This is a genomic window from Sphaerochaeta sp., assembly GCF_050178175.1.
Classification (GTDB): Bacteria; Spirochaetota; Spirochaetia; order Sphaerochaetales; family Sphaerochaetaceae; genus Sphaerochaeta.
The window spans coordinates 1-48,889 of the sequence record NZ_JBFXGH010000004.1 but is presented as its reverse complement, the minus strand read 5'-3'; the positions used below and the strand labels follow the sequence as shown (position 1 = coordinate 48,889).

Annotated in this window: 42 protein-coding genes; 33 read left to right on the top strand and 9 right to left on the bottom strand. The window is 47.1% G+C overall.

Annotated features, from left to right (window positions below):
• The coding region (locus AB7S66_RS01140) for a calcium/sodium antiporter (RefSeq protein WP_428517544.1) at window positions 1-933 on the top strand (933 nt) is incomplete at its 5' end.
• 7 nt (window positions 934-940) lie between these two features.
• On the opposite strand, the gene AB7S66_RS01135 is transcribed toward AB7S66_RS01140, so the two are convergent.
• The 4 genes from AB7S66_RS01135 to AB7S66_RS01120 form a co-directional block, all read right to left on the bottom strand.
• A complete protein-coding gene (locus AB7S66_RS01135; protein WP_428517543.1) occupies window positions 941-1,675 on the bottom strand; it encodes a metallophosphoesterase family protein in 735 nt (244 codons plus the stop codon).
• A 158-nt stretch (window positions 1,676-1,833) separates the two neighbouring features.
• Window positions 1,834-3,048 carry a tyrosine-type recombinase/integrase gene (locus tag AB7S66_RS01130; protein WP_428517542.1) on the bottom strand — a complete coding sequence of 405 codons (1,215 nt, stop codon included), beginning with the start codon at window positions 3,046-3,048 and terminating at the stop codon, window positions 1,834-1,836.
• A 648-nt stretch (window positions 3,049-3,696) separates the two neighbouring features.
• Window positions 3,697-4,167 (bottom strand): SsrA-binding protein SmpB, encoded by a 471-nt coding sequence (smpB, locus tag AB7S66_RS01125; protein WP_428517541.1) that lies wholly within the window; start codon window positions 4,165-4,167, stop codon window positions 3,697-3,699.
• Window positions 4,168-5,619 carry a formylglycine-generating enzyme family protein gene (locus AB7S66_RS01120; protein ID WP_428517540.1) on the bottom strand — a complete coding sequence of 484 codons (1,452 nt, stop codon included), beginning with the start codon at window positions 5,617-5,619 and terminating at the stop codon, window positions 4,168-4,170.
• Window positions 5,620-5,684: 65 nt separating this feature from the next.
• On the opposite strand from AB7S66_RS01120, the gene lepB reads away from it, so the two are divergent.
• The 7 genes from lepB (at window position 5,685) to queA (ending at window position 11,906) form a co-directional block, all read left to right on the top strand.
• Window positions 5,685-6,692 carry a signal peptidase I gene (gene lepB / locus AB7S66_RS01115; RefSeq protein ID WP_428517539.1) on the top strand — a complete coding sequence of 336 codons (1,008 nt, stop codon included), beginning with the start codon at window positions 5,685-5,687 and terminating at the stop codon, window positions 6,690-6,692.
• Window positions 6,692-7,873: a radical SAM family heme chaperone HemW gene (gene hemW, locus AB7S66_RS01110; RefSeq protein WP_428517538.1), complete on the top strand. Its 1,182-nt coding sequence runs from the start codon at window positions 6,692-6,694 to the stop codon at window positions 7,871-7,873. Before lepB ends, hemW begins: the two co-directional genes overlap by 1 nt.
• Before the next feature lie 63 nt (window positions 7,874-7,936).
• On the top strand, window positions 7,937-8,686 hold the full coding sequence (locus AB7S66_RS01105) for a YebC/PmpR family DNA-binding transcriptional regulator (protein ID WP_428517537.1): 750 nt from the start codon (window positions 7,937-7,939) through the stop codon (window positions 8,684-8,686).
• A 3-nt stretch (window positions 8,687-8,689) separates the two neighbouring features.
• Entirely contained in the window at window positions 8,690-9,184 is a 495-nt protein-coding gene (ruvC, locus tag AB7S66_RS01100) for a crossover junction endodeoxyribonuclease RuvC (protein WP_428517536.1), read from the top strand.
• On the top strand, window positions 9,181-9,813 hold the full coding sequence (ruvA, locus tag AB7S66_RS01095) for a Holliday junction branch migration protein RuvA (protein WP_428517535.1): 633 nt from the start codon (window positions 9,181-9,183) through the stop codon (window positions 9,811-9,813). Before ruvC ends, ruvA begins: the two co-directional genes overlap by 4 nt.
• 16 nt (window positions 9,814-9,829) lie before the next feature.
• On the top strand, window positions 9,830-10,891 hold the full coding sequence (ruvB, locus tag AB7S66_RS01090; protein ID WP_428517534.1) for a Holliday junction branch migration DNA helicase RuvB: 1,062 nt from the start codon (window positions 9,830-9,832) through the stop codon (window positions 10,889-10,891).
• The gene (gene queA / locus AB7S66_RS01085) at window positions 10,866-11,906 is read left to right on the top strand and encodes a tRNA preQ1(34) S-adenosylmethionine ribosyltransferase-isomerase QueA (protein ID WP_428517533.1); all 1,041 of its coding nucleotides are present in this window, start codon (window positions 10,866-10,868) and stop codon (window positions 11,904-11,906) included. Before ruvB ends, queA begins: the two co-directional genes overlap by 26 nt.
• Here the strand turns inward: queA and tmk are convergent.
• Entirely contained in the window at window positions 11,903-12,508 is a 606-nt protein-coding gene (gene tmk, locus AB7S66_RS01080) for a dTMP kinase (RefSeq protein ID WP_428517532.1), read from the bottom strand. The two genes, queA and tmk, sit on opposite strands and share 4 nt — an antisense overlap.
• 167 nt (window positions 12,509-12,675) lie before the next feature.
• Between tmk and AB7S66_RS01075 the strand changes: the two genes are divergently transcribed.
• The 17 genes from AB7S66_RS01075 (at window position 12,676) to murJ (ending at window position 38,162) form a co-directional block, all read left to right on the top strand.
• Window positions 12,676-17,301 (top strand): hypothetical protein, encoded by a 4,626-nt coding sequence (locus AB7S66_RS01075; protein ID WP_428517531.1) that lies wholly within the window; start codon window positions 12,676-12,678, stop codon window positions 17,299-17,301.
• Between the two features lie 23 nt (window positions 17,302-17,324).
• Window positions 17,325-19,898: an outer membrane protein assembly factor BamA gene (gene bamA, locus AB7S66_RS01070; protein WP_428517530.1), complete on the top strand. Its 2,574-nt coding sequence runs from the start codon at window positions 17,325-17,327 to the stop codon at window positions 19,896-19,898.
• Between the two features lie 2 nt (window positions 19,899-19,900).
• Complete coding sequence (mutS, locus tag AB7S66_RS01065) at window positions 19,901-22,501, top strand: DNA mismatch repair protein MutS (protein WP_428517529.1); 2,601 nt, start codon at window positions 19,901-19,903, stop codon at window positions 22,499-22,501.
• A 22-nt stretch (window positions 22,502-22,523) separates the two neighbouring features.
• Window positions 22,524-23,180: a ComF family protein gene (locus AB7S66_RS01060; RefSeq protein ID WP_428517528.1), complete on the top strand. Its 657-nt coding sequence runs from the start codon at window positions 22,524-22,526 to the stop codon at window positions 23,178-23,180.
• A gap of 116 nt (window positions 23,181-23,296) precedes the next feature.
• Window positions 23,297-23,797 (top strand): ribosome assembly cofactor RimP, encoded by a 501-nt coding sequence (locus AB7S66_RS01055; RefSeq protein ID WP_428517527.1) that lies wholly within the window; start codon window positions 23,297-23,299, stop codon window positions 23,795-23,797.
• Complete coding sequence (gene nusA, locus AB7S66_RS01050) at window positions 23,787-25,289, top strand: transcription termination factor NusA (RefSeq protein ID WP_428517526.1); 1,503 nt, start codon at window positions 23,787-23,789, stop codon at window positions 25,287-25,289. The genes AB7S66_RS01055 and nusA overlap by 11 nt, the downstream gene beginning before the upstream one ends.
• Window positions 25,290-25,304: 15 nt before the next feature.
• A complete protein-coding gene (gene infB / locus AB7S66_RS01045; RefSeq protein ID WP_428517525.1) occupies window positions 25,305-28,139 on the top strand; it encodes a translation initiation factor IF-2 in 2,835 nt (944 codons plus the stop codon).
• A 5-nt stretch (window positions 28,140-28,144) separates the two neighbouring features.
• A complete protein-coding gene (gene rbfA, locus AB7S66_RS01040) occupies window positions 28,145-28,507 on the top strand; it encodes a 30S ribosome-binding factor RbfA (RefSeq protein WP_198892388.1) in 363 nt (120 codons plus the stop codon).
• Window positions 28,491-29,393, top strand: coding sequence for a tRNA pseudouridine(55) synthase TruB (truB, locus tag AB7S66_RS01035; protein ID WP_428517524.1), 903 nt, complete (start codon window positions 28,491-28,493; stop codon window positions 29,391-29,393). Before rbfA ends, truB begins: the two co-directional genes overlap by 17 nt.
• Entirely contained in the window at window positions 29,380-30,216 is an 837-nt protein-coding gene (locus AB7S66_RS01030) for an FAD synthetase (RefSeq protein WP_428517523.1), read from the top strand. The genes truB and AB7S66_RS01030 overlap by 14 nt, the downstream gene beginning before the upstream one ends.
• Entirely contained in the window at window positions 30,213-30,479 is a 267-nt protein-coding gene (gene rpsO, locus AB7S66_RS01025) for a 30S ribosomal protein S15 (protein WP_428517522.1), read from the top strand. The genes AB7S66_RS01030 and rpsO overlap by 4 nt, the downstream gene beginning before the upstream one ends.
• Window positions 30,480-30,596: 117 nt before the next feature.
• Complete coding sequence (pnp, locus tag AB7S66_RS01020; RefSeq protein ID WP_428517521.1) at window positions 30,597-32,705, top strand: polyribonucleotide nucleotidyltransferase; 2,109 nt, start codon at window positions 30,597-30,599, stop codon at window positions 32,703-32,705.
• 1 nt (window position 32,706) lies between these two features.
• Window positions 32,707-33,156 carry a dUTP diphosphatase gene (gene dut / locus AB7S66_RS01015; protein WP_428517545.1) on the top strand — a complete coding sequence of 150 codons (450 nt, stop codon included), beginning with the start codon at window positions 32,707-32,709 and terminating at the stop codon, window positions 33,154-33,156.
• 2 nt (window positions 33,157-33,158) lie between these two features.
• Window positions 33,159-34,409 (top strand): LptF/LptG family permease, encoded by a 1,251-nt coding sequence (locus AB7S66_RS01010; RefSeq protein WP_428517520.1) that lies wholly within the window; start codon window positions 33,159-33,161, stop codon window positions 34,407-34,409.
• The gene (locus tag AB7S66_RS01005; protein WP_428517519.1) at window positions 34,406-35,491 is read left to right on the top strand and encodes an LptF/LptG family permease; all 1,086 of its coding nucleotides are present in this window, start codon (window positions 34,406-34,408) and stop codon (window positions 35,489-35,491) included. The genes AB7S66_RS01010 and AB7S66_RS01005 overlap by 4 nt, the downstream gene beginning before the upstream one ends.
• A gap of 9 nt (window positions 35,492-35,500) precedes the next feature.
• Window positions 35,501-36,622 carry a tRNA guanosine(34) transglycosylase Tgt gene (gene tgt, locus AB7S66_RS01000; RefSeq protein WP_428517518.1) on the top strand — a complete coding sequence of 374 codons (1,122 nt, stop codon included), beginning with the start codon at window positions 35,501-35,503 and terminating at the stop codon, window positions 36,620-36,622.
• Window positions 36,600-38,162: a murein biosynthesis integral membrane protein MurJ gene (gene murJ, locus AB7S66_RS00995; RefSeq protein ID WP_428517517.1), complete on the top strand. Its 1,563-nt coding sequence runs from the start codon at window positions 36,600-36,602 to the stop codon at window positions 38,160-38,162. Before tgt ends, murJ begins: the two co-directional genes overlap by 23 nt.
• On the opposite strand, the gene AB7S66_RS00990 is transcribed toward murJ, so the two are convergent.
• From AB7S66_RS00990 to greA, 4 genes are all read right to left on the bottom strand, one after another.
• Window positions 38,118-38,399, bottom strand: coding sequence for a hypothetical protein (locus AB7S66_RS00990; RefSeq protein WP_428517516.1), 282 nt, complete (start codon window positions 38,397-38,399; stop codon window positions 38,118-38,120). The two genes, murJ and AB7S66_RS00990, sit on opposite strands and share 45 nt — an antisense overlap.
• 14 nt (window positions 38,400-38,413) lie before the next feature.
• A complete protein-coding gene (locus AB7S66_RS00985) occupies window positions 38,414-38,893 on the bottom strand; it encodes a glycoside hydrolase family 2 TIM barrel-domain containing protein (protein ID WP_428517515.1) in 480 nt (159 codons plus the stop codon).
• Window positions 38,894-39,020: 127 nt separating this feature from the next.
• Window positions 39,021-39,341: a hypothetical protein gene (locus AB7S66_RS00980; protein WP_428517514.1), complete on the bottom strand. Its 321-nt coding sequence runs from the start codon at window positions 39,339-39,341 to the stop codon at window positions 39,021-39,023.
• Between the two features lie 373 nt (window positions 39,342-39,714).
• Window positions 39,715-42,435: a transcription elongation factor GreA gene (gene greA, locus AB7S66_RS00975; RefSeq protein WP_428517513.1), complete on the bottom strand. Its 2,721-nt coding sequence runs from the start codon at window positions 42,433-42,435 to the stop codon at window positions 39,715-39,717.
• Between the two features lie 230 nt (window positions 42,436-42,665).
• On the opposite strand from greA, the gene rpe reads away from it, so the two are divergent.
• The 8 genes from rpe to AB7S66_RS00935 all read left to right on the top strand — a co-directional run.
• Window positions 42,666-43,334 (top strand): ribulose-phosphate 3-epimerase, encoded by a 669-nt coding sequence (gene rpe, locus AB7S66_RS00970; protein WP_428517512.1) that lies wholly within the window; start codon window positions 42,666-42,668, stop codon window positions 43,332-43,334.
• A complete protein-coding gene (gene dtd, locus AB7S66_RS00965) occupies window positions 43,331-43,771 on the top strand; it encodes a D-aminoacyl-tRNA deacylase (protein WP_428517511.1) in 441 nt (146 codons plus the stop codon). The genes rpe and dtd overlap by 4 nt, the downstream gene beginning before the upstream one ends.
• Before the next feature lie 50 nt (window positions 43,772-43,821).
• Complete coding sequence (gene recA, locus AB7S66_RS00960) at window positions 43,822-44,895, top strand: recombinase RecA (RefSeq protein ID WP_428517510.1); 1,074 nt, start codon at window positions 43,822-43,824, stop codon at window positions 44,893-44,895.
• A gap of 98 nt (window positions 44,896-44,993) precedes the next feature.
• Window positions 44,994-45,941, top strand: coding sequence for a segregation and condensation protein A (locus AB7S66_RS00955; RefSeq protein WP_428517509.1), 948 nt, complete (start codon window positions 44,994-44,996; stop codon window positions 45,939-45,941).
• Between the two features lie 14 nt (window positions 45,942-45,955).
• Window positions 45,956-46,561: an SMC-Scp complex subunit ScpB gene (scpB, locus tag AB7S66_RS00950; RefSeq protein WP_428517508.1), complete on the top strand. Its 606-nt coding sequence runs from the start codon at window positions 45,956-45,958 to the stop codon at window positions 46,559-46,561.
• A complete protein-coding gene (locus AB7S66_RS00945) occupies window positions 46,558-47,313 on the top strand; it encodes a pseudouridine synthase (RefSeq protein ID WP_428517507.1) in 756 nt (251 codons plus the stop codon). Before scpB ends, AB7S66_RS00945 begins: the two co-directional genes overlap by 4 nt.
• Window positions 47,313-47,966 carry a (d)CMP kinase gene (gene cmk / locus AB7S66_RS00940; protein ID WP_428517506.1) on the top strand — a complete coding sequence of 218 codons (654 nt, stop codon included), beginning with the start codon at window positions 47,313-47,315 and terminating at the stop codon, window positions 47,964-47,966. The genes AB7S66_RS00945 and cmk overlap by 1 nt, the downstream gene beginning before the upstream one ends.
• A gap of 22 nt (window positions 47,967-47,988) precedes the next feature.
• On the top strand, window positions 47,989-48,889 hold a 901-nt coding region (locus AB7S66_RS00935), incomplete at its 3' end, for a 30S ribosomal protein S1 (protein WP_428517505.1).

Below are 48,889 nucleotides of genomic sequence, written 5' to 3'. Positions count from 1 at the left end.
GTACTGGTATTGAGTTCGGATAGATTTGTAGATGGTGCTGCAGCTACTGCGCGCCATTTTGGCATGCCCTCTCTCCTGATTGGAATGGTCATTGTAGGATTTGGTACCAGTGCACCGGAAATGGTGGTCTCCACACTGTCAGCTATGCAAGGAAGTCCAGGTATAGCTCTGGGAAATGCGTATGGGTCCAATATTGCCAATATTGGGCTCATTCTCGGAATAACAGCCATTATAAGCCCAATAACGGTGAGTTCGAAGATCTTGAAAAAAGAGTTGCCTATACTCTCATTGCTTACACTTCTTTCAGTTGCTTTGCTCTATGACTTGAATCTATCTCATTTTGATGCAGCGTTGATCTTGGTACTATTCGCTCTCTTGATATTCTGGAGCATGTACCAAGGATTGAAGGACGGTAAAGACCGACTCGCTGAAGAGATTGATGAAGAAGTTCCAAGCCCATTATCAATGAAACGAGCCGTACTCTATCTGATGTTTGGGCTCTTGTTCTTGATTCTTAGTTCCCGGGTTTTGGTGTGGGGTGCAGTGGAGATTGCGAGATACTTTGGAGTCAGTGATTTGATCATCGGTCTTACCATTGTCGCTATGGGAACCAGTCTTCCCGAACTCGCATCATCGATTCTCGCTGCCCAGAAAGGGGAGCATGATATCGCACTAGGGAATGTCATTGGTTCCAACCTGTTCAATACCACCGCTGTAGTTGGCATATCAGGAGCAATTCATCCATTTGCTGTTGATCCAATGGTTGTTTCAAGAGATATGCTTGTCATGTCACTCCTTACGCTCAGTCTTTTTGTAATCGGGTACCGATTCAAGAAGGATAGGCTAGGCCGTATTAACCGTTTTGAAGGAATTGGCTTATTGCTCTGTTATTTTGGATACACTGCTTACCTGATCCAATCCACGCTCATATAAGACTTTCTTATACCTTCAGCTGTTTTCCATGCTCCAAGGAATAAAGTAGTCGATCAAAGAGTGGGAAGCCTTCCAGTGCATGCTCTACTTCCATGATATAGCGATGGATATCGTAGTCAACTCTTCGGTGAATACACCGAATACTGGTATCCACAATATCCACAAGAGCATAACTAGGTCGAACATCACCATCAAATGAATAGCCGACAGCCCCTGGGTTAATGAATCTGATACCATCACGCTGGAAGTCGGCGGGAATATGTGTATGGGCACTGAAAATCAAGTCCACTTTCTCTTCTGCAAGTTTCTTTGAAAGTCCTGGGGAAAATGGGATATCCTTGGCAATACCTTCATCATCATCATAGGGAGTACCATGACAACAAATGAGCGAGACACCCTCTATCTCCAAGCGTTCCACCGAAGGAAGGCTGGAAAGCTTTTCCTTTGCCTTTTGATGCATCCTGATGGAAGTGTATTTCAGAAGTTTCAGTTTCTGGGAGTCCTGCTCACTCTTTACAGGAAATGCCTTGAGATTCTCCAGGTAAACGTCTGTGTTTCCTTTGATCATGACCAAAGGGTTTTGCTCCATGAGCAGATCGAAACAAAGCTGAGGATCAAGTCCCATAACCACCAAATCGCCTAGGAAAATAACCTGGTCAACTTTGGAGGCCTTGGCATCATTCAATACTGCTTCAAATGCACGGATATTACCATGGATATCACCAAGTACAGCCAATCTCACTGCTGCCACCTCCTAAAAGTGTTGTATGAATTTTACCATAAGCCAAATTTGAATAAAACCACGCAGGCATTCAGTTTTGATCAAATTCTTGCTTTAATACGCTTAATTTTGATACATCACCCAACTTTTCATCAGTAATCCATCGATTATCTTCCCTTTTACAATGGTTTTGATTCAAGAAGAGGAAGTATCATGTTTTGTTGAGCAAGTTGCACACTCTCAAGCCCGCGTTGGCTTAGGTGTGTGTAAAGATTACTCAATTGTTCACTCGTATGACCAATCGTCATTCTCAATACATGCTCATCTACGGTACCACGCAGGAGCGTATTGGCCATATGTCTCAATGAGTGGAAGGTTATATTCCTTTCCTGAAGGTTTCTCTTGTCAAGAACACCACTGCGTACCAACTCCTGTTGGAAACGTTCAGAAAAATAATGGCTTGATACAAACGCCCCATGCTTCTTGCTCCAGAACACCAGGTTATGTGTATGAGAGAATGGATTCTCCAAAGCCAAGGACCTGAGTTCATCACATACAAAAGTAGGGCAGGGTACCATCCTTGTTCTTTTCCCTTTTGGAACCTTCAATCCAGCACGATCTGCATAAGCCTGTGATATGGTGATCATTCCCTCTCCAATTGCTTCCAAACACAATCCACGCAACTCACCAGCACGCATACCGGTGAGGATTGCCAATAGACATGCCAGATAGATTCTTTTTTCACTATGTACTTTTGCATACTGCATGAATGCAGACAACTCTTGTTCACTGAGTATACCTCGCTCACGATGCTGTGCGGCTAGACCATGTATGCTCAATACCACAGCGGATGGAACAAGGCCTCTTCTCTGTGCTTCACGAAGTGCAACGAGTATTGCAGTCATCGCCATATTAATCGTCGTATTACTAATTGCCCTTTCCTGTACCAAGGCCAGTTGCAATCGCTCAAGTTCAGCCAATGTTACTTTCGATAGTAACAGATTCGCGTAAAGGTGGGGGAATACATGATTTTCCAGCAAGTTCAACCTTGTAGCAAGGTAATCGGGAGATATTGACCCGGGATCGAGTATATCTCTTCGTTTAGCGTACTCGCTTTTTTCCCAGGTATAGAAATCCCTAAGATAGCTTACCAGTGTTTGCTCGGTTTTTGCAGAGAAGATAATCCCAGCGTCCAAAGCTTTATAACAGATACGTATGGCTTCATCCCTGCGCCTGATGGGTGCAGTATCAAATATCCCCAAGCGTTTCCTCAGCATCTCCACGCTTATCTTGTTCGTACGTTTTCCAGTCTCCGGATCACGAAACAAAGCGTAGTAATAGGTTCTCTCTCCCCTCAATAGCCTACATAAGGTGAATGGTGCTGGACTGCCCATAGCTGCTCCTTGGATTTATTGTTTGTTCAAACTTTTGTTCAATTTATCAAAATTGTGCATTTTTACATTCACTGTTTAATATTTCTTATTACTTGTTTATATAATACTTTATCATGCTTATATTGTCTATGATAAATTGCTTTACTACTTACTGTGTCACAGTAAGTATCATTTATTACTATATATTTTTATAAATTGTATCTTTATAGCATATGTTACGTATATGAATTTAATAAGATTTTATAAAATTATATTTTAAACTTTAAAATTATAGTTTATATTCTTTAGATTATAAAAATTATATATTAATGCTGTTATTTTTTAATATGATTATATTAATTAGATTAATTCTATCTTTAAATAATTTTAAATATTCCATATTACTAATTCTCATATATTTAAAATATGCATAAATTAATGCATTTAATGTTTCTATACATACATATGATATTTATTATGACAGATTTATGTTTTTTGTTTTTTAAATACAAACGGAGTATCCTACCTACCTGAAGTATTGTGTTATACAGCTGGTAAGTTCTTCTTCATTAAAAGTTGATCCCGAAACAAGAATTTGTGTTCATGTTAAAGGCAACAAAAAACCACCAGGATGCTTGTTCCTGATGGTCAGTGAGGGAATGGGCAGCATTAATATTGTAGTTGTTTCAATTCGCGCCGTGTATCACGGTTCAAATCCCTTTCCTTTACCACGGCACGCTTGTCATGCAACTGTTTACCCCTACATAGGGAGATCTGTACTTTTACAAGATTTCCTTTCAGGTAGATGGAGGTAGGTACCAAGGTGAACCCCTTTTCATCGACTTTCCGCTTCAGTCGCTTTATCTCACCCTTATGGGCAAGAAGCCTGCGATTGCGATTTGGTTCATGATTGTTGATATTGCCATGGGTGTATGGTTGAATGGTAAGACCAACCAGGGTCAGCCCTTGCTTGTCGATTGTCACATAGCTGTCAGAAAAGCTGAAACGCCCATCTCTTATGGATTTCACCTCTGTACCTGCAAGTGATATACCACACTCGAGGTCTTCAATGACCTCATAGTTGAAGTAGGCCTTTTTGTTCTTCTGGAGAAGCTTGAATTTGTTTCTATCTTGTTTCATCTATTCATACCAAGCAACACGGAATCCAATTTGGTCCCCGCAAGCATCACTTTCAATAACACCGACCGTGTGTTCGGTGATTGTATGGGGATCATTCAGGTAACTGCCACCTTTCACAATTGGTTGCATATCAAGAGAGAACGCTTCATGTAAGGCGAGGCTCTCCTGGTAACCGGTTATCCTGGAAAGGGGAATATAGGGCGTCTGTGTAAGTTCCCAGACACCTCCCATAAGCGATACAGGACCGCCACTGATATCTGGAGAAGGGGAGAGAGACTTTGTGTAGTTTAAATCATTCTGCTGAAGGGCGGCAAGACTCCACATTGCCTCAGTGGGAAGGAAAACCTCTTTTCCCGTTTTTTCGCTCAACCAAGCACAGAATGCTTGTGCGGCATGATAACTTACATTGAAAACAGGACGACTTGTAACAAACACCGATGAGATGGTCATACCTTCCAAATATGAATCATCCACCAAACCCTTGCTCATCAACTCATCCTTATTACCCTTTTCCCAATAGGGATTGTCTTCCAGGAATAACGCCCACTGGTACTGGCTGATCTCTGTTGCTCCCAGTACGAAGGAAGGAACAGCCACAGATACCCCGGCTTCATGTATCTCGGGATACTGGGAAACAGTCTCCCTGCCCATGACAAAGGAGGTTGGAGGGTAGGCAAAGCCTGCAAGCTGCAGATCACCATACGAGAGTGATCGCTTTTCAGGGGTAATGGTGGGTACATTGGAAGCGAGGCCCAATCGTGTACCTGCATTGCTGGTATTCATTACTTGTTCAGCAATAGCAAGTAAATCACGGACGGAATCACGCATCTCCACTGTTTCAAGCGCATCCTTGGCCTCAAGAAGCATGGCTTCATTGCTGATGAAACGAAGCGCGGTTTCAATGGTTTCTTGCTTGGTATCCTGGTCAAATCCAAGCGCCTCAAGGTCATGGATCAGATTTGAAAAGAGTGGACGAATGCGGGTAACCTCGTCATAACTGAGAATGGCACTTGCATCTGCGATTTCCTGCAGATTGAATCTATTGATAGCCTTCTTGCCTTCCTCATCCAAGGAAAGTGGAGGAAGTGGCGTTTCCATCGTACGATGAAAAAGCCAGGTCAAAAAGACGGGATGGTCCACCTCTAGCGTATAGGAAGCGTAGGGAATACCACCCTTCATCAATTCGACCTTGTGGTTTCCACTCTCAATAAAATACTGATAACCGGTAACACCAACGTAGGATCCATCAACAACTACTCCGCTCTCACTGAGTTGCCCACGGAATGTGACGTATCGTCCTCCCTTGGTGATCCCCGGGAAGAAGGCAACAAAAAAGATTACCACTGCCAAGATGATGATACTGAGTATCAGGATGAAAACCCCTGGTCTCAGGCCCAGAACATGTGGCAACTGAACCTGATCAACTTCAGGTAGTTCGATTCGTCGTTTCATACACGTTAAGGTATCTTTCCGGTGTTCTCTTGTCAACTGAACCCTATTGTGATAGCTTGCTTCCTATGGAATCATTATTGGATTTTCTTGAAAAACATACGGTGCGCATACTCACTCATCGCAAGGCTGTGAAAGCCTATGAGCTGTCCAAGAAGACAAAGCGTACCTTTATCGGAGAGGTAAAGGGTTGGGCCGATGCCCTGGTATTTGCGGTATTTGCGGTATTACTCATCAACCAATATATCTTCCAACTTTTCGTCATACCATCCCCCTCCATGGTATCAACGCTCAATATTGGGGACCGTGTATTTGTAAGCAAAACCATTTATGGCATTGAAGTGTATCCTGGTGGTCCGAAGATCTTTTCTAAAAACAGACAAGTACAACGTGATGATATCATCACCTTCTACAATCCTGAATATGATTCAAAAGGACCATTCTTTGATGTACTCTCCCAGATCATCTACATGGGCACCTTCTCATTGGTGAACATCGACAAGAATGAGGATGGGTCCATTGCTGAAAGACTCTATGTCAAAAGAGCTATTGGATTTCCCTCCGAGACGATTCGCTTTGTCAATGGTGATGTACAGGTTCGTCCTGCAGGCTTTTCATCGTATATCGATGAAAATTCGTTCAGATCCGATCTCTCTCTGGTAGACGGTCCACATAGAAGTCTTGATGCCTCTTCCTACGAAGGAATTCGAGCATGGGGTAGTCTGTTTGGATACCAGGAAGCTGGTCTGGACCTGTCAGCAAGCCCGGCCTACCTGAAGAGCCAATACGCAAGCGTCCAAGGGGACTCCTATCCCGATGATATGTACGCATTCGAAACTGCCGCAAAGCGAACAAAACACCTGATCAACCCTGCGGATATGCAAGCAAGGAGCGACAGCGCAAAGTATCAAAGCGGAATCTATGTTCCACAGGGCTCCATCCTACCTCTTGGTGACAATCGTGATAACAGCCGTGACGGCAGGTATTTCGGTCCTGTGAAACAGGAAAAAATCAATGGCTCGGTTCGGTTTCGTTTCTGGCCATTCACAAGCATGAAATATCTGGGAGATGCATAGTGCTCACGTTAGGTGCAAGCAACCCAAAAGCCCTCTATCTGCATATTCCTTTTTGCACCACCCGTTGCTCGTATTGTGCATTTTACAGTGAACCAAAACCCTCTTGGAAAGGATTCCAAGAGAGGTACGTTGCCCGTCTTGAGCAAGAAATTACTGATGTGGTGCAAGAGACGGGTGGATTTGAAACGATCTTTATCGGTGGAGGCAATCCAGGTTCCCTTACCTCGGAACAGCTATCCCGCTTGCTTGTTGCAGCAAAGAGCATCCGATGCAGTGAAGTTACCATCGAAATGAATCCTGAGACATTTTCTGAATCATATTTTCCCCTGTTCGAAAAAAAACTTGTCACCCGTTTAAGCATGGGCATCCAGAGCATGGATGATTCAGTGCTTCGTCAACTGGGCAGGAATGCAACGGTAGAGGACAACTTGAGGGCGATTGCCCTTGCCAAGAAAGCCCATGATCTCTACGGTATTGATCTTTCCTTTGATCTGATGGCAGCACTTCCCGGTCAAAGCATCAAGATGGCACTGCAGGATATAGATACCGTGGTATCCCTCAGTGATCCTTCTCATATCAGCCTCTACTGCCTGACCGTAGAGGAGGGAACTGAGCTTGCAAGAAGAGTCTCGCAGCGCGAGCTGAAAGTATGGGATGATGATGGCCAGATGGTATTTTTGCAAAATCTATGGAACCGACTTGGCCGGTTGGGGTATGAGCACTATGAAGTTTCGAACTTTGCAAGAGAAGGACGATATTGCAAACACAACCTTGTGTATTGGAACCTGGATACCTATCTAGGATTGGGAAGCAGCGCTGCTTCATTCCTGCAATCTGAAAGCCATGCATGGCATTACAGCCAGAAGGAAGACCTTCATTCCTTTGCGGAAGGAACCCTGTTCGGTGGGTATGAGAAAGAGTGGCTTGGCAGTGATCAACTGGTCGAAGAATACCTGATGATGGCACTCCGTACAAACCGTGGGATTGAAAAGAACCTTTTCAAAGCACGCTTCTCCCTTGATTTTGATTCACTATTCTCGAAAACTGTTCCACAGCTCGTTCCTCTTTGGTACAAAAATACCCCACATTTATTTGTATTATCACAAGTTGGATGGATGGTTCTTGATGAGATTGTCTTAAGGCTCGCTCTTCAAATTCCGCAACCCCTTGACCGCCACTAGCGCATATGATAGGTTGAATGGGCTATAGATTTCATGATATTTTACTAAATAAGAGGTTCAAATATGTCCGGCCATAGTAAATGGGCTACCATTAAACACAAGAAGGGTGCTGCTGACGCAAAACGCGGCCAGAAGTTCACGAAGCTGATCAAAGAAATTTCCGTTGCTGCCAAGATGGGCGGCCCTGACCCCGATTCCAATGCTCGGCTTCGTACTGCTATTCTCAAGGCTCGTGCAGAGAATATGCCCAAGGACAACATTGACAGGGCGATCAAGAAGGGTTCAGGTGAGCTGGGAAACTCCACCTACTATGAACTGACGTATGAAGGATATGCTGTGGGGGGAGTTGCACTCATAATTGACACCCTAACCGACAACAAGAACCGTACAGCCAGTGATGTTCGTTCCACCCTTACAAAGAATGGTGGTACACTGGGCAACAGCGGATGTGTATCCTACATGTTCCAGACCAAAGGAATTATTACCTACGATTCATCCAAGTATACTGAAGAACAAATTTTTGAAGTGGCATTGGAAAATGGTGCAGATGATGTAACGACTTCCGATGAGGTGATTGAGGTGATTACTACCCCAAGTGACTTTGCAAACGTCCTGGAAGCCATGCAGGCTGCTGGATTTGAGCAAGAAAGTGCTGAGATAGAGAAGGTTGCAGACCAGACGGTCACACTTGACACCGAGAAAGCCCGTAAAGTACTCAAGATCATCGATAAGCTTGAAGAGTTGGAAGATGTCCAGCAAGTTTCTTCCAACCTGGAATTGCCTGATGATTTTGAGGATAGCGACGAAGAATAAGACATGCGAATCCTAGGAATTGATCCAGGATATGCACAGACAGGCTGGGGTGTGGTCGAATCAGACGGGCAGCACAACCGGCCTGTTTCTTTTGGTGTCATCAAGACCAGCACTTCACAACCGGATAGTCAAAGGATACACTTCATAGCGAAGTCGGTTGGACAATTGGCTGAAGACCACCATGTGGATGTTTGTGCCATGGAGGACATCTTTTTTACCAAGAATGTAAGTTCCGCCATCCCGGTTGCGAAGGTGATCGGAGCCTGTATACATCAGATGGGATTGCAAGGACTCCCGGTCAAGTTGTACAGCCCTCCCACCATCAAGACAGTGGTAACGGGTTTTGGAGGTGCGGAAAAACACCAGGTCCAGGAGATGGTTCGTATCTTGCTGGGTTTTGAAACCATTCCCCGTCCTGATCATGCTGCGGATGCCTTAGCTGCCGCAATTTGCTTTGCCGTCTATGATTTTTCAAGAATAAGGATGAAATTGCCATGATCAATGCATTGATTGGAGACATCGTATCCATTGAAGAAGGAACTCTTTTTTTACGGTGTGGCCATATCGAGTATACGCTTTCGGTTTCCAGCCAGACTGCCAGCACGTTCAGCAATCTCTCGCTTGAGGCTCGCAGGGGAGTAAGGGTCATGACCGTTCTGGTTCATCGAGAGGACAGCATGTCACTTTTTGGCTTCTCTGATGCAGATGAGCGGGAAGCTTTTCTTCAGTTGCAGACAGTATCGGGAATCGGGTCAAAACAGGCACTGAAGATCCTCAGTGGTATCAATGTACGGAACCTTGCAGAGGCATTGGATAGTGGGAACCTGAAATTGCTTTCATCTATACCTGGAATTGGTCCGAAAACCGGACAGAAGATGATCCTTGCACTGAGAAATGTGCTGGTATTGGATGAGGATAAAGGGAGAAGCCAAATGGGAACGAGGAAACAGGCACATCACCCATACAGTGATATCATCAATGCGCTTGTCGATATGGGGTATGATCGTCGTCTCGTTGAGGAAACCGTGGAAAAGGTTGCAGAGAACCAGGCTTCTGAGCTCGAGAAGATGAGTCACCATGATGCCGAGGAACATTTGTTTCGTTTGAGCATCAAGTTACTCGGATGACAGGGACGCAATGCATATGGAAACCAATCAACCGGATTTACACGAACTGATACAAAACTCCGTAACCTCTTCTTCCTTCCAGGAAGAGGCGGACAGACAGGAAAATATTCTTCGCCCGAAGTTGTTGAAGGATTTTCAGGGACAACAACGGCTCAAGGATAATCTTGCAGTCTTTGTGCAAGCGGCACGGGAGAGAAAGGAGACCTTGGATCATACCTTCCTCATCGGCCCTCCTGGACTGGGAAAGACCACCCTGGCAAGCATCATCGCCAACGAGATGGGAGCAGAGATCCGAATGACCAGCGCACCTGCATTGGAGAAACCCAAGGATCTTGCAGGGATTCTGACCAATGTCACCGAAGGATCTATTTTCTTTATTGATGAAATTCATCGGCTCAAGCCTGCTCTTGAAGAGATGCTGTATATAGCCATGGAAGATTTCGAGATCGATTGGGTCATCGGCCAAGGGCCAGCAGCCCGTACGATGCGAATACCTCTCCCGAAATTCACCCTGGTAGGTGCCACCACCAAGGCAGGTTCCGTATCCAGTCCTCTCTCTTCACGATTCGGGATTACATGTCATATCGAGTTCTACAATGAGAAGGAATTGGCAAATATCATCAGGCGATCAGCCCAGATCATGCATGTACATATAGAGGAGGAGGCAATCATTCTCCTTGCAAAATGCAGTAGGGGAACACCCCGTATAGCCAATCGTCTCTTGAGAAGATTGCGGGATTTTGCGGCTGTTATGGGGGATGGCCTTGTCACCTCTACCGTGGTAGACCATGGGATGGAACGACTCGGAATCGATACCAATGGGCTCGAGATGCAGGACCGCAACATACTGCGGACCATCATCGAATTTTATGATGGTGGGCCTGTAGGCGCCGAAACCTTAAGTATCAGTGTAGGCGAGGCAATAGAATCCCTCGAGGATTTCTATGAACCATACCTGATCCAGAAAGGGTATCTGAAACGAACACCTCGTGGCCGTATGACCACTAAACTTGCCTATGAATTGCTGGGTATACCCTGTAAAAGGAATATGGATGACAATCAAGGAATTCTCTTTTGACCTACCACCACACCTGATCGCACAAACTCCTGCTGACAAACGAGGGGAGGACCGACTTCTTGTACTGAACCGCAGAGATGGCAGTTTCGTCGATGAACAGATGCATCATTTCGCCTCCTACCTTGAGGAAGGAAGCGTTGTTGTGGTGAATAACAGTAAAGTCAGGAAAGCACGGGTATACGCTACCAGTGATACCGGTAGTACCGTTGAATTTCTCTTTTTGGAGGAAAACCTTGACAACACCTGGCAGTGCATGGTCACCAAGGCAAAGCGTCAGAAAGTAGGAAAGCACTATACATTCCGCAACAAAGAGGGAAACTACAGTCGTAAGGCCTGGATTACCGGAACCGGTGATGACGGGACCAAGACAGTTGCCTTTGATTCCCCGCTGGATGAGCATTTTTTTCGTGAGCTTGGACACGTCCCCCTTCCTCCGTATATCAAACGGGATGACTCCTTTGCTGATGAGAAACGCTATCAGACCATTTATGCAGAAACGGAAGGATCGGTTGCAGCTCCCACTGCAGGGCTTCACTTCACTGAGGATATACTCTCTTCAATACGGAAAAAGGGTTGCATGATTGTCCCCATAACGCTGCATGTCGGACCGGGTACATTCCTTCCAGTCAGGACAGAGCATCTGGATGACCATAAAATGCACTATGAACGGTATGAGATCAGTGAGAAAGCTGCAAACATCATAACCCAAGCGCATAGGGATGGCAGAAAGATAGTAGCTACTGGGACAACCAGTGTGAGGACACTTGAGAGCGCCTTCAACAGCGCAGAGCAACGCCTTGAGAATGGGGAAGGGCGGACAAATCTCTTTATCCGCCCCGGCTACCAATGGAAAGTGGTAGACCAGCTCCTGACCAATTTCCACACCCCTGAATCAACATTGCTGGTCCTCGTCTCTACCTTTGCAGGGAAACCCTTCATCGATAGGGCTTACCAGCATGCCGTGGACAAGGAGTATCGCTTTTTCAGCTATGGGGATGCTATGTTCATCCGCTAGAAGAGAATCTCCTGGATGTTTCTTGCAATCTCCTCCTTCGGGAGAAGCCCATCAAGTCTCACCAATGTTACTCCTTCATCAAGTGTATCAAAGATGCGCTCATAGCTCTCTTTTACCTTTTCGAGAAACTCATGACGCTCAAACAACTCCTCTTGGTCTCCTCTTCCCTTGATTCTTCTCAGGCATTCATCAACTGGAGTATCGATGAAAAATAAGTATTGGGGGGAAGGGAAGGCATTGAGCCTCTGTATCGTCTCGAAATCGCTGTCGATACTCTGGTATGCCAAGGAAGAGTAAAGATAACGGTCACAAATGACCAGCTTCCCCTCATCCAGGTCCCGAATAAGACCATTGACCGGATTATTGAGATGGTCTTCTCGGTCAGCTGCATAGAGCATTGCCAGTGACAAAGGCGTTGTGACAATTTGCTTTCTCAGCACGGAACGGACAAGCCGTCCGATTGGTTTATCGGTCGGTTCGAAGGTCGCACGACAGGGACGGTCATTCTGGTCACAATATTCTGCAAGCAACTGCATCTGGGTAGTAGTACCAGCTCCATCCAATCCCTCGAAAACAATAAAATTCTGCAATACTGAAGGCATATCCATATCTCCTTTCCTATCTCTATGGTACGGTAAATATACCACAAGGTAAATCAGTTTTTTTACGTAATAATGCGGGATAATCTGGAAAATGGAGGTGCCCAAGCCATGCACTATCGGCTATACTTGTACAGAAAGGTGTAAGAGGCGTGCGATATCATACTACGTTGAAGGACATAGCCATCTCTGTACTCGTGCTTGTCAGTTGTGCCATTCTCACCCTATGGGGGATGGTATATCTTGATATGCGCAATCCAAGCCGATATCTTGCCGATTACCTGGTTTCTTCCCTCGAGCAGAGCGGCTCATTTACCTTCTCCGCAACCGGTATAGAACGTACATTCCTCAGGGACCTGACCATTCTCAACCCTTCCTTAGAAAAAGATGAAAAGGTCCTCGCCTCTGCAGAAGAGGGAACCATAAAGGGAGGGATTCCCTTGCTTGTCCAATCTGTCATGCAAGGAAACAAACGTGTGTCTCTCGAACTGCAACAAGTGCAGGTAGAACTCGATGAATCATCTTCCCTCCCACAGCGTGGTGATGAATCATCCGATCTCATCAGCCGCTGGTTGCAGGAGAATACCTTCCAAGTCAATGCAAACTCTTTGGAAGGTTCCTTTAGTACTTCCTCATTCACCGCTGATGTACACCAAGCTGCTTTCAATTTTGAGATGCAGAGAGGAGATAGCCTTCCTTCACTGCAGGCAAGAGCCGGAGGTGTATTGCTCAAGATCGGCAGTACCGATGTTGCTCTGGAGGGAACCATTCTCAATCTCAATAAAGAGGGTACGGTTTCCTTTACCTCATCTCTCTCTACGCTTACTACACAACAAGGGTCTGGCAGCATGGAAAACCTTGTAGCCCAAGGATCCATCACAGGTTTCAATCTTCCAACAGATGTAGGGTTGCTATCCCTCTCTGCAGCAAATGTCGATGCACAACTACCAAGCCTATCCTTTTCAATACCAGAGTTCAATGGTACGGTATCACTGGAACAAGGTAGGCCACAACTTGCAACGCTCTCGTTTGACGAAATGATCATGCGCAGCAATCAGATGGTATTGTATGCCCCAACAACCACACTGCAAGGGACCTGGGGTGAAGGACAACTCTCCCTTGGTGCTGCAACGAAGGAGGGAGAACCGCTTACCTTCATTGTGCAGGATACACTCTCCCTGGACAGTGACAATCTGATTCTTAATGCCCGGTACCAGAGCGAGGGTGGGAATATAGAAGCATCCGTATTGCTCAATCAGGTAACCTACCAACGAGAAGATCTTACAGCTCGCCTGGATTCCGTATCCATTACAGGTGATGCTCTACTGAAAGATGGTGCTCTTGAAAATGTTTCAGCAAGCATGTCCTCCAGTAGTACGTTCTCCCTGCATTCAGAAGGGATAGAAGCTGCTTCCCCGCTCACATCAACAGTTCGTTATGAGAAAGATCGCTCCTCATTGAGCGCATCCCTTACTTTTGAGGAACTGATATCTTCTTTCACCGATGGACCCCTCTATACCCGCCTCTCATACCAAGGGAATGTGCTTGGAAGACAGTTGCAAGGGGAGATCTCTCTTGATGAGCGGTTCAACCTGCTTTCAGTATACAATCTCCCCCTAGAGGATGTCGGCTCTCTCCATATCAGTTCACGTATGGATGAATTCCCTCTCTCATTCCTTTCTCCCACAATCACACGCTATGCGCCATTCTTGCAACCGTATTACGATGAGGCTACAAACCTTACAGGGAATATTTCATTCCAGTCAGAAACGGGGCAGGGGGCTGTCATGCCATTTGACGGCACCCTTGCCATTGACCTTGCGATTCGGCAGATGAAAATCGGAAAGCTTGAGACAGATGCAGGATTCATCTTCCAAGGGTATGTAGAGAAGGATGTGCTCGATGTAGAGGCTTTGACCATCGCTACCAGTGGATACAGACTGGTGTACACAGGGGAAACGGATTTGCACGACTGGCTTCCCAGTGGCCAATTGGATCTTTTCAGGAGCTTTGACGGACAACTGCTTGGAAGTATCAATTTCTTCGAGGAACCACCAAAGCAGTATCGGTTCAAGATGACCACCCCATATGAACAATCCTTCTTCATTGAAGGGATTGTAAGTTCATCCCCGCAAAATCTCCTCATTGGAGATGCCCAGCTTGGAATGTTCGAAACGCTCTATCCTTTCTCGTTCCTTTTGCAGACCAGCACATTACAACTTAGCATCAAGCAAGAAGATGCATTTTCTCTAAGCACGAACCTTGCTCCACCTATTGTGGCTGACGTCACCAGCAATGGACTGACACTCCCCAATCGGGGATTCTTTGCAAATGCCGAGATTTCTGGTGAGACGCAACTGGCATTCAACAATGCTCGCAGCTGGAGCATTGAAAGTGATCTTCTCACGATAGGGAATGTGGCCTTCCAAGGTCACATCTATACACTACAGACACCTGTATCGATAACACAGGAGAACATCACCCTGTCTGAAATCTTACTGACTGATGAACAGGGAACAGAATTGAAGAGTGAACTCTCCTACAGGGGGGCTGATTTCCTTACCTTGGCTACGCAATCCTTCCTCGCGCCATTCAATGCTTCGTTTACCTTGGAGTCCGGTGATGAGAGGAAGATTGCCATCTCCCTGATGGGTGAAGAGCAGCGTATCAGTACCGTGGCCAAGTTTACAGAACTGCCACTCGATAGATTCTCTACAATTGGTGAGGGTATGGTGGTCAATCTGGATATCCTGGGCTATACCGATCTCAAGCAAACCATCAGTGCCGATGGTTTGCTGCGGGTAAGAAAAGGAGAGGGTACATTTTCTACCAAGATTGAGGCAAGTGACACCACACTCAACCTATTTGACTCACAATTCTCACAAGGAGATCTTTCCTATACAGGCAATCTGTTGTTGATCAATGGGAATAAAGCCTTGAGTGAAGGAGCATTCTCCCATATCCGCCATCTCTCCTATAAAGATCAACAGAGCAAAGCCAACTATACCATGGCACTCGATCTCGGGAAAATGGAAACACTCTTTGATCTTCCTTCAGCACTCGCCCCGATCAGGGAAGGGAGGGCAAAGGCTGTGCTTTCCCTCTCAGACATCCTCTTGTACGGCGAGGGAGGGATTGCTGACGGGGTATATTCACTCTCTCTCGACAATCCAAAACTTTCCATTGAAAGCAATCTCCTCTCATTCAACTATGACCTGTCGACACAACATCTCAAGGGAGCAGCAGATCCAGCATTTGGTATCGGCTTATCTGCCGAAGGCTCTCTTGCAGATGAAGACTTCGGACTCCTCATCGAGGATATACATTTTCCATTGAACCTGCTCAACCGCACATTTCTCAAACCAGTGTTCAGTTTCCTGGACGGCGTAGCAGAAGGGGAAGTATTCGTGGGTGGCAGCAAAGATTCACCACGTCTCTATGGGCAGGTTTCTGTGGATTCGTCCAGAATGAAACTGTTCTGGCTGCCGGAGGATATCATTACCATGAAGAATATCACCGCTGCTTTGGACGGGACACGAGCCGTCACCCCAGATACGCCATTCTTCTCGATCAACACCATTACAGGAAAAACAGTTGAAGGCTACGGCTCCCTTGGAGCCAATTTCGATGGATTGCGTCTACTCAACTACGAAATGCATGCTGACAGTGGCAATGAAATGCTCTATGTATGGATTCCCATGCAAGAATTTGATGTAGATATCCGCACCTATGCAGGAGGCACTTTCCACTTATTTGGTGTGGGTTTTGAGACATGGCTCGATGGAGAGGTAACCATCCAGGACACCTCTATCAGCTTGGGAATCAAGGATCTTCCCTACTGGTATGTGGCAAACAACCTCACGACTATTGATTTCTCGGTGGTTACCGGAAGGAATGTCTCCTTCTTCTATCCAAATACGCCCAATCCATTCATCAAGGCAACCATTACGGAGAACCAGAACATCAATTTTACCTACGATCATACTACCGATGAATTTGTGATCGACGGGAATCTATCGTTCAGGAGTGGAGAGTTCTACTACTTCCAGAAAAACTTCTTTATCACTGAGGGATCACTCTCACTTCATACTGATGCACTCTCCGGGCAGAACACCATCCAGCCAACCGTCAATCTAAGAGCAAAATTGACAGATTTTGATGCACAGGGGAACAGGGTTGATATCTTCCTGGTACTCCGTGAGTCAAGCCTTACCAACATCAACCCACGATTCGAATCGACACCACCGAAGGATATGAACGAGATACTCGAGATCCTTGGCCAGTCAATCCTGCCCACCGGAGCGTATGGACAGGTCAACCTCTACAGTGTTGCTAGTCTTGCTGCAGCAGCCACAGACGTTGCGGAACGGCTGGGATATCTGCAGACCAGTCAATCAACCTTGCTTACCGATTCAATCCGCATCTCTTTGGGGCTTGATATGTTCTCCATCCGAAGCAACATCCTGCAGAATATCCTCATCGATGCTCTTCCGGGTGGAAGCTTGGCCAACCTCAGTCCTCTTGCAAGATATCTGAACAATACCACCATATTCATGGGTAAGTACGTAGGTGAGCAGTTATTCCTGCAAGCATTGGTCCACCTTACTGCCACAGATGGAACAAAAGCCACCAGAACGTTCATATCCCCTGATCTTTCACTTGACCTAGAGCTGTCACTTGACTGGCAGAATCCCATAGGGACATTCTCCTTCTTTACCCAACCCAATGAGTTGTCGTTCGTCAATATTTTAGATACCATTGGGTTTAGTGTAACCAGAAGGTTTGTTCTGCGTTAAACAAGCATATACGAGGAGTTATCATGAACATGCGGAAATCACGCCGTTTCTTTTGCACAATCCTTATCATTCTTTTTTCCCTTTCCCTGCTGAGTGCCGCTGAAGAGACCCCATGGTACATAGGCAAAAGAATTGCGTCTTTCTCCAATACAGGATTACAAAATGTAGATGAAAGCACAATCTTGGATATTCAATATGCATACTTGGATAAACCTTTTACTGATGAGTTGTTCAATGAATTGCAAGGAGAGCTCTATGCGCTGGATTATTTTTCGTATTTTCTTGCTGAAGCACAACGAACAGGGGAGGGAAACAACGAACTTGAAATCGTCATGGATTTTTATGAATTGCCCTATATCAACCAGGTCACGATTGAAGGCAATACGGGAATAAAGACGAAGAATATCGAGGAAGTTATCCTCTGTGGGGAAGGCACATTCCTGCAGGAGCAGAATATTGAACGCTCCAAGGAAGAGATCAGAAAGCTTTATGAAGAGAAAGGATATGCCGATGCAGAGATTACATCTTCGTATGAGATTGATGAAACCACAAATACAGTGAGCCTGGTGTTCACCATTGAAGAGAGCAAGCAGAAGAGAATTGGCGAGATTACCTTTGAGGGCAATGCAACGTTTTCAAGTGATCAACTTGAGAAACAACTTTCATCAAAGACCATCAGTTACTTCAACAGCGGCTACTACAACCCATCAACCATCGAGACCGACAAACAGAACCTTATCGCATTCTACCAGAGTAATGGTTTTATCGATGCTGCCATCTCAGATGTGAGAACAGAAGATATCAGCAGAGAGGACGATGAATATACGCGACTAAGGGTCATCTACCAGATTGAGGAAGGGGAACAGTGGAAATTTGGTGGTATCAAGGTGGAAGGGAATACGGTATTCAGTGATGAACAGTTCCAGGACCTTATCAGCATGAGAGAAGGTGCTGTCCTCGATATCACCCGTGTCCAGAAAGAGATAGAGGCAGTGACTGACCTATATTGGAACAATGGCTACATCTTCAACCTCATTTCAAGTGATATGGTACGTGATGAAGAGAACAAGGTCATCACCTTCATCCTCACTGTACAGGAAAACCAACAGGCCATTGTGGAAGATATCCGTATCGAGGGTCTTACCAAGACAAAACCGTATGTGTTTGAACGCGAATTGACGTTTAGTCGCGGCGATATATTCAGCAAGGAAGCCTTGATCCGCAGCGCACAAAACATCTACAACACCCTGATTGTCACCGATGTCCAGTTTGACATTATCAATGGCAGTAAAGAAGGCACCGTTATTCCTGTGTACACCGTCGTTGAAGGGAACCAGATGGATATCCAGTTCGGAGCCACCTTCGGTGGAAACGTTGATGGATTCCCTGTTTCAGGATTCCTCCAATGGTCCGACAAGAACCTGGGAGGAACCGGCCGGGACCTTGCAATCACCACCAACCTGAGTCCTGACACCCAGAATTTCTCCATATCTTTTACTGATGGATGGTTCAAGGATTACCGTTGGTCGAATGGCTTGAGTTTCAACTTTGAGAGAAGCAAGAAGCAGGGTGTCCTGCAACGGGGAATTGGTAGTGATTACTATACTGGTCATGATGTTGCCATATTGGAGGATAATGCATATCCCCTTGGATATGACAGTTATCTCAGCTACTTGGCAGCAGACAAGGCACTTCCTGCCAACTCCGATCTGATGAGTTATCTGTACTACCGGATATCCTTTGGGTATAATACCGGTTATACCTTCATGTTCCGTCCTGGTTCACTCACGGTAGGAGGAGGGCTTTCCATCGGGCTTAATTATGCTGACTATAACCATTCGGTCTACGACCCTTATGAACGCTTGATCAAGTTATATGGCGATAGTTGGAAGTTCAGCAACAGACTCAGCCTTTCCTTTGCATGGGATGGCCGTGACCGGATCGAGAATACCAGCAAGGGATACTACCTCAGCCAGAACTTCACCTATGCCGGTGGTATTCTTGGTGGTCTTTCCAACTACATCAAGACCTCCTCATCTGCAAGTGGGTATGTGACGCTCTTCTCGTTTGAACTTGCAGAGAAGGATGCCAATGTCGTGTTGGGTGCTACCACCACTGTCAGTGCAATGCTACCCCAGTACTATGACTATAATAGTAGATTTGATACGGGAGAAACACAGAAATGGGATTGGTACGATGCAAAACAAGGTGCCACCCGCTATGAGATGCTCTATATCGATGGTATGAATACCGGTCGTGGTTTCTCCGTTATCTTTGACCAGGCATACCTGTGGGACAACCAGGTTTCTATCAGCTGGCCTCTTGCCCACAATGTACTCTCAGCGGAGATCTATGGCAGTGCTACGGGTGTGAGTGCCGATTTGCAGAACATCGCTCCATCTTCACTTGCTTGGTACTACTCCATGGGAGCAGGAATCAAACTGAAAGTACCCGGATTCCCATTGGGATTGTATCTGGTGAAAAACGCAAGTTATATTGATGATACCTTTGCATGGGATGGAGGAACCATCTTCAGGGGGAGCAGTGACGACAGTGGCTTGAAACTGGTACTTGCGATCACCACAACACTGTATTGAGTATGAGTGAAAAAGAAACTTTGACGCCCATGATGGTCCAGTACCATCAGATCAAAGAGCAACACCAAGGGGAAGTACTGTTCTTCCGCCTTGGTGATTTCTATGAGATGTTTGAGGATGATGCCCGGGAAGTTTCCCGCCTCCTCAACCTAACCCTCACCAAGCGCAATGGCCAGCCGATGTGCGGTATTCCGTATCATGCTGCAAAAACCTATATCAAACGGTTGCTGGAAGCAGGACGGAAGATTGCCATCTGTGAGCAGACCAGCCTCAACCAGGAAGGTGGGAAAAAGCTGGCAACCCGTGAGGTCGTACAGGTCATCACACCTGCAACAGTCATTGAAGATGACTATCTTGATGCAGAACAATCCAGTTATGTCTTGAGCATCTCATTCCAGAAACAGGGTATTTCTGTCAGCTATGCAGATATCACCACAGGTGAGTTCTCATTACGGACTCTCGGGAAAGATCCTCACTATGGTTCACTGCTTGCTGTATTGGAACAAGTTCGGCCCAGGGAACTCTTGGTAAATGAGGATGATTATTTTCTCTACCAGGACTACCAGGATTTGCTAGCCTCTCAGCAAGCAATGGTAAGCAAGCTTCCGCCTTGGAGATTTTCCATTGCTGATGGATACAGTTTGCTCTGCAGCCATATAGGAAGTACGAGCCTGAAAGCCTTTTCACTGGAAGAAAAGGACCATCGCTTATCCAGTGCTGGGGCCCTGCTCTGGTATTTGAGAGAGACAGCAAAGACAAGCTTGAATCAGATTGACTCATATACAGTGGTTGAAGAGACACAATTTCTGCATATTGATGAGGCAAGCCGAAAAAGTCTTGAGCTGGTAAGCAATACCAATGATGGAAGTGAGAAATTCACGCTTTTCTCGGCAATCAATGCCACCCTCACCAGTATGGGTACCCGTCGGTTGAAAAACTGGATCACACAAGCCTTGACAGATATCGACCAGATTCTCTTTCGCCAGAGATGGGTTGAGATGCTTTTCCTGGACCGTGATGAACTGGGCAGGGTCAGGTCGATCCTGAAACAAGTATTGGATATCCAGCGCCTGACTTCCCGCATTGCCATGAATAGGCAGGTTCCCAGGGACCTGACAGGAATTGCCCAGACCATTTCAGCCTTTTTCCAATTGGTTGACCAACGCTACCAGGATCTTCTCCCTTCCAAGCTGGATGAGACGCAGCTTAAAATGTTGCTCCAGCTTGCAAGTGAAATACAGGAAGCCATCAATGACCAGTGGCAGGGTCCCTTTGAGGAAGGAAAGGTGATCCGTAAAGGGTTTGATACACAACTGGATGCACTCAGAGGTACCAAATCGGGGGGTAATGCGTTGCTGGACTCCTACCTCAGGCAACTGAAGGAAGAGACGGGAATCCCTACAATAAAGCTCTCTTCCAATAAGATCCTTGGCCACTATATAGAGGTTACCAAAACCCATGCCCCAAAGGTTCCCTCCACCTTCTACCGCAAGCAAACATTGGTGAATGCAGAGAGGTTCACCAGTGATGAATTGATCAAACTGGAACAACAAATCCTTGAAAGTGCCGCTTTGGCCGAAGAGAGGGAGAAGGAAGTCTACGAGACATTGGTATCCAAGACCAGGGACTTACAACAGATTCTACTCTCCATCAGTGGATTCCTCAGTGACCTGGATTGTTTGCAGAGTTTTGCAAGTACGGCAATCACGCACCAATATACCAAGCCGAGCTTTACAGACGAGGATGTGCTAATCCTGGAAGGGGCAAGACATCCAGTGGTAGAACAGCATCTCACCCCTGGTGGTTTTGTCGCCAATGACCTGACGATCAGAAGTACCGGAAAACGGTTCTGTTTGATTACAGGACCGAATATGGCAGGCAAGTCAACTTTCCTCAGGCAGAGCGCGTTGCTGGTTCTCCTGGCGCAGATCGGTAGTTTTGTCCCTGCAACGAAAGCAAAGCTTGGCCTCGTCGATCGTCTCTACTGCAGGGTAGGAGCGAGTGACAATCTTGCCCGTGGAGAGTCCACCTTCCTTGTCGAGATGCAGGAAGCAGCCCACATTCTGAGAACAGCGACCAGGCATTCTCTTGTGATCGTAGATGAACTGGGCAGGGGTACCAGCACCCAGGATGGAATGTCGATTGCGTATGCCATGATGCAGAAACTCCTGTCCATGGATTGCAAGACACTGTTTGCAACCCACTACCATGAGCTTGCCCGAATTGATACCAGCGCCATCCAGCTCTTGACGTTGCAGGTAAGCGAGATGGGCGGGGAGGTAAAGTTCATGAGGAGGGTCATTGAGGGAATTGCAAACAGTTCCTATGGGTTGAACGTTGCAAGAATGGCAGGGGTCGGCCGTGATGTCATACGCCAAGCCCGACAATTCCAGAAGCAGCACTTTGCGGAGTATGATTTCTCTGCAATGCAACCTGATCTGTTCAGTGCAGCTGCTGAACAGGAAGAACTTCCCAATAGTGATCTTGATGCGAATGAAAGAGAAGTCATCGATGCTTTGGAGTCATTCAGCATAGACCGTTCATCACCCTTGGAGGCCCTTCTGTTGTTGAAGGATTTACAGGAGAAATTGCAAGCAAGATAATCACAGATTCTTCTTAAGGAACATGTGGTGCCATCTATGCAAGAAACTTTCTGATACAATACTCTGCCCAACATGTGAGGAAGCCATTCGGAGGGCAGGGTATGATTTCCTGTTCACACATCGCTGTCCAGTCTGTGGACAACCGGTTCTTGATGCTACCTATGCCTGTCCATTCTGCAGCAAAGGAATACTCTCCTATGGCCCATACGGAAAAACTCTTGCCTCTTTGATCAGACACTTTAAATTCGGGGGAGAACGGTCGCTGACACCTCTCTTGTCTGGGTTATATATACCACTTCTGAAAAGGGTGACCTCTCCGATCATTATTCCCATACCTTGCTCAAGGGAAGGGTACAGGAGAAGGGGTTTTGACCAAAGTGAGGTTATTGCCTCCTATCTTGCTAGAAAGGAGGGTTATGCCTGTCTTTCTCTTTTCAACCGACATAAGGGAATGCAACACAAATATCTTTCAAAGGAGCAACGCCTGGGTGAACAAGGTATACAATTGACACATTCCAAGAAAAAACACCACCAATTTCTCCATTTTCTGTCAGCAGGGTATACCGCCATTCTCCTTGATGATGTCAAAACAACTGGAGCTACCTCACGAAGGGCAAGTGAACTGCTGGAGTCTCATTTTGGGTGCAAAGCAAAGATAATGGTACTTGCCGATGTCTAGGCAATATGCATCGTTGACAAAAATCCTCGTTATCGATAGTATTCTAGAAGGATTAGTTGTTTATTGGGGATCGCCAACCGGTGCATCCCTTTTTTATGAATTTTTTCAGGAGCAATATGATACAGAAAGGAATAGAAGAAACACCTTTGTTTCGTGAGTACGAACCTCTTCTGAGTGCAATGGGCATAACATTGGTGGACATCAATGAGATAGACCGCGGAAGCAGTGTCTTGGTTACCATCGTAATCATGGCAAAGGAAGAGGAAGTAAATGTCGACCACTGTGCGAAGGTATACCGATTGGTATATCCACGAATGGAACTGACATTGGGTGAGCGTGATCTGCAACTCGAGGTAACCACCCCAGGCCTTCAACGCACAATCAAGGATAGCTATGAGTTCAGCTTGTTTACCGGCAAGCGAGTACGGGTTTATGATATAAGCAAGACGGCATGGGTAAGTGGTATCATCAAAACATGTGATGACCATTCACTTACGCTTGACGAGGTATTTATTGAGGATGGAAAAGAGATGATCGCAACAATGGTTGTGGAGTTGGCTTCTATCCAGAAGGCTAAACTCGACTATAGATGGGAGGACAATTCACATGGCAACTGAAATTGGTGACGCTATCAGAAGTATGGTAGCGGAAAAGAATATTTCCGAGGAGCTGGTTATCAGCACCATCGAGGACATACTCCGTGCTGCGTACAAACGTAAATTCGGTACCGATGAGAATGCCGTCATAGAGTTCAATGAAGATTATACCAGCGTTGAGCTTGCAAGCAGACGCCAGATTGTCGATGATGACGAATGGTACAATGAGGTGACTGAGATTCCTCTCAGCGAAGCAAAAGAAATCCACGAGGATTGTGAGATTGGTGACGAGTTGCTCATTCCCGTCGACCTCAAGGAATTTGACCGTATCAGTGTACAGAGTGCAAAACAACGTGCCCATCAGAGCTTTCGAGATATCCAGAAGGATACGCTGTACAGTGAATTCAAGGCAAAAGAAGGTCAGTTGATCATCGGTTATTATAGGAGACAAGCTCCAAATGGTGACATCTATGTCGATATCGGAAGCACGGAAGGCCTTCTTCCCAGGAGATACCAATCCAGCAGGGAAAGCTACCAGAGCAATGACAAGATCAAATGCTATGTTGAGAGTGTAGAAAAAGCTGAGCGTGGAGTTCGGGTCATCCTTTCAAGGACAAGTAGTGAATTGATCCGCAAGCTCTTCGAGGTTGAAATACCGGAAATTGCTCAGAACCAGATTGATATAATCAAGATTGTTCGTGAAGCCGGATACCGCACAAAGGTGGCCGTTGCATCACGTAATGACGATATCGACCCTGTCGGTGCCTGTGTTGGGTTGAAGGGAAATCGAATCCAGACTATCATGAGTGAGATAGAGGGTGAGAAGATTGATATTCTTCGCTACGATCCCAACCCGATCAACTATATCCGCAATGCACTCTCCCCAGCGCAGGTGAAGGATGTAGTGGTTCTTGACAAGAATATCTATCATGCAGTCGCCATTGTTGAAGACAGCCAACTCTCATTGGCCATTGGTAAGCAGGGCTTGAATGTTCGTCTGGCCAACAAGTTGGTCGACTGGATGATTGATGTGAAGACCCAGGCGCAGTTTGATGAGATGGATATCGCCAAGGAAGCCCGATCAAAAGCTGAAAGCATCTTCCTTGATGAGCACGAGTACTATGGTGAGGAGCTTGTTGCCAAGGGTGATGAGGAAGTACTTGTTGGTCAGGAAGTGGAGGTTGTTTCTGATGAGAGCTTTGTTGATGAGGATGAGATTGCCCTCACTGAACTTCCTTTGGATGAGATGTTGCTGAAGAAACTCCATTTCCACGACGTGTATAGTGTTGAGGAGTTCATCAATCTCAGCGAAGAGGATCTCGCAAGCTTCAGTGATTTGAGCGAGGAAGAGATTATTGCAATCAAGGATACCATCAATGAGTACGTTGATATCGTTGAAGATGAAGAGGAAGCTGAGACTGAGTACGTCTGTCCCAATTGTGGTTCCCCCATCACAGAGGATATGAATGTGTGCCCCAACTGTGGTACAGGTCTGGTATTTGAGGTAGAGTAAATTATAGAGGAAATGATGTCGGAAGAGAATAACAAGCCAAAAGCAACGTTGATCAAACATGTTGTGAATCCTACGGAACACAACAAAGAGCAGAAGAGTCCCGCCATAGAACCTGAGTCCATGCCAAAGGCTCCCGCTGAAAAGCGGAGGGTGGTAGTGGTAAAGAAAAAGGTTGTCGTGGTGAAGCCTCAGGCTCGCAAGGAGGCTGAAAAGCCCGAGAAAGAGAAGCAGGAAGGCAAGAAGACCCCCAAGGATGAAGGCAGCAAGGAAGCAACTGAAAAGAAGAAGACAGCTTCTGATGGCCACACAAGCAGTGTGGTACGAAAGACCCATCGTCACAGCGGGACAGAGAACCTATCCGCTTCTCCCTTGCATAACGGTCCGGTCGTCATCAGACCAACCAATCTGCCACCGGTTCCCAACCAGGGATTGACGGTCAAGGATCATAAGAAGTTGCAGGATGAAAATCCTGGTGGCATCCCTTCCAAAGAGAGTCCGGTCCCCAGTTCAGGCCCACGTGTAGCCGGTATGGTTGGTGGACGTCCAGCTCCTGGGACCAGACCACCCTACCGCCCCAACAACAACAGGGGTGGATATCAGGGCCAGGACAATCGTGGCCCAGCTAGACCTGCTGGAGCAGGTGGGTATCAGGGCCAGGACAATCGTGGCCCAGCTAGACCTGCTGGAGCAGGTGGGTATCAGGGCCAGGACAATCGTGGCCCAGCTAGACCTGCTGGAGCAGGTGGGTATCAGGGCCAGGATAACCGTGGGCCAGCCAGACCTGGTGGATACAGGCCTAATACGAATGGTCCGGCAAGGGGTGGCGCCCCATTCCAACGCAGTGGTGGTTTCAGAGCACCTGGCGGTCCCCGTCCTCCCTTTGGTGGACCTCAAGGTGGCGGAGGAAATCGACCTCCCATGCAGGATCAGGATATGGCTCCTGTAAACCAGCGTACCAACAAGAAAAGCTTCAAAAAGAAGAATAACGCTACGTATAAGAAACGGAATGCTGAAGAAGAGAAGGAATTCCAGATTCAGAGACGCAAGCAACAGGCAGCAGCCAAACTTGCAGCAGTACCCAAGTCCATTGACATGATGGAGGTCATTACGGTAAGTGACCTTGCCAAGAAAATGAACTTGAAAGCTGGTGAGATCATAGCAAAGCTTCTCAAGATGGGTATGATGGTTACCATCAACCAACAAATTGATCACGAAACGGCTGAGATCATTTGTAGCGAATATAACTGTCAGGTAAATCTGGTCTCACTCTACGATGAAACCTTGATCGTAAGTGATCCTGACAAGGATGAGGACCTGATTGACCGTGCACCAATTGTGACGGTCATGGGACACGTTGACCATGGTAAGACCAAATTGCTTGATGCAATTCGTTCCACCAAGGTAGCCGAAGGTGAGTATGGTGGGATTACCCAGCACATCGGAGCCTACAAGGTCAATCTTCCTGGAAAGGGTGAGGTTGTCTTCCTCGATACTCCTGGACACGCCGCATTCTCCATGATGCGTGCCCGCGGAGCGCAGGTTACGGACATTGTCATCCTGGTGGTAGCCGCCAATGATGGAGTGATGCCACAAACCCGTGAAGCCATCGACCACGCTCGTGCCGCCAATGTTCCCATTATAGTCGCAATCAACAAGTGTGACCTGCCTGAGGCAAAGCCTGAGCGCGTCATGCAACAGCTCTCTGACCTTGGTCTGATGCCTGAGGCATGGGGTGGACAGACACTGTATTGTGAGATTTCTGCTCTGAAGAAGACCGGTATCGACGAATTGCTTGATACCATCCTCCTTGAAGCTGAAATGCTCGAGCTGAAAGTCAATGCAAATTGCAGGGCTGAAGGCAAGATCATTGAAAGCAGAATCGACCAGGGTAGGGGTATTGTTGCCTCCGTCTTGATCCAACGTGGTACACTGAGACAGGGGGATCACTATGTTGCCGGTATTTACCCAGGCCGTGTTAGAGCCATGTTTGATGACAAGGGGAACAAGATTGAGGTGGCTGGTCCTTCCACTCCTGTTGAGATCATCGGTCTCTCGGATATCCCGGGAGCAGGCGATCCGTTCCAAGTTACCGAAGATGAGAGACAGGCCCGTCAGGTTGGTAACAAACGACAGGAGCTTGAGAGAATCGGGGATAGCCGTAATGTGAAGAAGGTTACCCTGGACAACCTCTACACCAAGATCAAGGAAGGAGCCATCCAGGAGTTCAATGTCATCATCAAGGGTGATGTACAAGGATCTGTTGAAGCCTTGCAGGGTGCACTGCAGAAACTCTCCAATGATGAGATCCATCTCAATGTAATCCGTGCAAGTGCCGGTGCAATCATTGAAAGTGATGTTACCTTGGCCAGTGCATCTGATGCATTGATTATCGGGTTCAATGTACGCCCGACTCCAAGGGCCCAGGTCCTTGCTGACCAAGAGAAGATCGAGATCCGTAAATACAACATCATCTATGATGTGGTAGACGATATCAGGAGTGCTATGGAAGGCATGCTCAGTCCTGAGGTACGTGAGGTAGAGATTGGTACTGTTGAGGTCCGTGATACCTTTAAGGTACCCAGAATTGGAACGATTGCCGGATGTATGGTTACCAGTGGAAAGGTCAAGAGGAATGCCTATGCAAGGGTCTTCCGCGAAGATATCCAGCTCACTTCCGACAAAGTCAAGATTTCGAGCTTGAAGCGATTCAAGGATGATGCGAAGGAAGTCGCAGAAGGCTTTGAATGTGGTATTGGACTGGAAAATTTCAACGAGTTGCATGTTGGAGATATCCTTGAGATCATAGAGACCGAGGAAATCGCCCGCAAGTTGGTAGCAAAAAGTGAATAACAACCATGAGTGAATATAGCCAGAAGCGAATAGAAGCAAAACTCTCTGAGGCGATCAGCATGCTGATCGTCAAAGGGGAGGTGAAAAATCCCCTGGTCAGCACCCTTTGCTCGGTTAGCAAGGTGGAGCTCTCCCAGGACAATGCCTATGCGACCGTCTTCATCTCCTCTGTTCTTGATGACAAGAGCCTTGAGGAGAGTGTTGCCGGATTGCAGAAGGCAAGTGGATTCATTCAGAAACGTGTAGGGGCATTCCTGAAAACCCGGAATACTCCTGTATTGCGATTCAAGGCGGACATCTCTCTGAAAGAAGGACAAAAGATCAATGCCTTGATAGATTCATTGGTGGAAGATGGGAAAGAACGCTAGTATTCTCCTCATCAACAAGAAACGGGGACTGACAAGTTTTACGAGTCTCAACGATATCAAGCGTACCATAGACCCAAAAGTAGGGCATGCTGGTACGCTTGATAAGTTTGCAGAGGGACTCTTGATTGTGTTGACAGGCAGCATGACCAAACTGAACATCCTGTTTTCCCAGATGGACAAGCAGTATCGTGCGCACATCCAGTTTGGAAGTGAGACCGACACCCTCGACCCGGAAGGGGAGGTGATAGCAGAATCGGCTATTCCATCCTATGAAACGATTTTGCAAGCCATTCCCCTGTTTGTGGGAGAAGGTGAGCAGGAACCCCCTGCCTATAGTGCCTTGCATATCAATGGGAAACGGGCGAGTAAGCTAGTCAGGCAGGGCAAGCAGGTGACCATGCAAAAACGACCGATCACCATTTATGCATTTACCCCAATCAGCTATGAGGCTGGTGTCCTTGTTGCAGATATCCATGTATCAAAAGGCACCTATATCCGAAGTATTGCCAGGGATTTGGGAAAAGTGTGTGGGAGCAGGGCTCACCTCACCGCATTGACACGAACAAGCATTGGGCCGTTTTCCCTTGATGAAGCGGTTGATGCAAAACAAACAGAAGACCTTGTATCCTCCATGCAGTATACTGATGCATATCTGAAAAGACTGGATACCATCAGTATATTTGAAATACCTGATTCAGAATTGTTTCGTGTCGCCAATGGGGGGTATCCCCATAGGATGACATGTATCAGGGAGGGTAGGGATGCAGTCTTTGGTGCCTTGTACAGCAAGGATGGTATCCTACGGGCCGTATCAAATATCGAAGAAAATCGTCTGATTGCCCAGATACACCCGTTTTCAGGGGGGAAACAGTATGAAACGGTATGATTTCATGCATCTTTCAGCACATCCGGTCCTCTGGCAGGTACCCATGGTCATCTCCATCGGTGTATTCGATGGACTTCACCGGGGCCACTTGACCATTCTGGACCGTATGATCACTCTAGCCAAGGAAAATGAGTGGGAGAGTATGGTGATTACCTTCGACAAGAATCCCAAGATGGCAACGAAAAGCCAACCATACCATTCCAAGCTCACCACTGAAGGCCAAATGCAGGAAATCCTTGCCAATCTTGGTGTTAACCATATGGTAGTCATTGACTTTTCTGCTGATTTCAGTAAACTCACAGCTGAGGAGTTCCTAACTTTGGTTTGTGCTTTTTGCCAAGTCAAGGCGATGGTTGTCGGAGAAGATTTCCGCTGCGGTGCCCCGGCGTCAAGTGCCGGATCTGTTCAGCTGCAGGAATATCTGAACCGATTGTCACCAGGGGCATTTGTAGAAGTCCCACCTTTTGTCCAGACCGACAAAAATGAGATTATTTCAAGTACCTTGGTGCGTAAAAAACTTCTTGAGGGCGCTTTGGAAGAAGTCCAAAGTATGCTCGGCAGACCGTATGAGTTGGATTTGGTGGCTCACTCCTCCAAGTTTTCTGAAGACGGGCTGCTGTACCGTACGGCTTCCTTCATGCAATTGCTGCCGATGGCTGGCGTGTATGATGCCTACCTTACACTTTCGGATGATACGAAGGTTCCCGTGAAAACAATCATAGGGGATGAAGACCTTCTGATTATTCCAAAAGGGGTAATGTGGGATAGGAAACTGTTACGTACAAAAAGACTTAGCTTGATTGCTAAGGGGAGTAGTTCATGATCTCGAAAGAACAGAAACAAGAAATCATCACAAAGTATGGTGGTGATGCGAAGAACACTGGGTCAACCCAGGCACAGATTGCTTTGTTGACCGCCAGAATCAACGACCTGCAAATTCACTTCAAGGCAAATCCCAAGGACCATGCCGGAACAAGGGGGTTGTTGCAGATGGTCGGACAACGCAGGCGTCTTCTGAAGTATCTGCGCAACAACGACATCGACGCTTACCGTGCACTGATCGCAGACCTCGGTCTGAGAAAATAACGGTGGTGCTTTCACGGTAATTTTGTGTGAATGGCTCCGATGGCTTTTCAGGCTGTTGGAGCTATTTATATGATATAGTAAAGAAGAACAAAAAGAACGAAGAAAGGAAAAAGTAACATGGAAGTCAAGAAAGTATCTGTACGGATTGGTAATTCCGATCTGGTTTTCGAAACCGGGAAAATTGCCAAACAAGCCAATGGCTCCGTTTATGCCCATTATGAAGGGAGTGCTGTTATCGCTACGGTCTGCTGTGGCAAACAACCCAATGAAGGCCTTGATTATGTACCACTCAGTGTTGAGTATAATGAAAAATATTATGCTGCAGGAAAGATTCCCGGTGGATTCCTTAAGAGGGAAGCCCGCCCCAAGGACAAGGAAATTCTTGTCAGTCGCTTGATCGACCGTCCGATGCGCCCCTTGTTCAACAAGGCCTTCGGTAGGGAAATCCAGATCATCCCCACTGCAGTCTCTTCCGACATGACCAATACCCCAGATATCATTGCCATGAATGCAGCAAGTGCTGCAGTTACCATCAGTGATATCCCATTTGGCGGCCCTATCGCTGCTGTACGCATTTCACTTCTTGATGGCAAGTATATTGTCAATCCTACCTTCAGCGAAATTGAAAAGAGCGAACTCGATATTGTAGTTGCTGGTACCCGTGATGGGATTACCATGGTTGAAGGTGGTGCAAAAGAGGTGAGTGAAGAAGTGATGCTTGAGGCAATCGCAACTGCCCAGCCTTTCATCACCAAACTCTGTGATGCACAGCTTGAACTGCGTGAACTTGCAGGAAAAGAGAAACTTCCCATCATCGAAAGCACAGTTGACCTTTCCTGGCTTGACCCTGTGAAAGAATTTGCATATCCCCTGATCAAGGCAGCATCCTTCGTCAAGGGCAAAATGGAGCGCTATGCTGCCCTTGCTGCGGTGCATGAACAGGTGAAGGAAAAGTTTGCCGAGCTGATTGCCGAGGATGAGAACCGCCCAGGCCAGCTTGGGGGGCTTTTCGAAGACCTTGAATATGAAATTCTCCGCGCCTCCATCCTCAACGAAGGTGTTCGTACTGATGGTAGAAAGGTAGATGAAATCAGACCGATCACCTGTGAGGTTGGACTCTTGTCCAGAACCCATGGTTCAGCGCTCTTCACCCGTGGCGAGACCCAGGCCTTGGCAGTCACCACGCTTGGTACCTCCAGTGATGAGCAGATGTTCGATACCATTGATGGTGAGAAATCCTTCAGTTCATTCATGCTGCATTACAACTTCCCTCCCTACAGCGTTGGTGAGACCGGAAGACTTTCCACCGGCAGAAGAGAGATTGGGCATGGTCACCTTGCCCAGAGAGCTCTGGAGGCTATCATCCCATCCAAGGATGTATTTCCCTACACCATCCGTATTGTCAGTGAGATCATGGAGTCCAACGGCTCCTCATCCATGGCTTCGGTGTGTGGCGGTTGTCTTTCATTGATGGATGCTGGTGTACCTATAAAGACCCCGGTGGCCGGTATCGCCATGGGATTGATCACCGAAGGTGCTGATTACTCCAAGTATGTGGTACTCAGTGACATTCTCGGTGAAGAGGACCACCTTGGCGATATGGACTTCAAGGTAACTGGATCCCGTGAAGGTATCACCGCTTTCCAGATGGATATCAAGATTGCCGGTGTTACCCCTGAGATCATGAAGAAGGCGCTTGAGCAGGCCAAGAAGGGAAGAATCCATATCCTGAACATCATGGAAGATACCCTGAAGGCTCCTCGTGAGGAGATCAATGAGTATGCTCCCAAGATCCTGACCATGAAGGTTGACCTTGAGAAGATCGGAGCTGTCATCGGAACCGGTGGTAAGACAATCAAGGCAATTGCAAGCCAGAGTGGTGCAGAAGTTAATATTGCTGATGACGGGACCATTACCATCTTCGGTAGAAATGCTGCTGCGGCTAAGTTGGCCAAGGAATTGGTACAGTCCATCGTTGAGGAACCTGAAGTAGGAAGAATCTACCAGGGAACCGTAAAGAGAATCATGGACTTTGGTGCCTTTATCGAGATCCTGCCAGGCAAGGAAGGACTTTGCCACATCTCCAAGCTTGCCAAGACTCGTGTCCAGAACGTCGAAGATGTACTCACTGTTGGTCAGTCCGTACCAGTGAAACTCATTGAGATCGATCGTCAGGGGCGGTTGAACCTGAGTTACATCGATGCAATCGAAGGCAAAGCCAAATAACATGGAAAGCCGTTCGATTCCGGTAAAGGTCAAGAAACTCAAAGAGCATGCTCTCCTTCCCGTATATGGGACGGAGAGAAGTGCTGGTGCTGATCTTTCAGCCTGCCTGGAGGAGGATTTACTTCTGATGGCAGGTTCCTATGCAAAGATTCCCACCGGATTGAGTATTCAGGTTCCTCCTGGATATGAGGCACAGGTCAGGCCAAGAAGCGGGCTTGCTGCCAAACATGGGATCACTGTTCTCAACAGCCCTGGTACCATAGATAGTGATTATCGTGGAGAGGTGGCCGTCCTCTTGGTCAACCATGGGGAGAAGGACGTGGTCATCCATACAGGAGACCGTATCGCACAGATGGTTATCGCACGGTGTGAACAAGCCTCCTTTTTGCCGACTATGGAGCTTGATGCTACAGAAAGGGGAAGCGGGGGTTTTGGTTCAACGGGAGTATAACGTTGAAGCAAGGTGCACGATTCAGCTTAGTATATCGCCACATAGGAAGGGAGTACCTCCTTTCCTTTATTGTGGCGTTCTTTTTTTTCTTTTTCATCTTTTTCATCAACCAGATTCTTCTCATTGCCCAACGGATACTTCTCAAGCAGGTGGATTATTTCTCTGTCTTCCAATTGGTGATGCTCTCAATCCCACAGTTTTTGCTCTACACATTCCCGTTCTCCAGCCTCACGGCTTCAAGCATGGTTATCGGGGACCTCTCTGGAAACAACGAGATCCTTGCAATCCGCAGTAGTGGGATATCATTGAAACATGTGTTTCTTCCCATCATCCTCATCTCCCTGATCTTTTCATTCATGACATTCCTTACCGCAGACAAGGCGCTCCCTTGGAGTACCAAGAAGTATCGTGAACTCTACAGCGATCTCATGAGAGAGCTCCCTACCTTGGAACTTGCCAGCAACTCCACCAATACGATAGGCAACACGGTATTGGTCAACAAGGAAGTAGTGGGAAACACCGTATATGATATCGTTTTGTTTGAGACCTCCAATGACCGCACCGGCCAGATTCTCAGTGCCCCATCGGCGGAGGTAACGCTCTATGATCTGAATGCCTTCATCTACCAACTTGAAATGGACAATCCCTTGATGCTCAGAAATGATGTGGAGGGAGGATGGGCTCTTTCCAAGGCGGACAGTGCAAGGTTCTTTCTCAATTTCTCAGGACAGATAGCCAGTCTTGCATCAGCCCTTCCTTCTCAGTTGTCAGTAAGGGAACTACAGGAAAACATCGCCATTCATCGCTCTGCCCTTGAAGAGGAAACAGTTCGACATGAAGAAAAGCTGCAAAAAGCAAGGTTATTTCTTGCCTCACTTACACAACAAGAAACGGCTTCTCCTGAGAGGATTGAGGAGGCTGAACAGGAGGTGAAGGAGCTTGAGGATAAAACCCCCATAAATTTCTACTACCAGTACTACAGGGCGGAACTCCATAAGAAGTTTGCACTCAGTGCTGCTTGCTTCATGTTGGTTTTTCTCACCTTTTCGCTCTCGTTCTTCAAGGTAAAGCATGGCAGGCTTATTGGATTTGGCATGTCAATGCTGGTAGCGGTACTCTACTGGTATCTCCTTTTCTTCTCACAAATGCAGATTTTCAAGTTCCCCATAAACCCAGGATTCCTGATCTGGATACCCAACGTATTGATGTTCTTCACCGGCATCCTGATCATGCTGTTTGCGAGGCGTCTATGAAGCTGCATGACCGCTACGTTGCCCGTTCAGTCACTATGGTAGCAACTCTCACCTTGGTGTTATGTACCCTTATGCTGCTCAGTGTTGACTTATTCAGCAATCTTGATGGGTATCTTACGAATGAGGTAGAGCCATTTACCATCCTTACATTGACGTTACTATATACCCCCCAGGCTGTACTCTTCGCACTCGGTCCATCCCTTTTGTTCTCAGCCACCTATTTCCTTTCACAATTACAAGCCAATAATGAATATATCTGTTTGCTGGGAAGCGGGTTGAGTTATCGCAGGATCATCACCCCCATTCTCGTACTTGGGATTCTTTTCAGCCTTCTGGAATTTGGTTTTGGAGAGTATGTCTTCATACCAGCGCAGAGGACTCGTGAGATGAAACAGGACGAACTGTTTGGATTACGCAGTACCTATGACAATAGGAATATTACCCTGCGTGACCCAGATGGCAATTATGTAGTGCATGCAAGACAGTATAGTGATGAGCAGAAACGACTGGCCCAGGTACTCTTGGTCCTGCTTGATGATGAAGGGGCAATGAAGGCAAGGGTTGACGCAGCCTGGGCCTTTTGGGAAGAAGAAAGAGAAACGTGGAGGATGGAGCGGGTCAGATTCCAAAAGATTGATGGGGATGGCTTGGTTGTTGATTCAAGTGAAGTAGAGGAATTGAGACTTGATGAGTTCACGCTTGCCCCTTCCTATTTCAGGAACCTGAGCAATGACATCACCACCATGGAGCTTGCAACAGCGGTTGATTACCTGAGACGCATGCACGTGCTCGATCCATCCCGATATCCTGAACTAGCCACTGATCTCACCAAGCGTTTGCTTGAGCACCTCAATCCACTTGTCCTGTTGTTCATTGCCTGCACCATCAGTTATCGGTACAAGAAGAACGTACTGCTTTTCAGCATCATTACCAGCCTCTCCATTGCCGTGATATACTTCGTGGTACAGATGGTTACCATCATCATGGCAAAACAGGGAGTTATCGCTCCCATTTGGGGTATGGCAATCCCAATGATTGTGATAGTATGCATAGCACTGGCAGAAAGAGCTGTATTACGTTAGGGGATTTGTATGGCAATATTTCGAACTATCCATCAGGATACCACCAGCAATGCTCGCCTGGGTATCCTTTCACTTGGCCACGGAGAAGTGGAGACACCGGTATTCATGCCTGTAGGCACCAAGGGAACAGTGAAAGCAATGTTCCACGAGGATGTCAAGAAAATCGGATACAAGCTTATCCTTGGCAACACCTACCACCTCTATCTCAAACCAGGGCTTGAGGTGCTTTCCCAGTTTGGCGGACTGCATGATTTCTCTCACTGGGATGGAAATTTGCTCACCGATAGTGGCGGTTTCCAGGTATTCAGCCTTTCAGGGCTCAGGAAAATTGGAGACAAGGGCGTGACCTTCCAAAGTCATATAGATGGTTCAAGACATATTTTCACACCAGAGAATGTAGTGGATATACAGAAAGTCATCGGCAGCGACATTGCCATGTGCCTTGATGTATGCACTCCACCTGATATCAACCATCGAGCGGCCACTGAGGCGATGAATATCACCCATGCTTGGGCTAAACGAGCCATTGAACATCGCCAGAAGCTGGGAGAGGAGTTCAAGGGAAACCTATTCGGCATAGTCCAGGGCAACTTCTATGAGGACCTGCGAAAGCAGAGTGCCGAATTCTTCAATGCGATGGATTTCCCTGGGATTGCCATCGGTGGGCTCTCGGTAGGTGAGAGTAGAGAACAGTTCTCCCACTATCTTGGTTATACTGCTGAATTGATAACCAAGGAGAAACCAAGGTACGTCATGGGTATCGGCAGTCCAGACTATATCCTGGAAGCAGTGGAAAACGGTATTGATATGTTCGATTGCGTCCTTGCAACCCGTATGGCACGGAATGGTGGCATATTTACCGATGACGGTGTCATTACACTCAAGAAGGCAATCCATAAATTCGATCATGGCCCACTTGAAGAGGGTTGTACCTGCAGGGCTTGTACACAGTATAGCAGAGCGTACATGCATCATCTTATCAAGACCGGCGAGATGCTTGGAGGCATGCTGGCCACCGAACACAACCTGACCTACTTCTACCGACTGATGGAACGTGTCCGCCAGGCTATCAGGGAAAATCGATTTGCTTCCTTTAAAAGGGAATACCTTGCAAGATTCTACGCAAAGTAGCAAGACAGCCAAAAGCAGTTTTGCAATCATGCTCTGCACGATTGCAAGCAGGCTGCTCGGGATTGTGAAAGCTCGTGTACTCTCCTCGGTCTTCGGAGCGAGTGGGGTGGCCGATGTGATCAACTTCACATTCAACATCCCCAACAATTTCCGAAAACTCTTTGCTGAAGGGGCCGTCAACTCAGCTCTCATTCCTGCTTTCTCCAGCCTACTTGGATTAGGGAAGAAGCGGAGCTCTCTTCATCTCTTCAGCTTGCTTTGCACCTACCAGACAATGCTTCTAATACCCTTGGTATTGCTCTCCTATTTCTTTGGTGAAGAGTTCCTTTCCCTTATCAGTGACTTTGACAGTGCCCAGGTTGCCTTGGGCGCAAAACTGCTACCTTTCTTCATGGTCTATCTGGCAGCCATCAGCATGGCGGCAATTTTCAATGGTGTATTGCAATCTCATCACAACTTCCTCCATGCATATCTTTCCCCGTTGCTTTTCTCGTTATCAGTAATTTTCGGGGTACAGTATCTCACCCCTTACCTTGGTGCAATGAGTATGGCCTGGGCTACTCTGGTTGGAGGACTGCTGCAAGGTTCCTACTCCTACCTTATGCTCAGACGCTATGGCTATCGGCTGAAACCAGCAATAAGGAAGGCAGATACACCGCTGAAACCTGTCATTGGGGCATGGTCCTTGGTTGTGCTCGGAATGGGGATGCAGGTTCTCACGCAGTTGGTGACCTATCACTTTGCATCCACCTTGAGCGAAGGGAGTGTAACAGCCTTCGCAAATGCAACAATCTTTTACCAGACGCCTTACGGGGTCTTTTTCAACGCAATCAGTGCCGTTAGCCTGCCCTTGCTCAGTCGCTCCTATGCACTTGGCCACATGCAGGAGATGCAAAAACATACCCGGGTAAGTATTGTGCAACTAACCAGTCTCCTGCTTCCCAGTGGAATTATTCTTTTCTTCCTTAGCCAGGAGAGTGTCAGTGTGGTACTGCAGACCGGCAATTACACGCTTGCTGATGCCCAACTGACCGCATTGGCTCTTCGCCCCTTCCTGTTGTTCATGGTAACCACCAGTTGGTATGCAATGCTGCTTCGTCTCGGATATAGTGCAAACCGCTATGCCATGATGACCAAGATCACCTTTCTCCAGAACATGGTGGACATCATTCTCATGTGGGTCTTCATCTCGCTCGGGTGGGGGATCATATCGCTTGCTCTTGCCAATGGGATAAGCTATGCAGTGCTCCTGGGATTCTTGTCATTCAAACTGAAAGATCTCTACAATCCGATAAAAGATACACAACTGAGACGAGGTTTGCTGCGTACTGTAGCCGCAAATATACCGATTCTCGGCTACTGCTTGCTTTATGCGTCATTCAGCATGACTTGGTACCAGAGTGGGTCCAACCTGAGAAACTTCTTGATACTCTCCCTGGTAGCCCTTGGATCGCTTGTGGTATGGATCCTCTCCTATGCTTTGATGAAGGTGGAACTACTCTCGCTCTTCCGTTCCAAGAAGCAAGGCAACAACCTGTAAGGCAACCACCTCATCAAGCTTTACCACCATTCGGTCGTAGGTAACCAATCCATTGAGTTCCTGCTGTACATCAGTCAATTGGGTATAGACGGAAGCCGCGAGCCCTTTTTGTCTGGCAGGATATACGTCTTCCTCGTAGAGCCTGAAGAAGGCATCATTGAATGCTATACGATCATGCAGATGCTTATATCCAAAGGGCTTTTCTCCTTCATCATCATTCCCTTCAACCCAATACATAAATTCTGAGAGAATTATTGCTCTGCCGAGTTTGTCGGTTTGTGGCTATATCGTTTGAAATATACATGGCGGGAAGAGAAATCACCAATGCCCTGGTCATACCAGCCGCTGGTACAATCAATAGGCCTCGTTGAATCGAGGGCTTTAACGAGGGAGTACATTTCTTTCGCATCGAATTGTCCCCAACCTTCATTGAAGATGACCCACATGGCAATACTGACACAGTTATGGAGCGTTTCTATCATCTGTGTAAGCCCAGTGGCAAACATCTCTCGGTACACCCTGCATCCTGGCTGCCCAGCAGTCGATAGTGATGGTACCATCTTTGCATGCTTACGAACCAGATTGAAGCCCAACTTCTTCACCATGACCAGGTCATCAATGATTGCCTGGTCACTTGGGGCTGTATAGAGGCTTTGAGGCCAGTATCCTTGATCCAGGATTCCGTGTTGGTAATACGGTTTCCCGTTGAGCAACAACCTTCCATCCTGCACCTAAAAGCTCCGCAATCCACCATAACTTGTTACGATATCATTGACCATCTATACGGTGATGGGGTAGAGATATGGGTCTTCAGGACTCCAGGGATGCACCTTAGCCACATGGCAACAATGACGTTGGTTACTCCATTCCCTTGCACTGTTTAAGCCCATCCAAGTATGAGATGGTCACCTCATACACCACCCCGTCATCGGGGACAACTTGGGCGTACAAGCAGTGGTGAGCAAGCTCAGGGGTGATGATGAGGTTCTTTATATGGAACCGGTGAACTTCCTCAATCCAGACAGTCTGGTGAATGCCACTCTGCCCCTGATAGAATATTCCCGTTGCTTTGTATGCCTGTTTGCCTCTGATGATCGGCTCACTATCAACAGCCTTTACCAACAAGTCGTTCTCTTCCTTCAGTACATCGGTGATATCGAAAGAGCTGATGCGATCCAACCTCTATACCATTCAGGAAGACAATACATGAATGACCTACAGCCTCAAATTGCAGCAGGAGGCGTGAATCGGGTGAGAGATGGTACCAAAGTCTTAGATTTGGGGTGATCGCAGTTTGCAACCCACTGAGTTTTGTCTACGGTGAGAAGGGTACAAGAATGCTAAGAGGGAAATATTGTGGTCTCGTCTCTTCGTTGCTTATTGCAAAATCCCACCAACCATTGAGGTTAACGCAGGAACCTCGGACCATCTGGGGCCGTGGGTATCCTTCCTAGACAGTATGTACATTGACGGTGTACCTTTCCTGCATGTACCCATACTACCACAGAGAAAAAAAGCCCTCAGCAATCATCTTGCCGGGGGCTTGGTATTTCTAGAAGTCAACGACTGAAATTGATTTGACCGTAAAGTCATAATTCTGATCGTTGAGGGTGAAGGTAAACCGCTCCCCAACCTCATGATTGAGCAAGGCCCTTCCAAATGGGGCGAGAAGATTGATGATATTCTCATTGGGATTGGATTCCCACGGTCCCATGATGGTGAACACCACCTCTTCAGCATGGATATTGTCCATCATAACCACCTTGGTACCAAACCCAATCTTGGAGGAGTCTACCTTGTCCTTGGTAATGACCGTAGCACGATCGACCTCTTCGGCAAGTCTGCGCAACGTATTGTTCAGGAGGCTCTGTTTCTCCTTACCATACTTGTATTCGCTGTTCTCTCTTAGATCTCCCAACTCCCTGGCTTCCCCAATTTCCTTGGCAACCTCGGGCAGTTCCACATGCTGGATGTGTTCGATCTCCTTCTTCTTGGCAGCAAGACTGCTTGGAGTACAAAACAGACCTGTGGGAAAAACGCTCTGCTTGTTGATCGGTTCCACTTCATCAAAAAACTTGAATGAGGGGAACTGCTCACTGATTGCATGCTTGATCTCAATTTTCTTTCCACCGGGAAGATTGAATACATTTGCCACAAGGCTGTAAATCTTCTGCGCTCTCTCTTCGTTGCCTTCTGCCACAAAATTCAGGACTGCACGTTCATCAAAGAGGAAACCCATAAGCGTCTTTGCATTCTTGCGGTTTTCCTGTACATCCTTCCTGTTGTCGATACATCGGTTGGTGAAATCGAGCAATTGCAACTCAGTGTAGAGCAGTTGCTCAGTGGTAATGCCCGCTTTCTCCCAATATTTTTTCTCACCGTTCTTGAGCAGGTAGATCAGGGTATTTCCCTTTTCCTTGAAGTTTTCCACCGCATCGCGGTAAATGCCTGCAAGGGCACTGTACTTTTTCTTCTGCTTGTAGATATCGGGGATGTATCCAGTGAGATAGGAGTCAAACAGAACTGCAAGAATTTTCTCCCAGCCAGGAATTTCCTCAACCACATGGTCGATGAAGGCTTTTTTTAGCTCGGGATCCTTGATTGCAGCAAAGGTAGCCTCAACATTATCACAGCGCTCATAGAGCATTGTGAAGGTCAGTGCATCCGGATAGCTGATAAAGTTCATGTGCTGATGTTTCACCAACTCCTCGAGCAGCAAGTAACAACTGAACGTAATGTCATTCGATACCACAATCGGCTTGAAGGCACCATTTTCCTCGAAGAAAAGGTCACTGAAGTACCTCACCATCTCAAAGAAGAAGTCACTCTCGACGTCCCCCTTTGCAGCAATAAAATCCTTCAGGCTCTTGATCTTGTCATAGAAATTCTTCTCATTCCTGAAAACCTGGAGCTGTTTCTCTTCATAGCTTACAGGGGTGGAGCGGAGAAGGTATGTATCCACATCATTGCTGGAAAGGTCGAAGAGTGGGTTGGTCATCAACTCCTTCTTGGCCTGATTGAGCCAAGGAGTCCACTCCTTGACATCAAGGATGGAGGGAACCAGTTCACTCTTCATCTCTTTCAGGTTGATTCTTCCCTCATTGCTGGCCATCAAGGTCTTCAGTGTCCAAGGAATATCCTCCTGCACTTTCTTGCTGAGTTTCTCTCTAGGCAATGCGCTCTTGAGCACCCAGATATGACTCTTAGGAAGTGCCTGCAAGCTCTTGAAAGCCATGGAGGTGGACATCCTGCTGCCTTCCTTGCTTGACTGTCCAGCGAAATCCACGATGACATCATTTTCATCAATTGACCGGATCCTGCCGATTCGGTTTGTACTGTTCTGGAAGACGAATGTACCCTTGTCGAACGCAATATTTGTTTCGAAATCCTCGATACTATGGAGAATGTCTCGATTGATATTGCTTGTCAACGCACTGGATTCAAGACAGCTCTTGAGCCTGGAATGGGTCTTGTATTTCGTCTTGTAACTCTTGATCAGGTTTTCCCTGGCAAAAGTGTCCTCGCGGTCAAGGGCAAGCATCTGTTTCTGGCACTCAATCTGATGGTCGATGTCAGCCTTGCTCGCATTCTCAAGATCGCGCAACAACGCTATTGCAGTACTCTTGCTCACAGCAGACACCTGATTTGCAACAGAAATGAAGTAACCGAAGTTGTCCCCTTCCAATTCAAGAAGGGCAGTGAACATTGCTCTTACTGAGGAGACATCCTTTCTCTTGATAAGTCTGTGGATGCCCTTTTTATAAAAGGAGATGGCTTTATCTATGTTTCCCTTCTGCTTTGCATGTACGGCAAGTTGGCGGACGATCTCGACTTCCTCGTAATCCACCTTAACCAACCGTTCCCAAAGCTGGAATTTCTCTTCTTCCTTTCCCATCTGCTCATATGAGTCGGCAAGCAAGCGAAGCGCATGCTTGTTCTCATTGCGGCTGAGAATTTTCTGTGAGAGATATTCAACGATATTCCATTTCTTTGCTTCCATGAACATCTCAATGAGACTGAGCAGCTGCAGATAATCATCCGCTGCTCTGCGTTCCAATTGGATGGACCCACTGACGTACATGGCAATGATACTGTTTCGCTCCTTCTCATTGAGGTGCGTGTCGCACAAGCTCTTTGCTTCTGTCTTCTGTTCCTCGTCCATCTCCATGATGTTCTTGTCCAGTTCCTGGAAGCTGCTTGTTGTATAGGTAGTTACGGTGCTTCTTGTCCATTGTTCTTCTTTCAGCAAGTTCTCAATCTCTTGGAATCCCATGGTTTCCTCCAAACATATTTGTCCAATTCTAAGACGTAAATAAAACCGGGCAGACCGGGACATAGCCTGCTCGGGTTTTTCATTCATAGTTGCTTTTCAATAGCAATATAGCACGATTTGGAAAAACTAGCAATCGATTTAAAGAAAGTGCATAAAACATATTAACAGATATATAGTATTTCCTGGAAGCAATCGTTGCAAAACCTCTCTCTACCTGTTATAAATGGAGTATGGAAACAGCTTCACTAAGAATTGCACCAAGCATGTTGTCTGCTGACTTCTCGCGCACCGCTGAGGAAGTACAGAGTATCAACGAGAGCAAGGCAGATTGGGTACATCTGGATGTCATGGACGGTATGTTCGTCCCGAACATCACCTTCGGTCCCAAGTTTATCCAAGATCTCAGACCTCACTCAGACCTGGTCTTTGATGTACACCTTATGATTGATAAACCTGAGCGGTATATTTCACTGTTCATTGAGAGTGGAAGTGACTATATCACGGTACATGGGGAAGCATCACTGCATCTTCATCGTACCTTGCAGATGATAAAGGCTGGTGGCTGCAAGGCTGGGGTATCGCTCATTCCTTCCACACCGGTTAGCATGATTGAACCTATCCTTGATATGGTCGATTTGATACTCGTCATGACAGTGAATCCTGGCTTTGGTGGTCAGAGTCTCATCCCTTCCACACTACAGAAGATTGAACGGCTTGCTGAACTGAGGGAACAACATGGACATGATTACCTTATCAGTGTAGATGGGGGAGTGAATCTGGACACAGTAGGTCAGATTGCACAGCGAAAAGCAGATGTAGCTGTATGTGGAAGCGCCTTCTTTGGGGCTCCCGACAGGGCTGCCTTCATACAGGCTATGAAGGAACGAGCACAGGCATGAAGGCGGTCATCCAACGTGTCCAGGATGCAAGTGTTTCCGTTGAGGGAACTATCACGGGTAAGATCGACCATGGCCTTCTTGTCTATCTGGGCATAGGACACGACGATACAGAAGCTCAACTTGCATGGTTATGCGAAAAAATCGTGAAGCTACGTGTTTTTGCCGATGAGCAGGGCAAAATGAACAAGAGTCTTTCTGACGTACAGGGGTCCATACTGGTCGTCAGCCAGTTCACATTGCTGGCAAATCTACGCAAGGGAAACCGCCCATCCTACAATGATGCTGCACCACCACAAAAAGCTGAGGCTTTGTATGAACAATCCCTCAAGTTGTTTGCTCAGTTGGGGTTTCCTGTCTCTTCAGGTGAGTTTGGAGCACATATGAAGGTGTCCTATACCAATGACGGTCCGGTCACCCTCCTGCTTGAAGCAGATTAAAGAATTTTGGACTTATAGTATAAGGTTACAGAGTATTCGAGGAGCATATCATGGCAAAGAACAGTAAAGATACGACATTCCCCACTGACCAGAATCAGAAACGGGACGCATTGGAAGCAGCAAGAGTCCAAATTGACAAGCAATTTGGAAAAGGATCCTTGATGAGGCTCGGTGACAACAAGGAAAACCGAAACATTGAAAGCATCTCTTCCGGGTCCTTGCTTCTTGATGAAGCGCTTGGTATCGGAGGATACCCAAAGGGCAGGGTCATTGAGATCTACGGTCCTGAAAGCAGTGGCAAAACCACACTTGCACTTCATGCTATTGCAGAGAGCCAGAAAGCTGGGGGAATTGCCGCATTCATTGATGCCGAGCATGCCATGGATCCAAGTTATGCAAAGAAACTGGGTGTGAACATTGAAGAACTCTGGATCAGCCAACCGGACAGTGGAGAACAGGCCCTGGAGATTGTAGAGTCCCTGGTACGGAGTGGGGCAGTGGATATCATTGTCGTGGACTCTGTTGCTGCCCTTACCCCACAAGCAGAGATCGATGGCGATATGGGTGACAGCCACATGGGTCTCCAGGCACGACTGATGAGCCAAGCGCTGCGCAAGCTAACCGGTCTGCTTTCCAAGAGCCACACCACCATCATCTTCATCAACCAGATTCGTATGAAGATTGGCATCATGTTCGGCAATCCCGAGACAACCACTGGAGGGAATGCCCTGAAGTTCTACTCCTCTGTCCGCCTTGAGGTTCGCAAGATTGAATCCATCAGCAAAAGTGCCGATGATATCATTGGAAACCGGGTACGGATAAAGATAGTGAAGAACAAGGTTTCACCTCCCTTCAAGAAAGTTGAACTGGATCTCCTTTTCGGTGAAGGCATCAGCTACATTGCAAGCATCCTTGATGCAGCGCTCAAGTATGACATGCTGGAGAAAAGTGGTTCCTGGTACTCCTATAACGGGGAGAAGATCGGACAGGGAAGAGAGCGGACACTGGATTTCCTCAAGGACAACCCGGATATCGCCAATGACCTTGACAATCGCCTCAGGGCAAAGATGTTCCCCAAAGCGGATGCTGTTGAGGCAGCGGAAATGGCTCCAGAAGGCGAGTAATTCCCAACAAGGACTGCTGGACACGGAGGTGGAACAATCCACCTCTGTGTTGTCAATACAGCATGTGTTCGGTATACTCGCGGTGAGAGGGGACCACGGTGCAAGAACAAACAGTACAAGAAGAACAAGTGCCGAATGGGACAACTTTCCATACTCCCACCTTCGAAGGTCCCTTGGACTTGTTGCTGTTCCTCATTCAAAAATCAGAAGTCAATATCTACGACATCCCCATCTCCCTTATCACTGAACAGTTCTTGGGATATCTCAAGGAAGAAAAGGTGACTGAGCTTGGTGACCTGACGCAATTTTACAAGATGGCTGCAGACCTGCTGTATATCAAGAGCAGGATGTTGCTCCCTGTTGAACTGGAATTCGATGAAGAGTACCAAGATCCCAGACAAGAACTGGTGGACCGTCTGCTGGAGTACCAGAAGTTCAGGAAATATACTGAGTTGCTTACAGGCACCAATACCAGTACCGAATTGTTCATTACCCGGAAAAGCAGCCAATTTCGTCTTCCATTCGGAGATGAGGATCTGTTTGGCGATGTATCATTGCAGGATTTGCTCAATACGTTTTCACGGCTTATGACCACCATTACTCCGAACAAGGTGTTCAACGTCTACGAATCGGTAACAGTCAATGAAAAAATTGCCTTGATGCAGGAATTGTTTGAGATACAAGATTATATCACCCTGGAACAACTTATTGTCCATGATGACCAACTGCTCCATATTATCTGTAGTTTCATGGCGATTCTTGATGCCTGTAAACTCAGGATGATCACCCTCGTTCAGAGTGAACCGTTTGGTCCAATTCTCATCCGTAAGGTCGATGAGGCTTTTGAACAGGATTTTGAACACATGTACGATGATGATTTCGAGGAAATTGAGGAGGAAATCATCACTGCTCCAATCTCGGAAAGAGAAGAGGAGAGGTTTTTTGAGGAAGATGCAGATAATCTACGCACAACTACTGACGATGGTCGCGTTTTTCTGTATGATGATGAGAGTGAGGATGAGCAGATCATTCTCGACGGTGAGTGATAGGAGCGTCAGTGGTGGATAGGAAGAGGCAAGCGGACAAGGCTGGAATTCAGCAAAGCCCCCTCTTGAGTACCGAGGCCCGGTTGGTCGAAGTCATTCTCTTTTTGGAGAACGAACCGGTTAGTTTGGAACGATTGGGCAAGATGACCTCCCTCTCGGAGGAAACAACAAGAAATGCCATCACAGAACTGCAGGAACATTACCGTGAATACCTGCATGGACTGGACCTTGCTGAGAGCCAAGGTGCTTTCCAATTTTTACCTTCCTCTGATCTGCACGATAAGCTTCGTACCTGTTACGGCAAACGTGTCGACAGACGCCTCAGCCGTGCAGCCTTGGAAACACTGTCCATTGTGGCATACAGCCAACCGATTACCCGTAGGGAGATAGACAACATCCGTGGGGTCAGCAGTGACACCATCATCCGTTTGTTGCGAGACCGTGAATACATCAAGGTGATTGGAAGGAAGGATGTCCCAGGGCATCCCTGCCTCTACGGCACCTCGAGGAAATTCCTTTTCGAATTCAACCTGGCAAGTATCAGTGCACTCCCCAAGCTCTCCGATATCGACCGACTGCGATTTGAAGCAGAACCAACACAGGAGAAAGACGAAGCATGAAATTATCATATCCGCTTAGATTACAGGTCTATTTGGCAAAGAGTGGTTGCGGGTCCCGCAGATCCTGCGAAACACTGATCACCAGTGGGCGGGTAACCGTGAATACGAAACGGGTAACAGAACTGGGAACCAAGGTAGATGAAGAAGATGTGGTCATGGTTGATGACCAGTTGGTGGAACCAAGTGAGAAAACCTACTACTACGCATTGCACAAGCCCAAGGGGTTCGTTTGCACGAACTGGGATCCAAACGAGAAAAACTACGCACGTGATCTGATTGATATCCCAGACAAGAATCTTCTCTTCCATATTGGTCGACTCGACAAGGATTCCAGTGGCTTGATTCTCTTCACCAACGATGGGGATGTAGCACAGAAAATCATGCATCCCTCCGAAGAGATTGAGAAGGAGTACCTGGTAAGCTGTACTACTGGCGTACGCAGGGAAGACCTGGAGGAGGCCCGTAAGGGAGTCCTCATAGATATGCCGCAGCCTTATACAATCAAACGTTTTGAGATCATCAGCAAGAAATGGGTACGGATCATCCTAACCGAGGGGAAGAACCGGGAAATCAGAAAGATTCTCAGCCACTATGGGTATGAGGTGAAGCAACTTGTCAGGATGAGGATTGGTTGTATTGAACTGGGGGACCTCAAGCCGGGTCAGTACCGGACTGTCACTTCTTCCGAGATCAAGGCACTCCTGAGTGGAGAAAATGATATTCTAAGAAAGAGTTCAGGGAGAGGATGGTAATGGTCGTAGCCATAGACGGACCGGCTGGTGTTGGGAAAAGCTCCATTGCCCAGATGATTGCAAAGACTTGCAATTTCCACTATCTCAATTCCGGCTCATTCTACAGGGCCTACACCTACCTGCATGTACAGGAGGGGAAGGACCCGATGGATTACCCAGCAGTTTTGGAAACTGCAAAGCACTATGTACTCTCTATTGATGATAATCGTATCTGTGTCAATGGCAATGATATTGAGGATAAGCTTCATACCCCTGAGGTTGATGCAGTAGTTGCGCAAGTATCAACGTACCCTCCGCTTAGAAGCTATGTGAATGAACAGCTGAGAAGGATTGCAAAGGATATGGATGTTGTCATTGAGGGGAGAGATATTACGACCGTGGTCTTCCCAGATGCCGACTTAAAATGTTACTTTGATGCAAAGGCTGAGGTTCGTGCGGAACGTCGGCTCAAACAGCATCCGGACGGACAAGATTACGAGACTGTGTTGCGACAAATCAAGATGCGTGACGAAATTGATAAGGGCAAGGAAGTTGGTGCACTTCGTGTTGCAGAGGATGCCTTGTACATAGACACCTCATACTTGACTATAGGACAAGTTTGTGAGAGAGTGTTATCTGCTATTTTTACGCTCAAGGGCGATGTAAATAGGTAAATTTAGGATCAGGAGAAATCAAGTGGCTGAAGAACAAGAAATGGAAGAAAAGAAGACCAGAATGCAGGATTTGCTGCAGGAGGAGTATCTTAAATCTCTTGATGGAATCGAAGACGGTCAGCTCGTGGCCGGTACTGTTGTCCAGGTAAACAACGAGTATGTATTCGTGGATGTCGGTTACAAGAGCGAGGGTAGAATCTCTCGTGACGAATTTGCATCGATTCCTGAAGTAGGTGATGAGGTAAAAGTCGTCATTATCACCAAGGAAGGGAAGGGCGGTCAGATCGTCGTTTCCAAGAAGCGTGCCGATTTCAAAGAACGTACAGATGAACTGAAGACTGCTTCAGAAAGCAGATCTCCCGTTTTGGGCAAGTTTGAAAAGGTAATCAAGGGTGGCTTTGAGGTTGACCTCGGAGGCGAATACAAGGGTTTCTGTCCCCTCTCAAAGGCTGATGTCCAGAGAGTTGAGGATCCCGAGACCATGATCGGTATCACTGATTACTTCATCATTGACAAGTTCCACGGTGGTACGAAGCTTAAGAGCGTCGTGAACAGACGTGAGTATCTTGACCAGAAAATCAAAGAGAATAAAGAGAAATTCTTCTCCACCGTCCAGATCGGCGATGTGGTTGAAGGTGTGGTGAAGTCATTCACCTCCTTTGGTGCATTCATCGACCTTGGTGGATTCGATGGACTTTTGCATATCAATGACATGAGCTGGGGCCATGTCACCCGTCCGAAGGACTTCGTGAAGAAGGGACAGGTGGTGCAACTCAGGCTCATTAACATCGACCCGGAGACCCAGAAGATCAACCTGAGCTTGAAACACATGCAGGAAGATCCTTGGACCACCTTTGAGCAGAAATACAATGTCGGTGACACCATCAAGGCTCCGGTAACCAAGATTACCACCTTTGGTGCAT

Excerpts from the sequence above, each read along its gene's own strand:
- rpsO (WP_428517522.1), top strand. The coding sequence starts at position 30,213 with ATGATCTCGAAAGAACAGAAACAAGAAATCATCACAAAGTATGGTGGT.
- AB7S66_RS01055 (WP_428517527.1), top strand. The coding sequence starts at position 23,297 with ATGATACAGAAAGGAATAGAAGAAACACCTTTGTTTCGTGAGTACGAA.
- mutS (WP_428517529.1), top strand. The coding sequence starts at position 19,901 with ATGAGTGAAAAAGAAACTTTGACGCCCATGATGGTCCAGTACCATCAG.
- bamA (WP_428517530.1), top strand. The coding sequence starts at position 17,325 with ATGAACATGCGGAAATCACGCCGTTTCTTTTGCACAATCCTTATCATT.
- greA (WP_428517513.1), bottom strand. The coding sequence starts at position 42,435 with ATGGGATTCCAAGAGATTGAGAACTTGCTGAAAGAAGAACAATGGACA.
- truB (WP_428517524.1), top strand. The coding sequence starts at position 28,491 with ATGGGAAAGAACGCTAGTATTCTCCTCATCAACAAGAAACGGGGACTG.
- infB (WP_428517525.1), top strand. The coding sequence starts at position 25,305 with ATGTCGGAAGAGAATAACAAGCCAAAAGCAACGTTGATCAAACATGTT.
- ruvA (WP_428517535.1), top strand. The coding sequence starts at position 9,181 with ATGATCAATGCATTGATTGGAGACATCGTATCCATTGAAGAAGGAACT.
- ruvB (WP_428517534.1), top strand. The coding sequence starts at position 9,830 with ATGGAAACCAATCAACCGGATTTACACGAACTGATACAAAACTCCGTA.
- AB7S66_RS01120 (WP_428517540.1), bottom strand. The coding sequence starts at position 5,619 with ATGAAACGACGAATCGAACTACCTGAAGTTGATCAGGTTCAGTTGCCA.
- ruvC (WP_428517536.1), top strand. The coding sequence starts at position 8,690 with ATGCGAATCCTAGGAATTGATCCAGGATATGCACAGACAGGCTGGGGT.
- lepB (WP_428517539.1), top strand. The coding sequence starts at position 5,685 with ATGGAATCATTATTGGATTTTCTTGAAAAACATACGGTGCGCATACTC.
- AB7S66_RS01005 (WP_428517519.1), top strand. The coding sequence starts at position 34,406 with ATGAAGCTGCATGACCGCTACGTTGCCCGTTCAGTCACTATGGTAGCA.
- smpB (WP_428517541.1), bottom strand. The coding sequence starts at position 4,167 with ATGAAACAAGATAGAAACAAATTCAAGCTTCTCCAGAAGAACAAAAAG.
- AB7S66_RS01130 (WP_428517542.1), bottom strand. The coding sequence starts at position 3,048 with ATGGGCAGTCCAGCACCATTCACCTTATGTAGGCTATTGAGGGGAGAG.
- cmk (WP_428517506.1), top strand. The coding sequence starts at position 47,313 with ATGGTCGTAGCCATAGACGGACCGGCTGGTGTTGGGAAAAGCTCCATT.
- queA (WP_428517533.1), top strand. The coding sequence starts at position 10,866 with ATGACAATCAAGGAATTCTCTTTTGACCTACCACCACACCTGATCGCA.
- dtd (WP_428517511.1), top strand. The coding sequence starts at position 43,331 with ATGAAGGCGGTCATCCAACGTGTCCAGGATGCAAGTGTTTCCGTTGAG.
- pnp (WP_428517521.1), top strand. The coding sequence starts at position 30,597 with ATGGAAGTCAAGAAAGTATCTGTACGGATTGGTAATTCCGATCTGGTT.
- AB7S66_RS01105 (WP_428517537.1), top strand. The coding sequence starts at position 7,937 with ATGTCCGGCCATAGTAAATGGGCTACCATTAAACACAAGAAGGGTGCT.
- tgt (WP_428517518.1), top strand. The coding sequence starts at position 35,501 with ATGGCAATATTTCGAACTATCCATCAGGATACCACCAGCAATGCTCGC.
- nusA (WP_428517526.1), top strand. The coding sequence starts at position 23,787 with ATGGCAACTGAAATTGGTGACGCTATCAGAAGTATGGTAGCGGAAAAG.
- recA (WP_428517510.1), top strand. The coding sequence starts at position 43,822 with ATGGCAAAGAACAGTAAAGATACGACATTCCCCACTGACCAGAATCAG.
- dut (WP_428517545.1), top strand. The coding sequence starts at position 32,707 with ATGGAAAGCCGTTCGATTCCGGTAAAGGTCAAGAAACTCAAAGAGCAT.
- rbfA (WP_198892388.1), top strand. The coding sequence starts at position 28,145 with ATGAGTGAATATAGCCAGAAGCGAATAGAAGCAAAACTCTCTGAGGCG.
- tmk (WP_428517532.1), bottom strand. The coding sequence starts at position 12,508 with ATGCCTTCAGTATTGCAGAATTTTATTGTTTTCGAGGGATTGGATGGA.
- AB7S66_RS01060 (WP_428517528.1), top strand. The coding sequence starts at position 22,524 with ATGTGGTGCCATCTATGCAAGAAACTTTCTGATACAATACTCTGCCCA.
- AB7S66_RS01030 (WP_428517523.1), top strand. The coding sequence starts at position 29,380 with ATGAAACGGTATGATTTCATGCATCTTTCAGCACATCCGGTCCTCTGG.
- rpe (WP_428517512.1), top strand. The coding sequence starts at position 42,666 with ATGGAAACAGCTTCACTAAGAATTGCACCAAGCATGTTGTCTGCTGAC.
- AB7S66_RS00945 (WP_428517507.1), top strand. The coding sequence starts at position 46,558 with ATGAAATTATCATATCCGCTTAGATTACAGGTCTATTTGGCAAAGAGT.
- AB7S66_RS00990 (WP_428517516.1), bottom strand. The coding sequence starts at position 38,399 with ATGTATTGGGTTGAAGGGAATGATGATGAAGGAGAAAAGCCCTTTGGA.